This is a genomic window from Luteibacter sp., from assembly GCF_036499525.1.
In the GTDB taxonomy this organism is placed as follows: Bacteria; Pseudomonadota; Gammaproteobacteria; order Xanthomonadales; family Rhodanobacteraceae; genus Luteibacter.
This window is the reverse complement of record NZ_DASYDO010000026.1, coordinates 1-57671: the sequence shown is the minus strand read 5'-3', so window position 1 is coordinate 57671 and position 57671 is coordinate 1. Positions and strand designations below refer to the sequence as shown.

General features: G+C 65.3%; 51 protein-coding genes and 1 pseudogene (1 of these 52 running past the window's edge). 24 read left to right on the top strand and 28 right to left on the bottom strand.

The features are described 5' to 3' along the window. Window positions 1-762, bottom strand: the 5' portion of a protein-coding gene (locus tag VGM71_RS05420) for an XdhC family protein (RefSeq protein WP_331542801.1). It extends 216 nt beyond the left edge of the window; 762 of the gene's 978 nt are visible here — the first part of the coding sequence; the start codon lies at window positions 760-762; the stop codon falls past the left edge of the window. Here VGM71_RS05420 and moaA point away from each other — a divergent pair. The 5 genes from moaA to VGM71_RS05395 are packed head-to-tail and all read left to right on the top strand — an operon-like array spanning window position 664 to window position 4722. Then, on the top strand, window positions 664-1824 hold the full coding sequence (gene moaA / locus VGM71_RS05415; RefSeq protein ID WP_331542800.1) for a GTP 3',8-cyclase MoaA: 1161 nt from the start codon (window positions 664-666) through the stop codon (window positions 1822-1824). The two genes, VGM71_RS05420 and moaA, sit on opposite strands and share 99 nt — an antisense overlap. Before the next feature lie 27 nt (window positions 1825-1851). Further along, window positions 1852-2103: a MoaD/ThiS family protein gene (locus VGM71_RS05410; protein WP_331542799.1), complete on the top strand. Its 252-nt coding sequence runs from the start codon at window positions 1852-1854 to the stop codon at window positions 2101-2103. Window positions 2104-2105: 2 nt separating this feature from the next. Continuing rightward, window positions 2106-2597 carry a molybdenum cofactor biosynthesis protein MoaE gene (locus tag VGM71_RS05405; RefSeq protein WP_331542798.1) on the top strand — a complete coding sequence of 164 codons (492 nt, stop codon included), beginning with the start codon at window positions 2106-2108 and terminating at the stop codon, window positions 2595-2597. After that, complete coding sequence (gene moaCB, locus VGM71_RS05400) at window positions 2594-3532, top strand: bifunctional molybdenum cofactor biosynthesis protein MoaC/MoaB (protein WP_331542797.1); 939 nt, start codon at window positions 2594-2596, stop codon at window positions 3530-3532. Before VGM71_RS05405 ends, moaCB begins: the two co-directional genes overlap by 4 nt. Further along, window positions 3532-4722, top strand: a complete 1191-nt coding sequence (locus VGM71_RS05395) for a molybdopterin molybdotransferase MoeA (RefSeq protein WP_331542796.1) — start codon at window positions 3532-3534, stop codon at window positions 4720-4722. Before moaCB ends, VGM71_RS05395 begins: the two co-directional genes overlap by 1 nt. Before the next feature lie 68 nt (window positions 4723-4790). On the opposite strand, the gene VGM71_RS05390 is transcribed toward VGM71_RS05395, so the two are convergent. The 13 genes from VGM71_RS05390 to pyrH all read right to left on the bottom strand — a co-directional run bounded on the left by VGM71_RS05390 (window position 4791) and on the right by pyrH (window position 17679). Then, on the bottom strand, window positions 4791-5156 hold the full coding sequence (locus VGM71_RS05390) for a hypothetical protein (protein WP_331542795.1): 366 nt from the start codon (window positions 5154-5156) through the stop codon (window positions 4791-4793). 104 nt (window positions 5157-5260) lie between these two features. Further along, window positions 5261-5917, bottom strand: coding sequence for a ribonuclease HII (rnhB, locus tag VGM71_RS05385; RefSeq protein ID WP_331542794.1), 657 nt, complete (start codon window positions 5915-5917; stop codon window positions 5261-5263). A 10-nt stretch (window positions 5918-5927) separates the two neighbouring features. Then, the gene (gene lpxB, locus VGM71_RS05380; protein ID WP_331542793.1) at window positions 5928-7127 is read right to left on the bottom strand and encodes a lipid-A-disaccharide synthase; all 1200 of its coding nucleotides are present in this window, start codon (window positions 7125-7127) and stop codon (window positions 5928-5930) included. Window positions 7128-7156: 29 nt separating this feature from the next. Further along, window positions 7157-7930: an acyl-ACP--UDP-N-acetylglucosamine O-acyltransferase gene (gene lpxA, locus VGM71_RS05375; protein ID WP_331542792.1), complete on the bottom strand. Its 774-nt coding sequence runs from the start codon at window positions 7928-7930 to the stop codon at window positions 7157-7159. Next, on the bottom strand, window positions 7927-8391 hold the full coding sequence (gene fabZ, locus VGM71_RS05370) for a 3-hydroxyacyl-ACP dehydratase FabZ (protein WP_414675092.1): 465 nt from the start codon (window positions 8389-8391) through the stop codon (window positions 7927-7929). The genes lpxA and fabZ overlap by 4 nt, the downstream gene beginning before the upstream one ends. A gap of 5 nt (window positions 8392-8396) precedes the next feature. Next, window positions 8397-9425: a UDP-3-O-(3-hydroxymyristoyl)glucosamine N-acyltransferase gene (gene lpxD, locus VGM71_RS05365; protein WP_331542790.1), complete on the bottom strand. Its 1029-nt coding sequence runs from the start codon at window positions 9423-9425 to the stop codon at window positions 8397-8399. Between the two features lie 168 nt (window positions 9426-9593). Beyond that, window positions 9594-12017, bottom strand: coding sequence for an outer membrane protein assembly factor BamA (bamA, locus tag VGM71_RS05360; RefSeq protein WP_331542789.1), 2424 nt, complete (start codon window positions 12015-12017; stop codon window positions 9594-9596). A 150-nt stretch (window positions 12018-12167) separates the two neighbouring features. Further along, on the bottom strand, window positions 12168-13511 hold the full coding sequence (rseP, locus tag VGM71_RS05355; RefSeq protein ID WP_331542788.1) for an RIP metalloprotease RseP: 1344 nt from the start codon (window positions 13509-13511) through the stop codon (window positions 12168-12170). 45 nt (window positions 13512-13556) lie between these two features. Further along, the gene (locus tag VGM71_RS05350) at window positions 13557-14741 is read right to left on the bottom strand and encodes a 1-deoxy-D-xylulose-5-phosphate reductoisomerase (protein ID WP_331542787.1); all 1185 of its coding nucleotides are present in this window, start codon (window positions 14739-14741) and stop codon (window positions 13557-13559) included. A gap of 3 nt (window positions 14742-14744) precedes the next feature. After that, window positions 14745-15563: a phosphatidate cytidylyltransferase gene (locus VGM71_RS05345; RefSeq protein WP_331542786.1), complete on the bottom strand. Its 819-nt coding sequence runs from the start codon at window positions 15561-15563 to the stop codon at window positions 14745-14747. 12 nt (window positions 15564-15575) lie between these two features. Further along, on the bottom strand, window positions 15576-16310 hold the full coding sequence (gene uppS, locus VGM71_RS05340) for a polyprenyl diphosphate synthase (protein WP_331542785.1): 735 nt from the start codon (window positions 16308-16310) through the stop codon (window positions 15576-15578). Between the two features lie 20 nt (window positions 16311-16330). Beyond that, a complete protein-coding gene (gene frr, locus VGM71_RS05335) occupies window positions 16331-16888 on the bottom strand; it encodes a ribosome recycling factor (protein ID WP_331542784.1) in 558 nt (185 codons plus the stop codon). Window positions 16889-16956: 68 nt separating this feature from the next. Beyond that, window positions 16957-17679, bottom strand: a complete 723-nt coding sequence (pyrH, locus tag VGM71_RS05330; protein WP_331542783.1) for a UMP kinase — start codon at window positions 17677-17679, stop codon at window positions 16957-16959. A 239-nt stretch (window positions 17680-17918) separates the two neighbouring features. Here pyrH and VGM71_RS05325 point away from each other — a divergent pair, with 239 nt between their 5' ends. After that, entirely contained in the window at window positions 17919-20552 is a 2634-nt protein-coding gene (locus tag VGM71_RS05325; RefSeq protein WP_331542782.1) for a M1 family metallopeptidase, read from the top strand. After that, window positions 20552-21271: a glutaminyl-peptide cyclotransferase gene (locus VGM71_RS05320; protein WP_331542781.1), complete on the top strand. Its 720-nt coding sequence runs from the start codon at window positions 20552-20554 to the stop codon at window positions 21269-21271. Before VGM71_RS05325 ends, VGM71_RS05320 begins: the two co-directional genes overlap by 1 nt. A 153-nt stretch (window positions 21272-21424) precedes the next feature. On the opposite strand, the gene VGM71_RS05315 is transcribed toward VGM71_RS05320, so the two are convergent. Together VGM71_RS05315 and VGM71_RS05310 are read right to left on the bottom strand one after the other, a co-directional pair. Further along, window positions 21425-21571 carry a hypothetical protein gene (locus VGM71_RS05315; RefSeq protein WP_331542780.1) on the bottom strand — a complete coding sequence of 49 codons (147 nt, stop codon included), beginning with the start codon at window positions 21569-21571 and terminating at the stop codon, window positions 21425-21427. A gap of 3 nt (window positions 21572-21574) precedes the next feature. Beyond that, window positions 21575-22879, bottom strand: coding sequence for a NupC/NupG family nucleoside CNT transporter (locus tag VGM71_RS05310; protein WP_331542779.1), 1305 nt, complete (start codon window positions 22877-22879; stop codon window positions 21575-21577). A 110-nt stretch (window positions 22880-22989) separates the two neighbouring features. Here VGM71_RS05310 and rhtC point away from each other — a divergent pair, with 110 nt between their 5' ends. Then, window positions 22990-23619 carry a threonine export protein RhtC gene (rhtC, locus tag VGM71_RS05305; protein WP_331542778.1) on the top strand — a complete coding sequence of 210 codons (630 nt, stop codon included), beginning with the start codon at window positions 22990-22992 and terminating at the stop codon, window positions 23617-23619. Here rhtC and VGM71_RS05300 read toward each other — a convergent pair. From VGM71_RS05300 to VGM71_RS05290, 3 genes are all read right to left on the bottom strand, one after another. Beyond that, window positions 23616-24065 carry a MarR family winged helix-turn-helix transcriptional regulator gene (locus tag VGM71_RS05300; protein ID WP_331542777.1) on the bottom strand — a complete coding sequence of 150 codons (450 nt, stop codon included), beginning with the start codon at window positions 24063-24065 and terminating at the stop codon, window positions 23616-23618. The two genes, rhtC and VGM71_RS05300, sit on opposite strands and share 4 nt — an antisense overlap. 2 nt (window positions 24066-24067) lie before the next feature. Next, entirely contained in the window at window positions 24068-24826 is a 759-nt protein-coding gene (locus VGM71_RS05295) for an AraC family transcriptional regulator (protein WP_331542776.1), read from the bottom strand. A gap of 84 nt (window positions 24827-24910) precedes the next feature. Beyond that, window positions 24911-26566: an alpha-amylase family protein gene (locus tag VGM71_RS05290; protein WP_331542775.1), complete on the bottom strand. Its 1656-nt coding sequence runs from the start codon at window positions 26564-26566 to the stop codon at window positions 24911-24913. Between the two features lie 111 nt (window positions 26567-26677). Between VGM71_RS05290 and VGM71_RS05285 the strand changes: the two genes are divergently transcribed. After that, window positions 26678-28246 carry an alpha-amylase family glycosyl hydrolase gene (locus VGM71_RS05285; RefSeq protein ID WP_331542774.1) on the top strand — a complete coding sequence of 523 codons (1569 nt, stop codon included), beginning with the start codon at window positions 26678-26680 and terminating at the stop codon, window positions 28244-28246. A 20-nt stretch (window positions 28247-28266) separates the two neighbouring features. On the opposite strand, the gene VGM71_RS05280 is transcribed toward VGM71_RS05285, so the two are convergent. The 4 genes from VGM71_RS05280 to VGM71_RS05265 are packed head-to-tail and all read right to left on the bottom strand — an operon-like array spanning window position 28267 to window position 30294. Further along, window positions 28267-28449: a hypothetical protein gene (locus tag VGM71_RS05280; RefSeq protein ID WP_331542773.1), complete on the bottom strand. Its 183-nt coding sequence runs from the start codon at window positions 28447-28449 to the stop codon at window positions 28267-28269. Window positions 28450-28458: 9 nt separating this feature from the next. Then, window positions 28459-29379, bottom strand: coding sequence for a hypothetical protein (locus VGM71_RS05275; protein WP_331542772.1), 921 nt, complete (start codon window positions 29377-29379; stop codon window positions 28459-28461). A 55-nt stretch (window positions 29380-29434) separates the two neighbouring features. Further along, window positions 29435-29704, bottom strand: a complete 270-nt coding sequence (locus VGM71_RS05270; protein ID WP_331542771.1) for a hypothetical protein — start codon at window positions 29702-29704, stop codon at window positions 29435-29437. A gap of 26 nt (window positions 29705-29730) precedes the next feature. Beyond that, the gene (locus VGM71_RS05265; protein ID WP_331542770.1) at window positions 29731-30294 is read right to left on the bottom strand and encodes an AraC family transcriptional regulator; all 564 of its coding nucleotides are present in this window, start codon (window positions 30292-30294) and stop codon (window positions 29731-29733) included. Between the two features lie 251 nt (window positions 30295-30545). Here VGM71_RS05265 and VGM71_RS05260 point away from each other — a divergent pair, with 251 nt between their 5' ends. The 6 genes from VGM71_RS05260 (at window position 30546) to VGM71_RS05235 (ending at window position 35930) form a co-directional block, all read left to right on the top strand. Beyond that, window positions 30546-32486 (top strand): PAS domain-containing sensor histidine kinase, encoded by a 1941-nt coding sequence (locus tag VGM71_RS05260; protein WP_331542769.1) that lies wholly within the window; start codon window positions 30546-30548, stop codon window positions 32484-32486. Beyond that, complete coding sequence (locus VGM71_RS05255) at window positions 32483-33124, top strand: response regulator transcription factor (RefSeq protein ID WP_331542768.1); 642 nt, start codon at window positions 32483-32485, stop codon at window positions 33122-33124. Before VGM71_RS05260 ends, VGM71_RS05255 begins: the two co-directional genes overlap by 4 nt. Window positions 33125-33211: 87 nt before the next feature. Then, window positions 33212-33583, top strand: coding sequence for a response regulator transcription factor (locus tag VGM71_RS05250; RefSeq protein ID WP_331542767.1), 372 nt, complete (start codon window positions 33212-33214; stop codon window positions 33581-33583). Window positions 33584-33625: 42 nt separating this feature from the next. Continuing rightward, complete coding sequence (locus tag VGM71_RS05245; RefSeq protein WP_331542766.1) at window positions 33626-34399, top strand: YdcF family protein; 774 nt, start codon at window positions 33626-33628, stop codon at window positions 34397-34399. A 60-nt stretch (window positions 34400-34459) separates the two neighbouring features. Next, window positions 34460-34969 (top strand): hypothetical protein, encoded by a 510-nt coding sequence (locus tag VGM71_RS05240; protein WP_331542765.1) that lies wholly within the window; start codon window positions 34460-34462, stop codon window positions 34967-34969. A gap of 82 nt (window positions 34970-35051) precedes the next feature. Further along, window positions 35052-35930: an EamA family transporter gene (locus VGM71_RS05235; protein ID WP_331542816.1), complete on the top strand. Its 879-nt coding sequence runs from the start codon at window positions 35052-35054 to the stop codon at window positions 35928-35930. Between the two features lie 2 nt (window positions 35931-35932). On the opposite strand, the gene VGM71_RS05230 is transcribed toward VGM71_RS05235, so the two are convergent. Further along, the gene (locus tag VGM71_RS05230; protein WP_331542764.1) at window positions 35933-38776 is read right to left on the bottom strand and encodes an autotransporter outer membrane beta-barrel domain-containing protein; all 2844 of its coding nucleotides are present in this window, start codon (window positions 38774-38776) and stop codon (window positions 35933-35935) included. Between the two features lie 320 nt (window positions 38777-39096). On the opposite strand from VGM71_RS05230, the gene VGM71_RS05225 reads away from it, so the two are divergent. The 4 genes from VGM71_RS05225 (at window position 39097) to ligD (ending at window position 43462) form a co-directional block, all read left to right on the top strand. Continuing rightward, complete coding sequence (locus VGM71_RS05225) at window positions 39097-39345, top strand: hypothetical protein (RefSeq protein ID WP_331542763.1); 249 nt, start codon at window positions 39097-39099, stop codon at window positions 39343-39345. A gap of 217 nt (window positions 39346-39562) precedes the next feature. After that, complete coding sequence (locus tag VGM71_RS05220; RefSeq protein ID WP_414675091.1) at window positions 39563-41455, top strand: CocE/NonD family hydrolase; 1893 nt, start codon at window positions 39563-39565, stop codon at window positions 41453-41455. 198 nt (window positions 41456-41653) lie between these two features. Beyond that, the gene (locus VGM71_RS05215; protein ID WP_331542761.1) at window positions 41654-42586 is read left to right on the top strand and encodes a Ku protein; all 933 of its coding nucleotides are present in this window, start codon (window positions 41654-41656) and stop codon (window positions 42584-42586) included. A 3-nt stretch (window positions 42587-42589) separates the two neighbouring features. After that, the gene (gene ligD, locus VGM71_RS05210) at window positions 42590-43462 is read left to right on the top strand and encodes a non-homologous end-joining DNA ligase (protein WP_331542760.1); all 873 of its coding nucleotides are present in this window, start codon (window positions 42590-42592) and stop codon (window positions 43460-43462) included. A gap of 99 nt (window positions 43463-43561) precedes the next feature. On the opposite strand, the gene VGM71_RS05205 is transcribed toward ligD, so the two are convergent. The 4 genes from VGM71_RS05205 to VGM71_RS05190 all read right to left on the bottom strand — a co-directional run bounded on the left by VGM71_RS05205 (window position 43562) and on the right by VGM71_RS05190 (window position 48222). Continuing rightward, window positions 43562-44779, bottom strand: a complete 1218-nt coding sequence (locus tag VGM71_RS05205) for an AGE family epimerase/isomerase (protein WP_331542759.1) — start codon at window positions 44777-44779, stop codon at window positions 43562-43564. Beyond that, window positions 44776-45756 carry a carbohydrate kinase gene (locus VGM71_RS05200; RefSeq protein ID WP_331542758.1) on the bottom strand — a complete coding sequence of 327 codons (981 nt, stop codon included), beginning with the start codon at window positions 45754-45756 and terminating at the stop codon, window positions 44776-44778. The genes VGM71_RS05205 and VGM71_RS05200 overlap by 4 nt, the downstream gene beginning before the upstream one ends. 73 nt (window positions 45757-45829) lie before the next feature. Continuing rightward, window positions 45830-47059, bottom strand: a complete 1230-nt coding sequence (fucP, locus tag VGM71_RS05195) for an L-fucose:H+ symporter permease (RefSeq protein ID WP_331542815.1) — start codon at window positions 47057-47059, stop codon at window positions 45830-45832. 113 nt (window positions 47060-47172) lie between these two features. After that, the gene (locus tag VGM71_RS05190) at window positions 47173-48222 is read right to left on the bottom strand and encodes a LacI family DNA-binding transcriptional regulator (protein WP_331542757.1); all 1050 of its coding nucleotides are present in this window, start codon (window positions 48220-48222) and stop codon (window positions 47173-47175) included. A 142-nt stretch (window positions 48223-48364) separates the two neighbouring features. On the opposite strand from VGM71_RS05190, the gene VGM71_RS05185 reads away from it, so the two are divergent. The 5 genes and pseudogenes from VGM71_RS05185 to VGM71_RS17640 form a co-directional block, all read left to right on the top strand. After that, window positions 48365-50713: a GH92 family glycosyl hydrolase gene (locus VGM71_RS05185; protein ID WP_331542756.1), complete on the top strand. Its 2349-nt coding sequence runs from the start codon at window positions 48365-48367 to the stop codon at window positions 50711-50713. Between the two features lie 216 nt (window positions 50714-50929). Then, window positions 50930-52726: a sensor histidine kinase gene (locus tag VGM71_RS05180; protein WP_331542755.1), complete on the top strand. Its 1797-nt coding sequence runs from the start codon at window positions 50930-50932 to the stop codon at window positions 52724-52726. After that, on the top strand, window positions 52723-53169 hold the full coding sequence (locus tag VGM71_RS05175) for a response regulator (RefSeq protein ID WP_331542754.1): 447 nt from the start codon (window positions 52723-52725) through the stop codon (window positions 53167-53169). Before VGM71_RS05180 ends, VGM71_RS05175 begins: the two co-directional genes overlap by 4 nt. Before the next feature lie 19 nt (window positions 53170-53188). Continuing rightward, window positions 53189-54751, top strand: a complete 1563-nt coding sequence (locus VGM71_RS05170; protein ID WP_331542753.1) for a response regulator — start codon at window positions 53189-53191, stop codon at window positions 54749-54751. 77 nt (window positions 54752-54828) lie between these two features. Then, window positions 54829-55641: pseudogene (locus VGM71_RS17640) on the top strand (hypothetical protein); the annotation flags it as partial. Window positions 55642-57671 lie beyond the last annotated feature (2030 nt).

The following is a 57671-nucleotide window of genomic DNA, read 5'->3' as shown; positions in this document are numbered from 1 at the left end:
GTGCGCGGCGACGACGTGGTCCACTTCGGCATCGTGGCTCAGGGAGTAGACGGCTGTGCGGTCGTCGAGAACGAGATCGGCCAGCGCCATCGGGAGCGAGCGCGAATCGTAGGCGGCCAGGATCACATTCGGCGGCGGCGACCCCGGCCCATGCGGCCGAAGCAACACGACTTCCACGCCGACCAGTGGAGCGAGCCGCGCTACCGCCAGCGTCACCGGATCGCCCCCCACCGTGACCAGTCGCAATGGCGGACGATGGACGACGGCGTAAGTATTTTCGAGCCCTGCTTGAAGACCGCCCTCGATGCGCCAGCTACCCGTCGCGGCATCGACGAGCGAGGTCACCGTACGCCGTTCCCGTCGCGCCAAGCCCAGTGCCTGGACGTAAGCGGACGGCTCACGCAGTTCCCGGACGAAGATGCCGATGCGCCCGCCGCAGCTGAGCTGGATGTCGACGACGTCGCTACCCACGCCATAATCGAGCAGTCGCGGCCGGCCGTCAGAGAGCACGCTTGCAGCCTCGCTCGCCACGGCGGCCTCCACACAGCCGCCGGACACGTAGCCGGCGACGGCACCGTCCCCCGCGATCGCCATCTCGCTTCCCACTGGCCGCGGCGATGGCCCTTCCACGGTCACCAGCGTCGCCAGCGCCACGCGCCCCCGATGCGCGAATTCCCGCAGCGACGGCAGGAGGTCTTCCACGAGGGCATAGTCCGGCCACGCGGGCCAGCCGGGAGCGGTAGATGGGTCCAAGGCGCTCATGGGCGAAGTCTGGCACGATTGCCCTGGAAGGGGCGTGACACGGCCGAAACACCCGTCTCACGCTCTCTGTGTTTTCCTAAGGCGACTATGTCCCCACTCATTGACCGGCACGGACGTACCAAGCGCAAGCTGCGGATCTCTCTCACTGACCGCTGCAACTTTCGCTGTACCTATTGCATGCCTGAACATCCGGATTGGCTGCCGCGCGCCAGCCTGCTCGCGCGCGACGAGATCGTGCGCCTGGCTGGCCTCTTCGTGGACCACGGCATCGACCAGATCCGCCTCACCGGCGGAGAACCGCTGCTGCGCCCCGACCTGCTCGACTGCGTGCGCGCCATCGACGCCCTGCGCGAACGCGGGCTGACACGTCTTTCCATGACCACCAACGCCTCGCGCATCGCCCCCAGGGCGCGCGCGCTGGTCGAGGCCGGCATCGACGATTTCAACGTAAGCCTGGATGCCGTCGATCCCGAGACGTTCCGCCGCCTGACCCGGCGCGACATCGATACGGTGCTCGATGGCATCGCCGCACTCGCGGACGCCGGCGCCAGGATAAAGCTCAACGCGGTAGTCATCCGGGGCGACAACGACAAGGACATCGTGCCCCTGCTCGAATGGGCCATGGCCCGTGGCCTGCCGCTGCGCTATATCGAATACATGCCGCTCGACGCGCCGGGCCACTGGAAGCGGGACACCGTGGTGCCTGAAGCGGAAATCCTCGCCGCCATCCGCCAGTCACATACCGTGGAAGCCCAGCCACGCAGTCACGATCCGGCCACGCCGTATCTCGTCGACGGCCACTACCCGCTCGGCATCATCTCCACCGTTTCCAACCCCTTCTGTTCCACCTGCGACCGCCTGCGGATCACCGCGACGGGTGAGCTGTTCACCTGCCTGTTCTCGCCCATTGGCGTGCCACTCGGTGCGCGACTGCGTGAGGGCGCCGGCGATGACGCGCTCGCCGCGCAGATTGCACGCGCCGTCTGGCTGAAAGACGCCGGCTACGCGTCGCGTCCCGGCCCGGTGGATCGCCCGCTCACCATGCACGCCATGGGCGGCTGAACACCGCCCCTTTTTGCCAGGATGTCCATGAAACCGATCGTCTTCGAACTCTTCGCCAACCTCGAACGGCTGGCCGGCGCGAAGGAATACCGCGTCGATGCCGGCGACGCTGTCGCCACCATCGGCGACGCGCTGGCGCTGCTCGCCCGCGAGCGTCCGGAACTGGCGGGCTCGCTGGATCGCTGCGCCTGCGTATCGGGCGACACCATCGTGCGCCGTACCGACGCCGTGCCGTCCGACAGACGGATCGCACTTCTGCCACCGGTGGCAGGGGGCTGAGCATGACGACGCACGACGTCCTTTCCCACGCTCCCGTCGCCGTGGAGCCCCTGCTGGAACTTGACGCCCATCCGGAGTGCGGCGGCCTGGCGCTGTTCGTCGGTACGGTACGCGACCACCACGAGGGACGCCCGGTACGCCACCTCAAGTACACGGCGCACGAACCGCTGGCGGCGAAGATAATCCGCGAGGTGGAACACGTGACGCGCGAGCGCTACGGCGTACCGTACGTGCGTATCGTCCATCGCCTGGGCGATCTCGCCATTGGCGACATCGCCATTGTCTGCGTGGTCCGCGCACCGCATCGGGCGGAAGCCTTCGAGGCCTGCCGCTACGCCGTGGACGCCGTGAAACACGGCGCACCGATCTGGAAGGAAGAGTTCTACACGGACGGCAGCAGGGCCTTCGTCGAAGGCTGCTGCATCCGCGACGACCTGGAACAGGATCCCCCGGCGGTGCATCGCCACCACCACTCCCATACGAGCCACGGATGAAAGACGTCAGCCAGAAGCCGGATTCCCTGCGCGTTGCCCGCGCTACCGCGACCCTCCACGCGCCTGCCGCATGCATCGACCTCCTGCGCAGCGGTGAGACGGAGAAGGGCGATCCACTGAAGACCGCGCGCGTCGCCGGCATCCTCGCCGCGAAGCGCACGGATGAACTGATTCCCTTGTGCCACCCGCTTCCGATTCATCGCGCGGATGTGCATTACGAGCTGGAAGAGACCTCCGTCCGCGTCATCGCCGAGGTCCAGACCATCGGCCCCACGGGCGTGGAGATGGAAGCGCTGACGGCGGCAAGTCTCGCGGCGCTCACGTTGTACGACATGCTTAAGCCGTATGCCGAACCGGATGAGCTGCACATCGAGGACTGCCGTCTCGAACGCAAGACCGGCGGCAAGTCGCATTACCGCCGTACGCTGGCGCAGCCGCGCAGCGCCGCCGTGGTGGTGCTTTCCGATACCGTTGCCAGCGGCCACAAAACCGACACGGCAGGCGCATACGTACGCGATGCCATGATCGAGGCGAACTTCGATCCCGTGGAGTACGCCATCATCGCCGACGACGCCGACGTGCTCGGCAACCTGCTGCGTTCGCTGGTGGAGGGCGGCATATCGCTCGTGATCACGGTGGGTGGCACGGGCCTCGGCCCCCGCGATATCACGGTGGACACCGTGCGTCCGATGCTCGAGGTGGAAATCCCCGGCATCATGGAAGCCGCACGCGCCTTCGGTCAGCGACGCATGCCCTTCGCCATGCTGTCGCGCGGCGTGGCGGGCTATGCGCGCGACACGTTGATCGTCACCTTTCCCGGCAGCCGTGGCGGTGCGAGCGAGTCGCTGGCGGCCACCCTGCCCGGATTGATCCACCTGCTCGAAACCGGCCGCACCGGCGGCAAGCATCCCGGCGGTTACGGGGAGGCCTCCTGATGGCCCTCCTGCCCATCGTCGACGCACTCGCCCATTACCGATCCGCCATACGCGCGCTACCGACGCAGCGGGTTCCCCTGGAACTCGCTCTCGGCTCGGTGCTGTCGAAAGCACCCAAATCCCATATCTCGCTGCCGCGCTTCACGCAGAGCGCGATGGACGGTTACGCCGTGCAGTCTTCGGACGGCCGCTCGGCAAGGACGCTTATCGGCACCGCCGCGGCGGGCGCACCGGCTGCGGTGACGGTGGGCCCGGGGCAAGCCGTACGTATCCTTACCGGCGGTGTGGTGCCCGAAGGCGCCGATGCGGTGGCCCGCCAGGAGATCGTCGAACGCACGGGTGAAGGCATCGCGCTGCGCGAAGCGGTGCGCAAGGGTGAGGCGATCCGCTACGAAGGCGAGGAACTGGTCGCGGGTACGGCGATAGCCGAAGCGGGACAGCGGATCACCGCGGGCCTGTTGGCTGCGTTCGCCATGGCCGGCATCGACTCGGTCGAGGTTTACCGCCGGCCACGCGTGGCCGTGCTCGTCACCGGCGATGAAGTCATACGCGTCGGCGAGCCGCTCGCTCCCGGCCAGGTCTACGATGCCAACGGTCCGCTGCTACGCGCATGGTTCGTCGAGCACGGCTACGGCGAACCGGTAATCGCCTACGTTCGTGACGACGAGGTTGCCCTGGAAGAAGCCATGAGCGCCGCGCTCGACAGCGCGGACTTCATCGTCACCAGCGGCGGCGTCTCCGTGGGCGACCGCGACTTCGTGCCCGTCGTTGCAGACCGCCTGGGCGTGCGTCAGATCTTCTGGAAGGTGTCACAGAAGCCGGGCAAGCCGCTGTGGTTTGGCATGCGCGACGACAAGGTACTGCTAGGCATGCCGGGCAATCCCGCGGCGGTGCTGGTCTGCCTCGCCGTGCACGCGCGCGCCGTGCTCGCACAGCTCGAAGGCGAAACCACCGAACAACCGGCATGGCGTAGCGGCGTACTCGCATCGGCCGTGGAAGCGGACAGCGAACGCGACAGGCTGGTGCGCATGCGCCCCGACATGAGCGGCGGCGTCACCGCCCTCGAACTGCTGCCACGCCAGGAGTCGCACATGCTGAGCAATCTGGCCTCGGCACATGCGCTGGTCTGGCTACCCGCGCGGGCAAATGACTTCGCGACCGGCGAAAAAGCGCGGTGGCTCTACATCTGATCGTCGAAATCGCTCACCGCAGGAGCCGCCACGGCGGCTCTTGCGGTACGCCCGGCTGGCCAGCCTTCTTACCAGGCCTTCACGTCCGACACGACCACCGTGTAATCCTGCATGTCGGCGGAATAGCGGAACAGGCGGCCGAGGTCGAAGTCGACGCTCTTGCCCGGGTCGATGTTCGAGGTGCCGGCCGGCCAGCCCTGCTTGCTGGCGATGACCTTGCCCGACGCGTCCTTCGCGTCGATGCGGATCTGCGCGGCGGCGGCTTCGGTGCACTTGTTGACCAGGTTGCCCTTCATGCTGAAACGCGGCTGGCCCGAGCCCTGCTGGACCTTCACGGCGAAACCGTCGATGGTGAAGTCCTTGGCGGCGCAGGCGGCCTGGGCAGACAGGGGGGCAGCGGCGAACAGCGCGATGGCGATGGCGAGCTTCTTCATGGGGTGTTACCTGAGCGATAGGGAAAGGGCGACACCCCCCGCTCGGAGGGCGTTAGCCTTCATATCGGCAGGATCCAGAAGGACTTTAGGCCAGGCCGTTTGGCCTATAGGGCCGCGACGGCGAACAGGTCGTCCATCGGTGCCGGTTCGACCTCGGGCTCGAACCAGCGCCGCACCGGGGCAAAGCTGCGCCGGTGGATCTCGCAGGGCCCCAGGCGGTCCAGGGCTTCCAGGTGCTCGGGAACGGCGTAACCCTTGTGCCGGGCGAAGCCGTAACCCGGGTGCAGGGCGTCCAGGGCCGTCATGTGCCGGTCCCGGCTGACCTTGGCGAGGATGGAGGCCGCGCTGATGGCAGGCTCGGAGCCGTCGCCGCCGATCACGGCCCGGCCTTCGCAAGGCAGGGTGCGCGGCAGGCGGTTGCCGTCCACCAGTGCCATGTGCGGCGCCAGCGAGAGGCCCATGAGGGCACGGGTCATCCCGATCATGGTGGCCTGGAAGATGTTGATCCGGTCGATCTCGTCGCGTTCCACGAAGATCACGCAGTGGGCCAGGGCGCGCTCCACGATGCGCACGTAGAGTTTCTCGCGCACGGCCTCGGCCAGCTGCTTGGAATCGTCCAGGCCGCGGATGGGGCGGGCCGGATCGAGAATCACCGCCGCGATCACCACGGGCCCGGCCAATGGCCCGCGTCCGGCCTCGTCCACGCCGGCGACGACGAGGTCGCGGGCAAGTTGGGAGGTGACGTTACGGCGGCGGGGCATGCGCGGAAGGTTACCGGCGTTCCAGCAGGTCGGCTACTGCCTCGGCCGCGTGGTCGGCCGCGCGGCCTTCCAGGCCCCCCCGCAACGCCTGGTGGAGGTACTCGAACGCGGTCACGATGGCACCGCGGCGCTCGCTGTCGGCGAGCAGCTCCAGCGTGGCCCTGGCCAGGTTGTCGGGCGTGCACTCGTCCTGCATGAACTCCGGTACCAGGCGCTCGCGACCGAGGCCGCAGGCGCGGGCCAGGATGTTGGGCAGGCTGTAGACGTCGGTCTTCAGCATGCGCAGGGCCTTGGCGATGCGGTAGCTGGTGGGCGAGACGCGGTAGCCCACCACCATCGGACGCTTGGCGAGCATGGCCTCCAACGTCGCCGTGCCCGAGGCCAGCAACACGGCGTCGGCGGCGAGCATGGCCTCGTGCGCCTGGCCGTCGATCAGCATCGGCGGCGTGCCGGGGAAACCCTGGAGGAGAGAGGCGAGGCGCGCGTGCACGCGCTCGTTCGCCGCCGGCACCACGATACGCAGGGTGGGCATGGCCCCGGAAACGCGCTTTGCGGCATCGATGAAGATGGCGCCGATTCGCTCGATCTCGCTGGGCCGGCTGCCAGGCAGAACGGCCAGCACGGGGGCGTCGTGCGGCAGGCCGAGGGCGTCTCGCGCACCGTCGCGCTCGGACACCATGGGGAAGCGATCGGCCAGCGGATGGCCTACGAATCGGGCGTCCACGCCATGTTGCGCGTAAATCGGCGGCTCCATGGGAAACAGGCAGAGCACGCGCTCGGCGGAGCGGCCGATCTTTTCGGCGCGCTTCTCCCGCCAGGCCCACACGGAGGGACTGACGTAGTGCGCGGTAACGAGCCCGGCTTCCTTGAGCTTGCGTTCCACGGCGAGATTGAAGTCCGGCGCGTCGATGCCGATGGTCAGGGCCGGCCTCGCGTCGAGCAGCTTCGCCAGCAATTCACGGCGCAGGCGAAGCAAACGCGGCAGGTGCTTCACCACCTCGGCGAAGCCCATGACGGACAGCTCGCGAATGTCGTACCAGGACTCGAAGCCCTGCGTGAGCATGCGCCTGCCGCCGATGCCCACGAAGCGGGCGCCGGGGAACCGGTGGCGCAAGGCCACGATGAGGTCGGCGCCGAGCTGGTCGCCGGAATCCTCGCCGGCGATCAGGGCGATCAGCGGGGCGTCGGTGGGAGAGTGGGTTTGCTGCATGGTGGAGGCCATGGTAGCGCCGGCGGTCGTTACCTCGCGAGCGCCCGCTCGCTGCGATCGATGAACTCGAGCATCTGCCGCACGTCTTCGCTGATTTCGGCCTGCGTCATCAGCTGCTCGCGCGCCTCGGCCAGCGGCAGGCCGCCCATGTAGAGGGTGCGGTACGCACGCTTGATGGCGGCAATGCGCGAGGTGTCGAAACCGCGGCGCTTCAAGCCTTCGCTGTTGATGCCGCGCGGCCGGCCCCGCGTCTCGTTGGCCATCATCACGAAGGGCGGTACGTCAGACCCGACGAGACAGCCCATGCCGATGAAGGCGTGGGCACCCACCTTGCAGAACTGGTGCACGCCGGAGAAGCCGGAGAGGATCGTCCAGTCGCCGATTTCCGCGTGCCCGGCTAGTGCTGAGTAGTTGGAGAACACCACGTGATTGCCGATCTGGCAGTCGTGCGCCACATGCACGTACGCCAGCAGCCAGTTGTCGTTGCCGATGCGGGTGATGCTGCCGCCCTCGCCGGTGCCACGGTTGATGGTGACGAATTCCCGGATGAGGTTGCGGTCGCCGATGACGAGTTCGGTGCGCTCGCCCTGCCACTTCTTGTCCTGCGGAGGACCGCCGATGGAGGCGAACTGCGAGATGCGGTTGTCGCGGCCGATGACGGTCGGTCCTTCGATCACCACGTGCGGGCCGACCGTGGTGCCCTCGCCGATGACCACGTCGGCACCGATGACGCTATAGGCCCCGATGCTGACGTTGTCCGCGATGCGTGCGGACGGATCGATCTGCGCGGTGGCATGGATCATTTGTCGCTCCTGGCCGCGCACATCAGCTCGCAGCAGGCCACCACCTTGCCGTCCACCATGGCCTTGGCTTCGAACAGGCCCATGCTGCGGATGAGGCGCTTGAGCGAGACCTCCATCACCAGCTGGTCGCCGGGGGCAACGACAGCGGAGAAGCGCGCGTTATCCACTTTCACCAGGTAGAACAGGGGGCTGCCGGCATGGCCGTCCACCTGGCTGGTGATCTGGGTGAGCAGGCCGGCGGTCTGGGCCATGGCCTCGACGATCAGCACTCCCGGCATCACCGGGTGGCCGGGGAAATGGCCCTGGAAGAACGGCTCGTTGATGGTGACGTTCTTGATCGCCGTGATGGTCTTGCCGGGGTCGATCGACACCACCCGGTCCACCAGCAGGAACGGGTAGCGGTGCGGCAGGAGCCGCTGGATCTGCTCCACGTCCACGGGGAGCGTCACGGCAGCTTTCATTTCGGTCATTGCCCTTTGTCCTTTTCCAGCGCCGCCAGGCGGCGCGCGTACTCGTCTAGATGTTTCATGCGCGCCGCGTTACGCCGCCACAGGCGGGTTTCCTGCAGCGGGGAGCCGGACGAATACTCGCCGGATTCCCTGATCGATGCGGTCACGAGGCTTTTGGCCGTGATGGTAACCCGGTCGGCAAGTTCGAGGTGCCCCAGGATTCCGGCGTTGCCCCCGATGAGGCAATACCTGCCGATTTTCGCGCTACCCGCCACGGCGGAACAACCGGCCATGGCCGTGTGCGCGCCGATGTGCACGTTGTGGGCGATCTGGATCTGGTTGTCGAGGCGTACGTCTTCCTCGAGCACCGTGTCTTCCAGCGCGCCGCGGTCGATGGTGGTGTTGGCGCCGATCTCGCAGTCGTCGCCGATGCGTACGCCACCCAGCTGCGGCAGCTTCACCCAGTGGTCGCGGTCGAAAGCGATGCCGAAGCCGTCGGCGCCGATCACGGCGCCCGGATGGATCAGCACGCGCCTGCCGAGGGTGACGCGGATCACCAGCGTCACGCGCGCCACCAGCCGGCTGCCGGCACCGACGACGCAGCCCGGGCCGATCGTACAGTGCGGACCGAGGATTGCGCCGTCCTCGATGACCGCGTCGTCTTCGACGACGCAGCAGGGGCCCACGCTGGCCGTCGGGTGCACGCGCGCGGATGGAGACACCACGGCACTCATGTGGATGCCGTGCGGCGCCGCCGCGTGCTTCTCGAACAGCGCGGCGATCTTCGCGTAAGCCACATAGGGGTCTTTCGCCACCAGCGCGGCGCCCTGGCGCAGGGGCAGGGCGTCTGCGTTGAGCACAACGATGCCGGCCTGCGATTCGGCCAGTTGCGAGGTGTACTTCGGATTGGAGAGGAAGGTGAACTGGGTGGACGTGGCAGTCGCCAGCGTGCCGACACCGTCCACGGGGGTGGCCGGATCGCCATGGGCTTCCAGTCCGAAGCGCTCGGCCAGTTCGGCGAGGGTGTATTGCGGGTTCCCGCTCACGAAAAGCTCCCAAAAGAAAGGGGTGGCGTTTGGGGCCACCCCTCTGATTCTACAGGTAGGCTCTGTAGGAGCGCGCCCTGCGCGCGACATGTTTGAGGCCGCGTCCCGGAGCTGGCGCGCCAGCTTGTGGACTGCCACGAAGAGATGTCGCGCGCAGGCGCGCTCCTACTAGAACGTATTGCCGAAGGTGAACTGGATGCGTTCGACGAAGCGGCTGTCGGCATCCTTCTTACGGAACGGCACGGCGAAGTTGATGATCAGGGGGCCGATCGGCGCCTGCCATTGCAGCGAGAGGCCCGTGGACGCACGCAGCTCGCTGGCGTCGAAGGAGCCGTAATCCTTGTAGACGTTACCGACGTCGACGAACCAGGACACGCGGGCCGTGTTCACGTCCTTCAGGAACGGCAGGGGCAGGAACACCTGCGCGGTGCCCAGCACCTTGAACGCGCCGCCGACCGGCTGGCCGTAGGTGTAGGCGCCGCCCGCGCACTGACCCTTGCTGTCCGGCGCGCGCGTGCTGGAAAGACCGTCGCACAGACGGGGGCCCAGCGTGTTGTCCTGGAAGCCGCGCACGTCGCGCACGCCACCGGCGTAGTAGTTTTCCCAGAAGGGGAAGTCGACTTTGTCGCCCTTCTTGTAGATCAGATCGCCGCGGCTGCCGTCGGCATTGATCAGGTAACCATCGTTGTCGTACGTCGTGCCGTAGGTCTTGCCGTAGCCCACCTGGCCGTCGAGGTAGAGCACGAAGCCCTTGCCGATCGGCCAGTAGTGATTGGCCTCGCCGAACAGCTTGTAGAACTGCACGGTGGAACCCGGCAGCGATCCCGACACGGACGCCGTGAGCTGGCCGCCGCGGGTGGGTGCCCAGTAGCTGTTGCGGGTGTCGTGCGAGTAACCCAGGCTCGACGTCCACGAGTGGATCGTCCTGTTGCCCAGCGCGTTCTGGTACGCCACCAGTTCCTGTGGCGTGTAGAACGAGGTGTTGATGAGGTTCGAACTGACGCCGAGGCTCGTCGACACATTGTCGAAGTCGGTGATCGGGATCGACACCGTGGTTTCGAACGACTTGGTGCTGTAGGTGTAGTTCGCGAGGTCCGTGTCGCCGTAATCGAGCTTGCTGTAACCCAGGTTGTAGCCGATCGCGATGTTCGAGTCGGTGAGGTAAGGGTTCGTGTAGCTCGCGTTGATGCGCTTGTAGTACGTGCTGGTTTCCGCGGCGATGGAGAAGCGATCGCCGGTACCCAGGAAGTTGTTCTGCGACACCGAGGCCGAGAGGATGATGCCGGAGTACTGCGAGTAACCCACGCCGAACATCAGCGAGCCGGCGGACTGCTCTTCCACCTTGGCGGTGAGGTCGACCTGGTCGACGGTGCCTGGCACCAGCGCCTTGTCGATGTCCACCGTCTTGAAGTAGCCCAGGCGCTGCAGGCGGGTCTTCGAACGATCGATGGCGCCCTGCGAGTACCACGCGCCTTCGAGCTGGCGCATTTCACGGCGGAGCACCTCGTCTTCCGTGCGGGTATTGCCCTGGAAGACCACGCGGCGCACGTATACGCGCTTACCCGGCTCGATGAAGAGCGTGAGGTCGGCGGTGCGCTTGTCCTTGTCGAGCTTCGGAATCGGGGTGACCTTGGCGAAGGCGTAGCCGATGTTCGCAAGGATGCCCTTGATCGCGTCGGTGCTGGCTTCGATGGCGCCACGGTTGAAGGTGTCGCCCTTGTGGATGAAGACCAGCTTGCGCAGGGTGTCTTCCGGCAGGATGAGTTCACCGAGCAGCTTCACGTCGGAGACCGTATAGACCTCGCCTTCCTTGACGCTGGCGTCCACGTACATGGCGCGCTTGTCCGGGCTGATCGCTACCTGGGTTGAATCGATACCGAAGTCGGCGTAGCCGCGGTTCATGTAGTAGTTGCTGAGCTTTTCGAGATCGCCGGAAAGCTTTTCGCGCGAGTACTGGTCGTCCTTCGAATACCAGGACAGCCAGTTCGTGGTGTTCGATTCGAACCCATCGCGAATGGCCTTGTCGGTGAAGGCCTTGTTGCCGATGACGTTGATCTCCTTGATCTTCGACGCCTTGCCTTCGCGGATTTCGATGTCGATCGCCACGCGATTTCGGTCGAGCTTGGTGACGTGCGGTTCCACCGACACGTTGTACTTGCCGCGGTTGTAGTACTGACGAATCAGTTCCTGCTGCACGCGGTCGAGCGAGAGGCGGTCGAAGGTTTCGCCTTCGGCCAGGCCGATTTCCTTCAGGCCCTTGCGCAGGTCGTCTTCCTTGATGTCCTTGTTGCCACGCAGCGTGAGCTTGGCGATGGCGGGACGTTCGATGACCTTGATGACCAGGATGTCGCCCTGGCGGTCGAGTTCCACGTCACTGAAGAACTTGGTCTGGTAGAGGGCGCGAATGGCAGCCTGCGCCTTGTCGTCGCTAAGGGTTTCCCCCTTCTCGATCGGCAGGTAGCTCAGCACCGTGCCTTGCGCGATACGCGTCAGGCCATCGATGCGGATGTCGGAAACGACGAACGGCTCGAAGGCAGCAAGCGCATTGGCGGACAGGGAGGCAAGCAGGATCAGGGCGGCGATACGCTTCATCGTCGATTCCGTTGGGTTAATTCCAGTTGACGGCGGACGAGGCCGTCAACCGAAGAGGAGCACGCGCAAGACTCTTGCCTTGCGTCGTTCGGCGCAGGGCGCGGGTGCGCCAGGAGCCTGGGTGATACGGTTGCGCCGCGAGCGGGTGGCTCACGAGACAAGCATTCGTTGTATGTCGTTGAAGAACGCCAACCCCATCAGCGTGAACAGCAGGACGATCCCCACGTATTGGCCAGCGACCATGGTTCGTTCGCTGACCGGGCTGCCCTTGACCAACTCGATAAGGTAATACAGCAAGTGTCCACCGTCCAAGACCGGGATCGGCAGCAGGTTCAGGATGGCCAGGCTGAGCGACACCAGGGCGAGGAAGTTGAGGAACCAGCCCACGCCCCGGTTGGCCGAATCGTTCGCGACCTGCGCGATGCCGATGACGCCGGAGAGGTTCTTCGTGGAGGCCTCGCCCGACAGCATCTTGCCGATGAGGTTGAAGGTGGAGGCGGCGCCGGTCCAGGTGGCGCGCAGCGATTCGTTGAAAGCACGCACGGGGCCATAACGCAGGGTGGCCTCTTCCAGCGGCTGGCGGGCCACGCCGATCAGCCAGCGGGTGGGCTGGCCCTGCTCGGACTTCATCCGGGCGGTGATCTGAAAGGTTTTCGTCTGGCCGTCGCGCTGGATGGCCACGGCGACCTGGGGCGAGATGGCGGCCTGCTCCGGAACGAGCTTCGTGAAGTCGTCGAAATCCGACACCGGCTTGCCGTTGACGCTGAGGATGCGGTCGCCCGTGCGGATGCCGGCGAGGGAGGCTGGATCGCCCTTGACCACCTCGCCGACGACGGGGGGAGCCTGCAGGCTCATGCCGAGTTGGGTGAAGCGCTTGCCGATGTCGCCGCCGGCGTCCAGGCGCTGGAGGGGCAGCACCACGTCGCGCTGTGCGCCGTCTGTACCCTTGACGCGCACGGGCAGGGGCTCGTTGCCGAGCAGCCCGTTGGCGAGAATCTCGGTGGCGTCGCTCCAGTTGCCGACCGGATCGCCATTCATGGCGATCAGGCGATCGCCCGGGCGGATGCCCGCCACGGCGGCGACGGTGCCGGTGCCTGCGGTGACGATGGGCGCCACGTCGGGCTTGCCGATCATGTACATCGCCCAGAAGGCGGCGACGGTGAAGATCAGGTTGAACGCGGGGCCTGCGGCGACGATGGCGATGCGTTTCCACACCGACTTGCCGGTGAACTCCTGGCCGCGTTCGGCGGCCGGGACGTCGCCTTCGCGGGCGTCGAGCATTTTCACGTAACCACCCAGCGGAATGGCGGCGATCTGGTATTCGGTGCCGTCCTTCGCCACCCGGCGCCAGAGCGGGCGGCCGAAGCCCACGGAGAAACGCAGCACCCGCACGCCACAGCGGCGCGCGACCCAGTAATGGCCGAATTCATGGAAGGTCACCAGCACGCCAAGCGTCACCAGCAGCCAGAACACGGAACCTAGGACAGGGCTCATCGGGGAGAGTGGGTCTCGGTGGAAAAACGTTTGGGTGGAGCGAGTTTAGCAGTAAGCGCGCTGGAGCACGCCCCTGGCGGCCCGGCGCGCCTCATCGTCGCGTGCGACGAGGGTCTGGACATCGACCACGGGTTGGGCCGGCAGTTCCGTGAGCACGCGCTCGACGAGGTCGGCGATACCGAGGAAGGGGAGGGAGCCGGCGAGGAAGGCCTCCACGGCCACCTCGTTGGCGGCGTTGAGGATGGCGGTGGCATCGCCACCCTCGCGCAGGGCCGCGAAGGCCAGGGCGAGGCAACGGAAGGTGTCGGTGTCCGGCTTCTCGAAGTCGAGCCGGGCGTGCGCGGCCAGGTCCAGCGGCGCCACGCCGGCCTCGATCCGCTCGGGGTAGGCCAGGGCGCAGGCGATGGCCGTGCGCATATCGGGATTCCCCAGCTGGGCCAGCACTGAACCGTCGGCGTAATCGACCATCGAATGGACCAGGCTCTGCGGATGCACCACCACCTCGATGGCGTCCACCGGCGCGGCGAACAGATGGTGCGCCTCGATGACCTCGAGCCCCTTGTTCATCAGGGTGGCGGAGTCCACCGAGATTTTCCGCCCCATCGACCACTTGGGATGCGCGCAGGCCTGGTCCGGCGTGATCCGGCCCAGTTCGGCGCGCGTGCGGCCACGGAACGGACCGCCCGAGGCGGTGAGGATGATCCGGCGCACGCCGGCACGGTCGAGATCCGGCCGGCCACCGGGCAGGCACTGGAAGATGGCGTTGTGTTCGGAGTCGATGGGGATCAGGTCGCCGCCGCCCTGGCGCAGCGCCTCGAGCAGCAGGGCGCCAGCCATCACGATGGACTCCTTGTTGGCCAGTAGCAGGCGCTTGCCCGCGCTGGCCGCGGCCAGGGTGGAATCCAGCCCCGCCGCGCCGACGATGGCGGCGACCACCGTGTCGCAGAGCGGGCCAGCCGCCGCCGCGGTAACGGCGTCCGCGCCACTGGCAACTTCGCAGCGCACGTTCGCGCCGGCGAGGCGACGGGCGAGATCGGCTTCCATTGCCCGATCGGCCACGATGGCCAGATCCGGGCGGAAGCGTTCGCAGAGCGCCGCCAGGCCGGCGGTGTCGCGATTGGCCACCAGGATGCTGGCGCGAAAGCGCCCGGGATGTCGCGAGATCACGTCGAGCGTGCTGCCGCCGATGGAACCGGTGGCGCCGAGCACGGCGACCTGACGCGGGGCCACGGCTCAGAGCCCCAGCAGGAGCTTGCCGGCGACGAACACCGGCAAGGCGGCGAAGACGCTGTCGAGGCGATCGAGCAGGCCGCCGTGGCCTGGGAAGAGGCTGCCGGAGTCTTTCACCGTGGCGTGGCGCTTCATCAGGCTTTCGAAGAGATCGCCAACCACCGCGATGGCGACAGTGACGACGCCCAGGAGGAGGAGGCCGACGAGCTGGCCGCCATCACGCACGCCGAGCAGGTAGCCACCCAGGAGGGCGACGAGGCCACCCGCCAGCACGGCGCCGTAGACGCCTGCCCATGTCTTGCCCGGGCTGATCCGCGGGGCGAGCTTGCGCCGGCCGAAATGCCGGCCGCTGAAATAGGCGCCCGTGTCCGCAGCCCATACGATCACTAGGGCCAGAAGCGTCCACCAGTTACCGCGCGTGCTGGAGTGCAGGAGGATGGCCGAGGCCAGCGTCGGCACGATCACGAACGCCCCCGTACCCAGCTTGAGCATGCGGTTTTCGGCATTCGGCGCCGCGGCGAAGGTGAAGTGGCGCAGCCAGAAGCAGCAGCCGATCCACCAGGCCACGCCGATCAGGGTCACCACGATGAGCAGGCCCGGCGTGCGCACGATGAGCAGGGCTGCGAAGATCGCGGCGGCGACCGCGGCCACGATGCCACGGCTCACGGCTGTGCGGCAGCCGGCCAGCAGGCTCCATTCCCATGCCGCACCGACGAAGATGATGGCGATGATGACGGCAAAGAAGGTGGTGGGCGGCAGCAGGATGAGCGCCAGGACCAGCGGGATGAGGATCGCGGCAGTGGTGATGCGTTGCTTCAGCATGGGATTCCGGCGTCAACCCGTGACCTGTTCGCCGGTGCGCCCGTAACGGCGCTCGCGGCTGGCATAGTCGTCGATGGCCTCGGCGAGGCAGGCCTGGTCGACGTCGGGCCACAGGGTGTCGGTGAAATAGAGCTCGGCGTAGGCGATCTGCCAGAGCAGGAAGTTGCTTACCCGGCGCTCGCCGCCCGTGCGGATGAAGAGATCGAGCGGGGGCTGGTCGGCGAGGCTGGTGTAGCCGTTCAGGCGCTGCTCGTCGATGTCTTCCGCGTGGAACTCGCCGCGCGCGACGGCTTCGGCGGCCAGCCGTGCGGCATGCGCGATGTCCCACCGGCCACCGTAGTTCACCGCCACGTTCATGTTGAGCGCGGCGTTGCCGGCCGTGCGCTCCATCGCAGCGAGCATGCGCTTGCGCAGTTCGGGCGCGAAGGCTTCCAGGTTGCCGATGAAGCGCACGCGCACGCCGTTACCATGCAGTTCGTCCACTTCCTTGTCGATCGCCTTCAGGAACAACTCCATGAGCGCCGACACCTCGGTGGGGGGGCGCTGCCAGTTCTCGCTGGAGAAGGCGAACAGCGTGAGCGACGCGATGCCGCGGCGCAGGCAGAACTCCACCGCCTCGCGCACCGCCTTCTGGCCGGCGTGATGGCCGAACGTGCGCGGGCGCAGGCGCTGCTTTGCCCAGCGGCCGTTTCCATCCATGACGATGGCGAGGTGGCGGGGAACCCGGTCGACGGGCTTCGCTGCCATGGGCGGCAACCGATGGCGCGTCAGAGCGCCATCAGCTCCTTTTCCTTATCCTTGACCACGTCGTCCACATCCTTCACGAACTTGTCGGTCAGTTTCTGGATGTCGTCGTCGGCGCGCTTCTTGTCGTCTTCCGTGATTGTCTTGTCCTTCAGCAGCTTGTCCACGTGCTGGATGGCGTCGCGGCGCACGTTGCGGATAGCGATCTTGGCCTGCTCGCCTTCCTTCGCCACGCTCTTCGCGAGCTCCTTGCGGCGCTCCTCGGTCGGCGGCGGGAAATTCAGGCGGATGTCCATGCCCATGGTGGTGGGCGTAATGCCGAGGTCGGACGCCATGATGGCCTTCTCGATCGGGCCGACCATGCTCTTGTCGAACGGCTTCACCGACAGCGAGCGCGCGTCGGGCGTCGCCACGTTGGCGACCTGGGCAAGCGGGGTGTCCGTACCGTAATAAGGCACCTTGATGTTCTCGAGGATCGACGGGTTGGCGCGACCGGTGCGGATGGTCTTCAGGTCGTGCTTCAGCGAGTCGATGCTCTTGCCCATGCGGGTCTCAGCATCTTTCTTGATGTCGTTGATCATGGGTTTATCCGATGGAGCGGGTCAGTCGGCGAGTATAGCAGCGCGCCCGGCGGGGCCGCGGCGGCGGCTCAGCCGGCGTCGACAAGGGTGCCCACGGCCTCCCCGCGCATGATCCGCATGAGATTGCCCGGCTGGGTCATGTCGTAGATGCGCAGCGGAAGCTTGTTTTCGCGGCACAGGGCGATGGCGGCGGTATCCATCACCTCGAGGCGGCGCTCGATCACCTGGTTATAGGTGAGGTGCTCGTAGCGTTCCGCGCCGGACACCCGCTTGGGGTCCGCCGAATACACGCCATCGACCTTGGTGGCCTTCAGCAGCAGGTCGGCGCCGACTTCGACGGCACGCAGGGCGGCGGCGGAGTCGGTGGTGAAGAAGGGATTGCCGATGCCGGCGGCGAACAGGGCCACGCGGCCTTTCTCGAGGTGACGAATGGCGCGGCGGCGGATGAAGTCTTCGCACACCTCGTTGATCTTGATGGCGCTCATGGTGCGGGCTTCGCCGCCCAGCTTCTCGATGGCATCCTGCATCGCCAGGGCGTTCATGACGGTGGCGAGCATGCCCATGTGGTCGCCGGTAACGCGATCCATGCCGGCCGCGGCGAGGCCCGCGCCACGGAAGATGTTGCCGCCGCCGATGACGACGCCCACCTGCACGCCTGCCGCGTGAACTTCGAGGATTTCCTTCGCGAGCCGGCGGATCACCTGCGGATCGATACCGTAGTCCTCGCTGCCCATCAGGGCCTCTCCGGAGAGCTTGAGCAGGATGCGGCGATGATTCAGCGGTTTGCTCATGAGGGGTCTCCAGATTGTGTGGGGCAAAACGGGCGTAGTCTAACCTGCATAGGGTTATTGCAGGAATGTGAAACCCCGGCGACATCCTCTGTGTCCTCCGATAGCCCCGCCAGACCGTCCGGCCCCGCGAGAACCTGCGGCCGTGACTTCCGGCGCTTCCCTGATTTCACCGGTCCGGGGACCATCGGCGGATCGACCGCCGCCGGATGTCCGGCGGGGTGCGAACCCAAGGGCCTAACATGCGTACACCTCTCGTCAGTGCGATCGCCTTCGCGCTTGCCGGTCTTTCCGCTGCCGGCGTCGCCGCGCCTGCCGCCGACACCAGCCAGCTTGCCACCACCCAGCTGCCGCGTACCGTGCGTCCGACGCACTACGACGTGTCCGTCGTGCCCCATGCCGACAAGCTAGCCTTCGATGGCAAGGTGTCCATCGCCGTCGACGTGCTCGAGCCCACCGCATCCATCACGCTCAACGCCATCGACATGACCTTCGCGGACGTGACCCTCGTCCCGGCGAAGGGCAAGGCGAAGTTCGCGGCGCCCAAGGTTTCCGTCGACGAGAAGGCGCAGACCGCGACCTTCACCTTCGACCATGCGATTCCCGTCGGCGCGTACACCTTGTCGATGAAGTACACCGGCAAGATCGGTACGCAGGCCAACGGCCTGTTCGCGATCGACTACGACACCAAGGCGGACGGCAAGAAGCGCGCGCTGTACACACAGTTCGAAAACTCAGATGCCCGCCGCTTCATTCCCTCCTGGGACGAGCCCGCCTACAAGGCCACCTTCACGTTGCAGGCCACCGTGCCCAGTAACGAGATGGCCGTGAGCAACATGCCGGCGGCCTCGAAGAAGGACCTCGGCAAGGGCCTCACGCAGGTCACCTTCCAGCCCTCGCCGAAGATGTCCACCTACCTGCTGTTCTTCGGCCTGGGCGAGTTCGACCGCGCCACGACGAAGAGCGACGGTGTGGAAATCGGCGTGATCACGCAGAAGGGCCTGACCTCGCAGGCGCAGTTCACGCTCGACTCCGGCAAGGCCGTACTGCAGGAGTACAACGCGTACTTCGGCGTGCCGTACCCGCTGCCGAAGCTCGACAACATCGCGTCGCCGGGCCAGAGCCAGTTCTTCTCCGCCATGGAGAACTGGGGCGCGATCTACACCTTCGAATACGCGCTGCTGCTGGATCCTACGATTTCCACCCAGTCCGACAAGCAGGCCGTGTTCAACACCGCCGCGCACGAAATGGCGCACCAGTGGTTCGGCGACCTCGTCACCATGCGCTGGTGGGACGACCTGTGGCTGAACGAAGGCTTCGCCTCCTGGCTCGCCTCGCGCACCACCGAGCGCCTGCATCCGGAATGGCACACCAACCTGGAGGCCGTGCTGATCCGCGAGGGCGCCATGTCGCGCGACGCCGTCGCCACCACGCACCCGGTGGTGCAGCACGTGGAAACGGTGGAGCAGGCCAGCCAGGCCTTCGACTCGATCACCTACGCCAAGGGCGAATCGGTCATCCGCATGCTCGAGGCCTATGTCGGGGCCGACACCTGGCAGAAGGGTGTGCAGGCGTACATCAAGGCGCACAAGTATTCCAACACGGTTTCCGACGATCTCTGGAAGGAGATCGACGCGGCCGCTGGCAAGCCGGTCAGCACCGTGGCCCACGACTTCACTCTGCAGCCGGGCATTCCGCTGGTGCGCGTGGAGTCGGTGTCCTGCGCCAACGGCTCGACCACGCTGAAGCTCTCGCAAGGGGAGTTCACGCGCGACCGTCCCGAGAAGAAGCCGCTTGCCTGGCACGTGCCGGTGATCGCGAAGACCGTCGGTGGCGCCACCGCCTCCACGCTGCTCACCGACGGTACGGGCACGCTCACTGTCGCCGGCTGCTCGCCGGTGCTGGTGAACGCCGGCCAGACCGGTTACTACCGCACGCTCTATGCACCGGCGCAGGTCAAGGCACTGCAAGGCGCATTCGCGAAGCTTGATTCGATCGACCAGCTCGGCCTCACCGCCGACGTCTGGGCACTGGGTATGGCCGGCCTGCAGCCGTCGTCTGACGTGCTCGACCTGATCAAGGCCGTTCCCCTGGATGCCTCGCCGCTCCTGTGGGAAGACGTGGCCGGCGACCTCGGTGCGCTGGACAACTACTACCAGGGCGACGCGAAGCGCCAGGCCGTGCTGCGCAAGTACGCCATCGCTCGCCTCGAGCCGAAGTTCGCCCAGGTGGGTTGGGAAGCGAAGCCCGGCGAGGAAGCACCGGTGGCGATCCTGCGCTCGCACATGATCGGCACGCTCGCGACCCTAGGCGACGCGAAGGTCGTCGCCGAAGCGCGTCGTCGCTACGAGACGAACACGATGCCGGCCGAGCTGCGCAAGTCGATCCTCGCCGTGGTGGCCGCGCATGCGGATGCCGCGACCTGGGACAAGCTGCACGCGGAAGCGAAGGCGGAGAAGACACCGCTGGTAAAGGACCGGCTGTACGCTCTGCTGGCCACGCCGGAAGACGAGGCACTGGCGAAGCGTGCGCTGGAACTCGCCCTCACCGACGAGCCGGGCGCCACGAACAGCGCAGGTATGATCTCGGCCGCGTCGCGGGCGCATCCGGAAATGGCCTTCGACTTCGCGGTGGCGAACAAGGAGAAGATGGACCACTTCGTCGATTCGACCTCCACGTCCCGTTACTACCCGAGGCTGGCCAGCGGTTCGATGAACCTCGCCATGATCGACAAGATCAAGGCCTTCGCCGACAAGTACATCGCCCCGACCTCGCGGCGCGATGCGGAAACCAGCATGGCCAACATCCGTTATCGCGTCATGGTGCGTAACGAGCGCCTGCCGGCGGTGGACGCCTGGCTGAAGAAGAACGGCTGATGGCGGTCGGCCCTGCGCCGGTGGACGTTCCGACGTCCACCGCGCGCATCGTGCACAGCTACCCGCATGACCGTCAGGCCTTCACCGAAGGCCTGTACTACGACGGCGGGTTCCTGTTCGAAAGCACCGGCGGTTATGTCGACGCCGGTGTACGCAAGGTGCGCCTGGAAACCGGCGAGATCGTGCAGCGCCGGGACCTGCCCCGGCAGGTCTTCGGCGAAGGCATCGTCGCGAGCGGCGGAAAAATCCTGCAGCTTTCCTGGCGCGCGGGCGTCGGGTTCGTCTACGACAGGACAACGTTCGGCCTGCTCGGCGAGATCCGCTATCCGGGCGAAGGCTGGGCGTTGACGCGGAACGCGTCGCATCTGTTCATGAGCGACGGCACGCCGCGCATACGCATTCTCGATCCGGACACGTTTGCGCAGACCGGCACGATCGACGTCACCGTCGACGGCAAGCCGTTGCAACAGATCAACGAACTGGAGTGGGTGAAGGGCGAGATCTACGCGAATGTGTGGCAGACCTCGCGCATCGCGCGCATCGATCCGTCGAATGGCCACGTGATCGGATGGATCGACCTGGCCAACCTGGCCGCCATGCAACACGTGGACAATCCCGCCGATGACGTGCTCAACGGTATCGCCTACGACGCCGCCCACGACCGGTTGTTCGTCACCGGTAAATGCTGGGACGCCGTGTACGAAATCCGCATCGAATAACCGGACCACATCGGCTTACCTGCGTACGTCGAACACCCGTCCGTACCGAATAACCCGTAGGAGCGCGCCTGCGCGCGACAGCTTTTCGCGAGGAGCAACAGGGGCCTGTTGCTCCCTCCTGGCCTCAAAACATGTCGCGCGCAAGGCGCGTTTCTACAGGTGACCTTTGAAGGCCTTGCCACCGGGCCGCCGCTCGAAGTCGTCGGCGTAAGCGGGTTCACCGGCGCGGGGAAGGCGCGGCGTGCGCCATCGTTCTTCCTCGCTGTATCCGCCGACGACCAGCAGGCGTACGGCGGACATGCCTCAGACTTGCTCGAGCACGCCGGCGATGGTCGCCGTCATGAAGGTGGCGATGGAGCCGCCCAGCACGGCGCGCAGGCCAAGACGGGCGAGGTCGCCGCGACGGTTCGGGGCCAGGCCGCCGATGCCGCCGATCTGGATGGCGATCGAGGAGAAGTTGGCGAAACCGCACAGTGCGTACGTGGCGATCAGGCGGCTTTGCGGAAGCAATTCGTCGAGGTGGCGGGCAAGGTCCGCATAAGCCACGAATTCGTTGATGACCACCTTCTGGCCGATGAAGCTGCCCACGAGGGTGGCATCCTGCCACGGCACGCCGATGAGCCAGGCCACCGGGGCGAGGATCCAGCCGAAGATCGTCTCGAGGCTGAGTGTGACCGGATGGCCCATGCTGGCCGAGAGCCAGGCGTTGACGCTGTGATCGCCTCCGATGGTACCGGCCCACTGCACCGGGCCGTTGACGAGCGCGATGAGGGCGATGAAGGCCAGCAGCATGGCGCCGACGTTCATGGCGAGCTTGAGGCCGTCGCCTGCGCCGGTCGCGGCGGCATCGATGACGTTGGCCGTGGTCTTTTCGACTTCGATCTTCACGGTGCCGCGGGTGAGCGGCTCCTGCGTTTCGGGAACGAGGATCTTGGCGAGCACCATCGTGGCCGGCGCGGCCATGACGCTCGCGGTGAGCAGGTGCTTCGCATAGAACATGCGTTGCGCGGGGTCGTCGCCGCCGAGCATCGCCACATAGGCGGCCATCACCGATCCGGCGATGTGCGCCATGCCACCGATCATGACGGTCATGAGCTCGGCCTGGGTCATCCGCTCGATGTAAGGCTTGATGGTGAGCGGCGCCTCGGTCTGGCCGATGAACACGCTGGCGCAGACGCTGGTGGTCTCGGCCCCGGATACGCGCATCACCTTGGTGATAACCCAGGCCATGCCCTTCACGATCTGCTGCATCACGCCGAGGTGGTAGAGCACGCCGGTGAGGGCCGCGAAGAAGACGATGGTGGGCAGCACCTTCACGGCGAAGATCACGCCGAACTTCCCGCTGTCGAGCAGGCTGCCGAAGATGAAGCGCGAACCGACGTCCACGTAGTCGAGCAGGCGCACGAAGCCGGTGGCGATGGCGTCGAACACGTCGCGGCCGAGCGGCACCTTCAGCACGATGGCGGCGAACACGATCTGCAGCGCCACGCCCGTGCCGACGAGCTTCCAGTCGACCTGGCGCTTGTTGTTGGAGAAACAGAAGGCGATGGCGACGAGCACCACCAAACCGAACAGGCCAAAGAGAACGTGGCCCAGCAGACCCAGCATCGTGACGTACCCCTTCGAAGGTCGGGGGTAGCCCCGTGACCGCTTTAAAAAACGCGAGGTTACGGGAGGAGGCCCTTGCGGGCAAGGCGCGGTGCGGTAACCTCGCCGGAATGAACCTCTTCCTCACCATCGCCCTCGTCCAGATCGTTGCCCTGGTCACCCCCGGGCCCGATTTCTTCTTCGTCTCCCAGCTCGCCGCCAGCCGCTCGCGGCGGGAGGCCCTGGCGGGCGTTGTCGGCATCGCGCTGGGCGTGGCGGTGTGGGCCGCGCTGGCGTTGCTGGGCCTGCATATCCTCCTGCACCAGGTCGCCTGGCTGGAACGCGGCATCGCCGTCGCCGGCGGTGCCTACCTGTGCTGGATGGGGTTCCAGATGCTCCGTGCGTCGTGGAAGGCGAAACCGGATGCGGCGGTGCCCGTGGTCGACGTTCGCGATTCCAGTCCCTGGCGCGCGCTGCTCAGGGGGCTGGCGACGAACCTGGCCAACCCGAAGGCGGCGATCTACTTCGCATCGATCTTCTCGGCCTTCGTGGGAGACGGCATGTCCGCCGCCGCACGCTGGGGCCTTTGGGCGATGGTCACGCTGGAAACCATGCTCTGGTTCTCGATCGTCGCGGGCATCTTCGCGCTACCGGCCATGCGTCGCGGTTATGTGCGCGCCAGCCGCTGGATCGACGGAGGGGCCGGCGCCATCTTCGCCCTGTTCGGCCTGCACCTCATCTTCGGCCGCAGGGCGGCCTAGGGAACCTGGCCTTTTTCCAGGTTGCGGGTGACCTGGGCCAGGCTCTCGGCGAGCACGGCCGGTTGGTCCACGCCTTCGAGGGCGGTTCGCGCCAGATCGGCCACCAGTGCACGCACTCGCTCGGCCATGCGCTTGCCGGCCGTGGTCAGCACGATGTCGACCAGCCGGCGGTCTTCCTCGTCGCGCTCCCGCAGCATCAGCCCGCGTTCGATGCAGGCATCCACAGCGTGGGTGACGGTGCTGGCATTCACGCCGCAGGCGGCGGCCAGTTCGGTGGAGATCATGCTGCCGCGCTGGGCGAGCAGGAGCAGCATGTCGCTCTGCAGGGCCGTGAGCCCGAATTCGCGCTGGGCACGGCGGCCCACGGCGTCCCGCAACCGCGAGCCTGCCAGCATGAGGTCCCGGCCCAGGCCGAGGGTGGAAGAAGTCGTTTCGTCTGTACCCATGTTCAATCCGCAGCGCGTCGCCAGGCTCCCGGCGGCATGCCGACGGTACGGGTAAAGACGCGGGTAAAATGGCTTTGTTCGGCAAAACCGCAGGCCAGGGCGATATCGGCCAGTGACAGCGCGGTATCCCGCAGGAGCTCCCGCGCCCGGTCGATGCGACGATCGAGCAGCCAGCGGTGCGGCGGCTTGCCCATGCTGCGGCGGAAGGCGCGCGAAAAGTGGTTGACCGAGAGTCCGCAGGCATCGGCCACGGAGGACACCGGAAAGGACTGGTCCAACCGTTCATCCATATAAGCGATGGCGCGGCGTTCCTGCCAGGTGGCCAGGCCGCCGCGGGGTGCGCCGCCGTCTTCACGCGGCGTGGGGCAGCCGAGGAGGGCGCGAAGGGCCAGCGCCACGTGGGCGAGCAGAGGGGTGTTAGGCGCTTCGGCGCGCAGGCCGTCGAACAAGACCTGGGCAAGCGTGCGTACGGCCGGCGGGTGCCCGGCTTCCACGTCGCCTTCGGCCTGGCGGCGGAACAGGATGGCGCCAGCCCCATCCGCGTCGGCCGCGCAGGCGGCCCGGTAGACCAGGAGCAGGTCGTTGGTCGCATCGTCGAGCGCGATCTCGGTCAGTTGTGCCCGGCCCCGCAGGTCTTCCACGAGGCTGTTGCTTCCCTGGCGGTCGCCGCGGTCGATGGCGGCGGAGCGCTGGGCGAGGTCGACAATGACCGTGGGGAAGTCGGCACGGCCAATGCTGCAAACGGGTTCGGCGCGGTACATGGGCCGATCCTTTCGAGGTATCGGAGGAGGAGCCAAGCATTGCGCATGCAAGGATCGGCAACTACCCCCTTAAGAGGTAGCCCGTCAAATCCCATCGATTTCCTCGCGGTCGAGGATGTAGCCCAGGCCACCCTCGCGGAACCAGCGGTAACCGTAGGGCTCCAGCATGATGTGGTGATGGCCGTGGTCCTCGGGCTTGCTGTGGTCGTCCGACAGGAGGTTGGTCAGCTGGTCCGGCCCTGCGAAGTCCGCCTCGACGGGTGCATCCGAGAGGTTATGCAGGAACAGCACCGCGTTTCCACGCCAGGTGTAGCGCAGCATCAGCACGGCGTTGTCATCGAGCGGTAACACCTCGAAATCGCCCCATGAGACTTCGGGGATCTCCTTGCGCATGCGGATGATGCGTTCCATCCAGTTGAGCAGCGATCCCGGGTCGCGCCGTTGCTGGGCCACGTTGACGTGCGTGTAGCCGAACGGGCCTTCCGAGATCACGGTCTTCCCGCCGCGGTGTAGCCGGGTGAAACCGCCATAGGGCTCCGTGGACCATTGCATGGGCGTGCGCGCGCACTCGCGTTCGGGCAGCGAAAGGTCATCGCCCATGCCGATCTCGTCGCCGTAGCGCAGTACCGGTGTGCCGGGCAGGGTGAAGAGCAGGCTGTATGCAAGTTCAATGCGGCGACGGTCGTTGCGCAGCATCGGCGCAAGCCGCCGGCGGATGCCGCGGTCGTAGAGCTGCATATCCTTCCCGGGGCCGAATTCCGCGAAGACGCGGTCGCGCTGCGTGGGTGTGAGGCGGCCGAGGTCGAGCTCGTCGTGGTTGCGCAGGAACTGCGCCCACTGTGCAGTGGCCGGGCGTGGGCGGGTCTTTTGCAATGCACCCGCCAGCGAGCGCACGTCGGCGGAGGCCAGTGCATGGAACAGGTGCTGGTTCACCTGGAAGTTGAACATCATTTGCAGGCGGTCGCCGTCGTCGCCGAAGTACTCCATGTCATCGCGTGGTAGCACGTTCGCTTCGGCGAGGATCACCGCGTCGCCCTGACGCCATTGCAGCAACTCGCGGAAGCTGCGCAGCATGTCGAACTGCTCCTTCGGCCGCTTGATGCCGGCGCCCTTGGTGGCGATGACGAAGGGCACGGCGTCCATGCGGAATCCCGACACGCCGAGCTGCGTCCAGAATCCCATGATCTTCAGGATTTCCGCCTGTACGTACGGGTTGGACGTGTTGAGGTCCGGCTGGAACTGGTAGAAACGGTGGAAATACCAGGCCTTCGCGGTCTTCTCATAGCTCCACGTACTTTTTTGCACGCCGGGAAAGACCATGCCCTGGCCGGCGTTGTCCGGGCGGGTCTTCGACCAGACGTACCAGTCGCGGTATTTCGACGAGGGATCGCGACAGGCTTCGCGGAACCAGGGGTGGTGGTCCGAGGTATGGTTCACCACCAGGTCGATCATCACGCGCATGCCACGCTGGTGCGCCGCGTGGGTGAACTCCACGAAGTCGCCCAGGGTGCCGTAGCGCGGGTCCACGTTGTAGTAATCGCTGATGTCGTACCCGCCGTCCCTGCCCGGGGAGGTCTGGAACGGCATCAGCCACAACGCCGTCACGCCCAGGCCTTGCAGATAGGCCAGGCGCCGGCCCAGTCCCTGGAAATCGCCCACGCCATCGCCGTTGGAGTCCTGGAAGGAATCCACGGAGAGGCAGTAGACGACGGCGTTCTTGTACCAGAGGTCGTTGATCATGACGGCATCCGGGATGGGTGATATGCCGAAGGCTAAGGGAGGGTGCGTGAAGGCATTTCGTACACGTGCCGCGGGACAAGCTTCGTGTGGGAGTGGTCGACTGGAGGGACTGTGGAAGATTCGTGGTGGCGCGATGGCGTCGTGTATCAGGTTTATCCCCGTTCCTTCGCCGATACGAACGGGGACGGCATCGGCGACCTCGCCGGGATACGCTGCAAGCTGCCTTACCTCGCCGGGCTTGGCGTGGCCGCATTGTGGATATCTCCCATCTATCCCTCGCCCATGGCCGACTTCGGCTACGACGTGAGCGACTACCGCGGCATCGATCCACTGTTCGGCGACATCGCCGGCATGGACGCGCTGATCGCGGACGCCCATGCGCTGGGGCTGAAGGTGATCCTCGACTTCGTGCCGAACCATAGCTCCGACGAACATCCCTGGTTCCGCGAAAGCCGCCGCTCGCGCGATAACGTCTTCCGCGACTGGTACATCTGGCGAGACCCGGCGGCGGATGGCGGGCCGCCAAACAACTGGCTGTCCAATTTCGGCGGCAGCGCGTGGACCTTCGATCCGCTCAGCGGGCAGTACTACCTGCACCTTTTCCTCGACAGGCAGCCGGACCTCAACTGGCGCAACCCGGTGCTGCGCGAGGCGATGTACGAATCGATGCGCTTCTGGATGCGGCGCGGCGTGGATGGGTTCCGCGTGGACGTGATCTACCACGTCATGAAGGACGCCGAATTCCGCGACAACCCGCCCAACCCTGCCTACCGGGCGGGCATCGATGCCGAGGCGCATCGCTTCCTGCCTTTGCACACGTCAGACATACCGGAAACCCAGGGTATCGTCGCCGCCATGCGTTCCGTCGTGGATGAGTTCCCGGACCGCGTGCTGATCGGCGAGCTATACCTTCCCCTGGAACGCATCGTCGCCTACTACGGCGAGAATCTTTCCGGGGCGCAACTGCCGTTCAACTTCCTGCTGATCAGCACGCACTGGGATGCATCGACCATCGCGGGGCTGATCAGGCGTTACGAGGCCGCCCTGCCGTCCGGCGGGTGGCCCAACTGGGTACTGGGCAATCATGACAAGCCGCGGATCGCGTCCCGCGTGGGTACCGCGCAGGCGCGCGTCGCCGCCGTGTTGCTGCTCACGTTGCGAGGCACCCCCACGATGTACTACGGCGACGAGATAGGCATGCACGACGTGGTCATGCCGTTCGAGGAGGTGCGCGATCGGTTTGAACTGAACGAGCCGCACAAGGGATTGGGCAGGGATCCGCAGCGGACACCCATGCGCTGGTTTCCGTGCGAGGGAGCGGGGTTCACGCGGGGCAGGCCGTGGCTGCGTATCGGCGACGACGTCGCTACCTGCAATGTGGCTACGCAATCGGCGGACCCGCAATCGATGCTGTCGTTGTACAAGGCGTTGCTGCGGTTGCGGCGGGAGACGCCTGCCCTTCACCGGGGGAATATCCACGTGCTGGAGGCAAGCGAAGCGGTGCTCGTTTACTCACGCGAGTGCGAACGCAGGCGCCTGGTGGTGGCGCTCAATTTTACCGAGGCGCCGGCACCGCTGCCCATGACGGAACCGCCCGGGGCTGTCATCCTTTCGACGCACGGGGACAACATGGCGCACGGACCGCTTCGCCCAAGCGAAGCGAGGATCTACGACACGTAACCGTGCGCGCAGCGGTGTGGTCAGAAGACCCAGCGGAGGAGGGCCACGAGCGCCACGAGGATGGCCGCCAGGATGACGACATGGCGCAGGTACGCGCCGCCGGAGATGCCCCCGTCATAGCTGGCGTCGTCATAATCGTGCGATGCGTCGCGCGGGTGGCGGACGAAGGGCAGGCGCAGGCGTTTGCGGCGTTTGGATGACATGGCCTTATCTTACGTCCCCGTACCGACCCGGGAGGTGTTCTTCAGCTCCTCGAGGATTTCCGGTCCGCGCACGTCGATGTGGTCCAGGTTGTTCACGTAGAAGCGGACGAAGGGCTTCTCCGCATCCTTCGGCATCCACGGCTTGGCCCATGCGAAGGCCACGCAATAGCCGTCCGCTTCCTCGATGAGCTTGTCCAGCCGTGCCCGCAGCAGCTTGCGTACCGGATAAGCATCGATGTCCTTCGCGGTAAGCGTGATCGTCGGCCGCAGTTCGGCGTCCCCATGACGGAAGGGGCGCGAGAAGCGGAGGTAATAGCCACCTTCCTTCGTCCCCCGGATGGATGCCGTGCCCCACCACACCGCGCGGGTGGCGAGCAGGTCGGCCACCTTCTGCCGATAGATGTTACGGAACAGCGCCTCGTAGGTCGTGGCTTCTCCACCGATCTCGACGGTGGCTTCGGCCAGGTCCTTGTCGCGTCGGTGCTCCAGGAACTTCTGCACCAGCGACGAGAGACGGTAGTAATGGCTGGCGCGCGGTGTCGGGCCGGCCGCCGGGGCCGACGAAACGTGTCGAGCCGGGGTCACGGTGGCCGACCGTTTCTCCCGCGCCGCTTTCGCGTGGAAGTGGCCCGCGGGGCGCTCGGCCTCGAAGACATCCGGCCGCTTCACCGCCTTCGTCTCGCCACGGCCATGCGCAACCTCGCAGGTGGCCGCGTGGTCTTCGAGCCGGTACGAACGGAAGTAAGGGCGGATCCGGAGGTTCTGCCCGGGCTTGTCTAGGCAGGCGCAGATCAGCGGCGCCGCGCAGCCGGTGCCGACACAGCTGAAGCGCGCGTCGCGGTCGAGCAGGTCGGCCCAGTAGAGTTCGTAGGCGCGCTCGGCGGTAAGCCGTTCGCCTCGGTCGGGGGTGGTGGCTTCTTCGATCGACACGTGGTGGCCCGGGGTCGGTTTCGTCCGACTTTACCGCGGACCGGAAAAAAAGGGCTCAGAAGGGGGCGAATACCGGGGCCGGTTCCAGGCCGAGGTCGCGACTCACCCCGCGAAGGAACGCCAGGACTTCCTCGTGACGACCGCAGGCGACGAGGGTTTCAGCCGTCTGCTGGCCCAGCGCGGCGATAGGATCGCCGCGATACCACGCGATGCGCGCGAATTCGTCAGGCTCGACGCGCGCTGCTTCATGCAGGACATGCCACGCGTGGGCATGGTGCGCATCGAGCCGAATGACGGAACGGATATCCACGATCCTGGCATGCATGCGAGCACCTCGGTGAAGCTGTCCGGTCACGCTTCCTGCCAGCGCGACCGCCGCCACTGGCTCGGGCTCTGCCCTACCAGCCGGCGAAAAAGGTTGCACAGGTGCGCCTGGTCGGACAGGCCGCAGGCCAGGGCGATCTGGCTCAGCGGCTCCCGCGTCTGCAGCATCAGCGACTGCGCGCGTTCCACGCGGCGGCGCATGATGTAGGCATGCGGCGGATCGCCGAAGCTGTCCTTGAACGCGCGGCAGAAGTAGCTGCTCGACAGTCCGGCAATCGCGGCCAGCTGGTCGATGGTGATCGAATAACCCAGGTTCTGGTCCACGTGCGCGGCCACGCGGCGCGCCTGCCATGGCGCCAGCCCTGCGCCCACGCGGCGGCGAAGCGTCACGGGCCGTTCGGCCGGGGCCCGTTCGCGCTCCAGTAGCGCGGCCACCCGGGCTACGCAGGCCCGGGTGGTGGCAAGATCGGTCCCGGCAGCGGTCAGCGCCTGTTCGAGTAGCCGGGTTACATTGCCTTCCTCGTCCGCGGGGGGAAGGGCTAAGGGGGGCATGCCATGCACGGCCCCGGGGACGTTAAGTTCGATGCGCATCTGCGTCTGCTCCACGGCGGCGATGGGCGGGACTGCCCACGGCGACGAGCTTATGTGCGATGCGGATCGGACCGAAATTCTACATTCGGTCGGGGCGCTGCATACCAAAGGGTTAGTCGATAGTTTGTCGATTTCTTGTAGCGTCCGTACCGTAACGGTCAAAAACCATCACCGCTGTGCAAGACAGACGGCATGGGGTTCCGAAACACTCCACGCTCATTCTGTACAAGACACTCGATCCGGACGGTCCGATGACGCGATACCGGCCCCTGCACACCCAGGCCTATGCACCCGTGACGCGTCCGCGGCGGCTCGTGGCCGGCTTGCTGATGGTCGCGGGGGCCCTGCTGGCACTGGGCGTTTTCCTGGTGGACACCCTCACGCCCCTGCAGAGCGCGGTGGCGGTGGTTTACGTGGTGGTGGTGGTGCTCGTGGCCGCCAGCGGCAGCCGCCGCGCGATCGTCGGCGCGGTACTGGGCTGCATGATCCTCACCGCGGTGGCCCACCTGCGCGGCCACGGTGTCGTGGCGATGGACTCCTCCATCCTGCGCTGCGCGGTAAGCCTTGGGGCGATCGCCGTCACCGGCGTGCTGACGCTGCGGAACCGCGAGCGCATGATCACCATTGCGGGCCAGGCCCGGCTGATCGAACTGACCCACGATTCGATCTTCGTCCGCGACATGGGCGACGTCATCGTGCTCTGGAACGGCGGCGCCGAGCAGTTGTACGGCTGGACGGCGCATGAGGCGTTGGGGCGCCGGGCGAGCGACCTGCTGGGCACTGCCTTCCCGGGCGACCACGCCGAGGTGGACGCCGCGCTGTTCGGCACGGGCCGCTGGGAGGGCGAGGTGTTCCAGCGCCATCGCGACGACCGGATCGTGATCGTCGAAGCGCGTTGCGCGCTGCTGCGCGACGAGTATGGCAAGCCCCGGGTGATCCTGGAGGCGGGTACCGACGTGACCGGTCGCCGCGCCGCCGCGGCCGCGCTGGCGGAAAGCGAGCGCCGCTACCGCAGCATGTTCGAAAACGCGCGGTTCTCTTTCTGGGAGCAGGACTATTCGATGGCGATGGACCGGGTCCGTGCCCTGCGCGAGCAGGGCGTGACGGATCTTGTCGCCTACGTCGAGGCGCATCCGGATTTCGTGGCCGAAGTCTGCGCGGCCACCCGCATCGTGGACGTGAACCAGGCCACGGCCAACATGCTGGGAGCGCGGCGGCGCGAAGACTTGATCGGTCCACTCTCCCGCGTGCTGGCGCCTTCGCAGCGGACCTTCGGCCGGGTGCTCGCGACGATCGAGAGTGGCGGCGTGGTCGAAGGCGAGACCCAGATGGTGAACCTGGCCGGCGAGTCACTGACCGTACTGTTCGCGTTGAACATGCCGTTGGGGCCCACGCGCTGGGATCGCGTGCTCGTCAGCGTCGTCGACATCACCGACCGCAAGCGCGCGGAGCGAGCTCTCATCGCGGTGCAGGCGGAGCTGGCCCAGGCCGCACGTATCACCGCCCTTGGGGAAATGAGCGCTTCCATCGCCCATGAGGTGAACCAGCCGCTGGCCGCGATCGTCACCCATGGGGAAGCCAGTCTGCGCTGGTTGCGCCGGGCCGATCCGGACCTCGGCGAAGCCTGCGATGCCATTGAGCGCGTGGTGCGCGACGCACGCCGCGCCAGCGAGGTGGTGCATCGCGTGCGCAGCCTGGCGAGCAAGGAGCCGCGCCAACACGCTTACTTCGACCTCGCCGCGCTGGTCGAGGAGTGCGCGCAACTGCTCGACGGCGAACTCGTCCTGCACCGTATAGAACTGACACTGGACATCGCTCGCGATGCGCCCACGCCTCGCGGCGACCGCGTGCAGCTGCAACAGGTGATCGTGAACCTGATGGCGAACGCGATCCGTGCCATGTCCGAAACGGCCGGCCCGCATCGCCTCCTCGTGCGTGCCCGTGACGACGTAGCCGATGGCCTGCTCGTGGAGGTGGAAGATAACGGCACGGGCATTCCCGAGCACATCGCGCCGCACCTGTTCGATGCCTTCGTCACCACGCGTGGCGATGGCATGGGCATGGGCCTTGCCATCAGCCGTTCGACGGTGGAGTCCCACGGGGGCAGGTTGTGGGCGACGAACCGTCCCGGTGGCGGTGCCACTTTCCACTTCACCTTGCCGCTCGTGCTGGCTGAGGAGGTCCGGGCATGACGCGCGCCACCACCGCCAGCCATCCGGTGCCCGATCCGATCGTCTGCGTGGTGGACGACGATGCATCGGTGCGGGAGGCACTTGCCTCATTGTTTCGCTCGGTGGGGTTGGCTGTGGCGACGTTCGGAAGTGCCGCAGACTTCCTCGCCCGCGACGATGCCGACGCACCGGGTTGCCTCGTGCTCGATGTCCGCCTGCCCGGCGTCAGCGGGCTCGACTTCCAGGCGCAGCTGGCCGCGATGGACAACCATCTGCCTATCATCTTCATGACCGGGCATGGCGACATCCCGATGTCCGTGCGCGCGATGAAGGCCGGGGCCCTGGATTTTCTTGCGAAGCCCTTCCGCGACCAGGACATGCTGGATGCCGTGACCAGCGCCATCGAGCGCGATGCCGCCGACCGGCGGGATGCGGTTGCCCTCCACGCCTTGCGCACCGCGTACGCGTCGCTCACGCCCCGCGAGCGGGAGGTGATGGCGCATGTGACGGCTGGGCTCATGAACAAACAGGTGGGTGGCCTGCTCGGTTTGTCTGAAATCACCGTGAAGATCCACCGCGGCAACGTGATGCGAAAGATGCGCGCGAAGTCTCTGGCGCAACTGGTGAAACAGGCCGAGGCCCTGGCGATCCGTTCTTGAACCACACTTCCGTATGATTCCCATCCGGCATGGCGCGGCGCACTGTAACGGCGGTAGGGTCGGCAAGTGCCGGGCGAGGATGTGAACTTGGCGGCTAACAGGACGGTGGCAATCGTGGACGACGACGAGGCCGTGCGAGCGGCAACGGTGAGTCTCGTAAGGTCGCTGGGACACCGGGTACGAAGTTTTGCCTCGGCCGAGGATTTCCTGCGCCACGGTGACGATGGGCACGTCGATTGCCTGGTTACCGACGTGCACATGCCCGGCATCGACGGCACGACCCTCCACCGCCGCCTGATCGAGCGCGGGCGTACGTATCCTGTGGTTTTCGTTACCGGCTATCCGGATGACGCGATGCGCGACAGCGTGATGGCGGCCGGCGCGTTTTCCTACCTGGGCAAACCCTATAGCGGCGAGGAACTCGTGGACTGCCTGGAGAAGGCGCTGGCCCGCGGCTGACATCGCGCCTTTCGTCCCGGCGGTTTGCTACGCTCCGCGTCCATGACTCTCATCATCTTCCTTGCGCTGCTGGCCGTCGGCCTCGTCCTGCTCGCCCGGCGGCGTTCGGGTGGCGGGTGGACGTTCTCCATCCTCGCGCTGTCCTGGTTGTTCTTCGCCGGCTGCGGACCGCTGGCCGGCCTGCTACTCACCCATCTGCAAGCCGGGTTCTCCCCCGATGTCACGCAGTGGGGACAGCGCAACGCGATCATCTTGCTCGGCGCGGGCACCGTGCTCGACAGCGCAGGCGTGGTCGAGCCCAGCCTCTACGCCAACGGCCGCATCCTCCGTGCCGCCCAGCTTTACCGTGCGTGCAAGGCCACGGGTGCGGAGTGCAAGCTGGAAGTGAGCGGTGGCGATGCCATGAAGCTCAAGCAGTCCGAGGCCGATGTCTATGCGATTTCCCTCGACAGGCTTGGCGTACCGCGTACCGACCTGATGCTGGAAGGACGCAGCATGAACACCTTCCAGAACGCGCAGTTCAGCAAGCCGCTGCTGGTGGCCTACGGCGCGGACAAGGTGGTGCTGGTGTCTTCAGCCGTGCACCTGAAGCGCGTGGCGCTCTATTTCGCCCATTTCGGCATTCGCGGCGAAACGGTGCGGGGCGACTACGTGCGGGCCCGTTACGACTGGCTACCCACGTCGGAAAATCTTTCCTTCGCGGACTTCGCCATTCACGAGTACATCGGCGTAGCGCGCTACCGCCTGTACAACGCGATGGGCTGGAACGTGCCGAAAGTACCTGAAGAAAGCGTGACCGCGCAGACACATACGTAACAATTGGCCGCTTATGCTGTGCCACCGTCCAACACGTATCCGACAACCCAGGAGTTGCCCGTGAAGTCTCGCTATCTGCTCGCCGCCCTGCTGGCCGTCGCCTCCGTTACGCCTGTCGCCGCCTACGCACAGCAGGATGCGGCACCCAATCCCGCCTCGCAGATCCCGGCGTCGGACAAGCAAGCCATCCAGAACTACAACCTCAACGAAGATGTCTTCGGCCGCATCGTCAAGGTGTCGCAAGAAGCGAAGAAGGCCGGCATCAAGCCAAAGGATGCGAAGACCGACTTCACGAAGATCCATTCGCTCGACGATCTCGCGAACCAGGTGACCGCAGCCGACCCTCGTATCGGGCCGCTGCTCCAGAAGTACAACTTCACCCCGCGCGAGTTCCTGCTGGCGAACCTGGCCGTGACGAACGCCGCGATCGCCTCGGAAGCGAAGAACAATCCACAGATGGCCCAGTACGTCGACCAGTCGAAGGTGAACCAGTCGAACGTCGCCTTCTACGAGAAGCACAAGGATCAGATCAACGCGCTGATGTCCCAGGACGACGGCGGCGGCCAGTAAGGCGTCGTTACCCCTTCGAGACGGAAGTCGGGTAGCGATGTCATGATCCCCTGATCTAAACATTGCCAGCTCGAGCGTGTCGATGAAATCCCCGCGTTCCACTCCCTGGCTGCCGGCGCTGGCCGTCCTGGGCTCCGTGACCTCGCTGTGCATCGGCACATCCTTCGCGAAGAAGCTCTTTCCGCTGGTGGGCGCGGAGGGTACGTCGGCGCTGCGCGTGGGTTTCTCGGCCCTCGTCCTGTTGGTGGTATGGCGCCCGTGGCGCTGGCCGCTCAGTCGGCAGGACGCGGGCTCCGTGATCCGCTACGGGCTCACGCTGGGCACGATGAACCTGCTGTTCTACCTGGCCTTGCGTACCATTCCCTTCGGTATCGCCGTGGCGATCGAGTTCAGCGGTCCACTGGCCGTGGCCATGTGGTCGTCGCGCCGGCCGGTCGATTTCGTCTGGCTGGCCTCGGCTATCACCGGCCTGGTGATGATCCTGCCGTTGGGGCACGGCAGCACGCTGGATCCCACCGGTGTGCTGCTCGCCCTGGGTGCGGCTGTCTGCTGGGCGCTGTACATCGTGTTCGGCAAGCGGGCCGGGCACCTGCATGCGGGGCATTCGGTATCGCTCGGCCTTGTGGCGGCGAGCCTGATCGTCGTGCCCTATGGGGTGGCTCACGCGGGCATGACGCTGCTTGATCCGGCCATTCTTGCCGCCGGTCTCGGCGTGGCCATCATTTCCAGTGCCATTCCCATGTCGCTGGAGATGATGGCGATGAAGCGCCTGCCGAGCGAGACGTTCGGGATCATGGTGAGCCTGGAGCCCGCCGTCGCGTCGCTGCTTGCGATGCTGTTGCTCGGCGAGCACCTGACTTCATTCCAGTGGCTGGCGATCGGCTTCATCGTGCTTGCGTCTATCGGAAGCACGGTGACCGCGCGCCGGGCGCGGCCTGAAGCCGTGGAATTGGCTGGATAAACTTACCAATTCTTCCTGACACCAAGGGTGCCCGCGACGCGGCGGTAGCGGTGCACGCCGAAGCGGGTTTCCACATCACCCCACAGGCGCCATCCATCGTTGCGCAACATGCTGAGGCCGAGCTTCAACGCATAGGCATTGCGAGGCACGCCATCGGCGAACGGCGCGGTGTCGAACTGCGTGGCGTCCAGCCTGCCCAGCCGGCGCAACCAGCTGCCCGCGACGTAAGGCGAGGCTACATGGCCACCCGGCGTATGCCAGCGCGCGGCTGCGCGCATGCCGACGCGGGCGGTGCTGCCACTGGCATGCAGCGGTGTCACCCGCGTGCCGTTGGTTTCGGTGTGCGTTCCACCGCGCAAGCGCGTAGCCACGACCTGGGCCTGCGGTTCGAGGTAGACGTCGGTGTCGCGGTTGAGCGTTTTTCGCCAGCGGTGGCCGGCTTCCACGCTGGCGGTCAGGGTACCGCTGCCGTAGCGCTCGGTGGCGAGCGCATCGCCCTCGACGCGCTGGTTGAAATGCGCATACTGCATCCAGCCCCGCAGATAGGTGCCGTCGCCCGTGCGCAGGCCGCCATAGAGACCACCGGCGGCACCCTTTACACGGCCCCTTGCCGAGTAGCGGGTGAGCAGGGACGTGCCACGCGTATCCGACTGACCTATCGCAGCCATGACGCCCAGGTGGGTGTCGACATCACCGCTGCCCTGGAGGAGGTCGGTGCCCATGGTGAGCTCGTTCGTGGACGTGGTGGTCGTGACCTGCCCGCCCAGGTCGAAGGCGGTGTGGCGCCGCTCGAACCGGGCCCACGCGCTGCCGTGCGAGCTGTCCGGCTCATCGTCCCTGCCTGCGCCGGGGCCCGAATGGAACATGTCGAGCACGGCTACCTGGTTGGCGCGGTAGGTGCCCGTTTCCGGACGAAGTACCGGCGCGGGGAGGAGGGTCGGGTCGAAGGGATCGAGCGGGCCGGTCGGCTCCATGCCGTCCTCCGGTTCCAGGACCGGATTGGGAAGGGACGAGCGCAGATACCAGCCGCCATCACCGGGCTGGCTGAGGGATCCCGGGTGCAGGAAGTACTCGTGCGCACCCGCGACGGCGCGTCCGGACAAGGCAAACGTTCCTTCGGAACGGCCGTCCACCCGGACGAGCTGGACGCCGTCGACGGTGTGGTCGCCGCCGCCATCGAGGGCATCGACGGCGATAAGGCTGCTACCTGAGGTATTTCCCATGACGTGGATACGGTCGGTGGGCGAGTTGTCGTCGGCCAGGCGGCTGCGCATGCGGAAGAGACCGTTATTGCCTTTGTAGTCGCCCGCAATCGTCAGCGTGCCGAAGGCGCCGGGCGTGGCCGGCGCGAAGGCGACGACGCCATGGTCGTTGCGCAGCGAACCGACGTGGCTGTCGCCGGTGACGACCCACGTGCCGCCGTTCTCCAGGGACAGATCGCGAACGATGGACGATGCGCCGGACCACGCGGCGCCGTTGCTGATCGAGAGCGAGAGCTTCGTCCCGTCGGGCAACGGCTTGCCGCGATCGGCGGACAAACGGATGTCGCCGGTCGCATGGGCTTTTTCATCCAGGACCACGGTGAAGGCTTTGTCCGATGTGGGATCGACCTCGGCGAAGGCGCCGTTACCGCCTTGCAGGACGGCGCCGCCGCCGATCCGGATCGTGCCTGGATCGTCGAGACGAAGCGCAGCCGACTGCGCGCTGCGCACACTACCTCCGTTGAAGGTGAGCCTGCCGCCGTTCTGTACGACGATGCCGTAAGCTCCTGCGCCGGTGGTTTCGATGACGGTGTTTCCCGCGTTGGCGACGCCTGCGGCACTCAACAGGCCGTACGCGCCGGTGCCGTTGGTCGTGATCGCGCTGCCAAGTATTTCCAGCCTGCCACCACTGGAGGCCACCACACCATAGGCGGATGCGCCGTGGGTGAGGATGCGCGTGTCGCGCAAATCCACCTGGGGAATTTTTCCGGCGTAGTCGCCGCCCTTGGCGGTGACTCCATAAGAGAAACGGCCGTGAGTCACGACGTCGACGTTCTTCAAGGCGACAGTCGCGGCGCGATCGTACACGCCAGGGGCATCCATGCCGAGCGTTTCGATATGTGAATCGCGAACCACCAGCCGGAGCCCATCCTGCACGTTGATCGCCACGGAGCCGTTGCCACCGGTAACCAATTGGCTGTTCTCGCCGACCGTGACAAGGCCGCTTGTCCGGTCCGCGTTGAGGGCGTGGGCTCCCTTGCCGCTCGTCGTTATGGTCGTCTGGCTAAGCGTGACCGTGGAGCCGCCGTCGACGTGCAGACCGTGGCTTTCGACACCCGATGTCTTTACGTTCGCGAAGTTGGCTTCCATGGAGGCGCCACTGCTAACCAGCAATCCCTTCGCCGCGTTACCGCTGGTGACCACCTTCGTTTGCGCTTCGAGGGAGAAACCGCCGGCGTGGTCCGCGATGATGCCGGTGGCACCATACCCGGACGTTTCGATGTGGCTGCGGCTGAACTGGCCGTGCGATTCGGCGCCACTGATGCGGGCACCCATCGCGCTGCCGCCTTCGGTAAGGATCGTCACGTTGTCCAGCACCACGGCACCGCCTCCGAGTACCTGGATGCCGTACGCGCTGCCGCCCTTCGTATGCAGGGTGCCATTCGTCAGCGACGCGACACTGAGAGGCTGGGTTACTTCGACGGAATAGGCGTTCTGGCCGACGGTGGTTATGTTGACCTCCGTACCCGTGGCCCGGCCTCCATTACGCACCCGGAGGCCTACCTGGGAATCGGCGGTGGTTTCATACGTCCCGGAGGGGATCGTCTTCTCTTTGCCATCGACGATGAGCGGGGGGTCGGCCACCGCCCCGGCCGTGGGGGCGAAGGCCGCCATGATAAAGGCTGTAAGATAGCGTCTGTGGAGGGGGATGAAAGGCTTCAAGCGGGTCTCTCCTTGTCTGGCTGTCGAGCGGGGATGCCGGCAGCAACTTCCAGAAGACAGGGTAGGGACTGGCTTCGGGTGGGGGAACGCGATTATTCTGAAAATGTCTGCGATCGCGCGCTGCGCCGCTGGACATCCACGCTTCATACTTGTCGTCGCACCCTAGACGGGCCCGTCTTCGGAGGGAAACGTCGCGGATGCGAGATTTATCTGCATACATAACGAATGAGGAGCCCAGCATCATGAAGGTTATTTCGATTACTGCCCTGGCGTTTGTCGCCGCTGCCCTGCTCGCCGGCTGCAACAAGTCGGAAGACAACACCGCCCCGGCGCCGTCGGCTGCTTCGACGGCCGCCCCGGCCACCGCTCCGGCCGCTGCTCCGGAATCCACCCCGCCGGCCGCCAGCACGGCCGCTGCTCCGGCCATGACGCCGCCGGCTACCACTGGCACCGCTGCTCCGGCCCCGGCTTCGACGGCTGGCGGTCAGTAAGCGCTTCGGAACCGGCGGTTTTCCAGCCGGTTCGCTATGAAGGAAAAGCGCCCTGCTCACGCAGCGGCGCTTTTCTTTTGCCCGCGGGGAATTAAGCAGGGTTTGTGCCATGAAACCCATGACTGGTGGCATGCGTGGCCCTTCCGTTCAGGATAGGGCACGCTTAGGGAGTTCCGTTCGTCCCACTGCCACAGGAATGCCCATGCCACATCGTCCCATGCTGCTGCCGATGCTCGCCCTGTCCCTGGCTGTCGCCTCCTCCTTCGTCGCTGCGCAGACCGCGCCGATGACGCCGGATATCCCAACCAGGTTCGAGGCGCCGACGACGGCGAACGATTACGTGAAGCGTGTCGTCGAGATCCCCATGCGCGACGGCGTCAAGTTGCATACCGTCATCGTCATTCCGAAGAATGCGAAGCACGCGCCCATCCTCCTTACCCGCACGCCCTACAACGCAGACGGTCGCGCCGCGCGCGCCGATGCTCCCGGCATGCGCAACCTGCTGCCGGTGGGCGACGAGGTATTCGTCGATGCCGGCTATATACGTGTGTTCCAGGATGTGCGCGGCAAGTACGGATCGGAGGGGGATTACGTGATGACCCGTCCGCTGCGCGGACCGTTGAACGACACCAAGGTGGATCATTCCACCGACGCCTACGACACCATCGACTGGCTGACAAAGAACCTGCCCGAGTCCAACGGCAAGGTCGGTATGCTCGGTTCGTCGTACGAAGGCTTCACCGTGGTCATGGCCCTGGTGAATCCGCATCCGGCACTCAAGGTGGCCGCCCCGGAAAGCCCGATGGTCGACGGCTGGATGGGTGACGACTGGTTCCATTACGGCGCCTTCCGCCAGACCAACTTCGACTACATCGCAGGGCAGAACGCCAAGCGCGGCAAGGGCGCCACCATCCCCCGCCTGGGCTATGACGACTACACCAACTTCCTGAGTGCGGGCTCGGCGGGGGACTATGCCCGGACCAACGGCTTCGACCAGCTGCCGTACTGGCGAAAGCTCAGCGAGCACCCCGCGTACGACGCCTACTGGCAGGAACAGGCGCTGGACAAGGTGATGGCCAGGCAGCCGTTGAAGGTGCCCACCATGTGGCTGCAGGGCCTGTGGGACCAGGAAGACATGTGGGGCGCGATCCACAGCTACGAGGCCGTGGAACCCAAGGACAAGGGCAACGATAAGAATTTCCTGGTGATGGGCCCGTGGCGGCACAGCCAGGTGAATTACGACGCTTCGTCGCTCGGCGCGCTGCAGTGGGACGGCGACACCGCCTTGCAGTTCCGCCGCGACGTGTTGCTGCCGTTCTTCAACCAGTACCTGGTGGACGGCGCACCCAAGGCCAATACCCCGCCGGTCTTCATCTACAACACCGGCGAAAACCATTGGGACCGTTTCAAGTCCTGGCCGCAGGCGAAAAAGACCCGTCCCATGTACCTCGTCGCCAATGGGGGGTTGTCGTTTGACGCTCCCGCGGCAAGCGATGCGACATATGACGAGTATGTTTCGGACCCGGCGAAGCCGGTGCCGTACCTGCCCCGGCCGGTGAGCTTCGCCGACCACAAGGAATGGACCACCTGGCTGGTGCACGACCAGCGTTTCGTCGACGGCCGCCCCGATGTCCTGACCTACATGACCGAGCCGCTGACTGCGCCGCTCAGGGTGGCCGGTGCGCCGCAGGTGAACCTGTACGCGTCCACCAGCGGCACGGACAGCGACTGGGTAGTGAAGCTCATCGATGTCTATCCGGCCGCCAATGCCGCCAATCCCACCATGGGTGGCTATGAGCTTCCGGTGTCGATGGACATCTTCCGCGGCCGCTACCGCGAGGGCTTCGGTGAAGGCAAGGCGATCACCCCGAACACGCCGCTGGAATACCGTTTCGGCCTGCCGACGGTGAACCACACCTTCCAGCCGGGCCACCGGGTGATGGTGCAGGTGCAGTCGTCGTGGTTCCCGCTGTACGACCGCAACCCGCAGACCTTCGTGCCAAACATCTTCTTCGCCAAGCCTTCGGACTACCAGAAGGCGACGCAGCAGGTATGGCACACGGCGGGGACGGCCAGTGCCATCGAATTGCCGGTTGTGGACACGAAGTGAAGTAACCAGGCACGGGTAGGAGCGCGCCCTGCGCGCGACAGCTTTTCGCGAAGAGCAACAAGACCTGTTGCTCAAAGCCCCAAAAGCTGTCGCGCGCGGGGCGCGCTCCTACAGCGGCTCTCACACAAGGCCGATTTTTGCAATCCCTCCACGCCTGCGACCGTATCCTCGCCGCACATACGCGCCGAGGACCGCCCCATGGCCCGCCCCATCTGGACCGGAACGCTATCGTTCGGTCTGCTTAACGTTCCTATCCGGCTGATGTCCGGCGAACGTCGCAACGACCTCCATTTCCGCATGCTCGACCAGCGTGACAACACGCCCGTGCGCTACGAGCGGGTGAACGCGGACACGGGCGAGGAAGTGCCCTGGAAGGAAATCGTCAAGGCTTTCGAGTACCAGAAGGGTAACTACGTGGTCCTCGAGGAAGAGGACATCCGCAACGCCGCCAGCGATGCGCACGAGACCGTCGAGATCGACGCCTTCGTGGACGGCGAGGACATCCCTCCCGCCTATTACGAGAAGCCGTACGTGCTCCTGCCGGCGAAGAAGGCCGAAAAGGGCTACGTACTCCTGCGCGAGACGCTGAAGAAGACCGGGAAGGTCGGCATCGCACGAGTGGTTATCCGCACCAGGGAATACCTAGCCGCCGTCATGCCTCAAGGCGATGCGCTGGTCATGAATCTCCTTCGTTACAAGGCCGAGATCGTCGACGTGGACGACTATGAATTGCCAGGCAAGGCCGCGTCCGAATATCGCATCTCGTCGCGCGAGATGGAGATGGCCAGGGAGCTCATCGAATCCATGTCGGGCAAGTGGAAACCCGAGGACTACCACGACGAGTTCAGGGCCAAGCTGCGCGCCGCCATCGAGAAGCGGCTGAAGAGCAAGGGTGTCACGACCACGGTCGAGGACGAGGACCGGACACCGGAGCATGCGACGACCAACGTGGTGGACTTCATGGCGCTGTTGAAGAAGAGCATCGGCGCGAAGACGCGTACACCGGCGGCGAAGAAAACGAGCACACGGAGGGCTGCGGCCAAGAAGACGCCCGCGAAGAAGACCGCCGCCAAGAAGGCAACGAAGAAGACCGCGAGCCGCAAGACGCCGGCGAAGCGAAAGGCGGGCTGACCGATGGTCAACCTCGTCGTTGGCGGCGTGAGCATCACCCACCCCGAGCGCCAGGTGTTCGGAGAGGGTGGACCGACCAAGGGCGAGGTCGCGGCGTATTACGAAGCCGTCGCCCCGTGGATGCTTCCCGAACTCCGGGACCGTCCGCTATCACTGGTGCGCTGTCCGCAGGGTTCGTCAGGTCCGTGCTTCTTCCAGAAACACCACGCCGATACGCTAGGCGCGCACGTGCATTCCGTTACCCTGGAAGAGAAGGGCGGCGACGACGCGGAATATATCTATGTGGACGACATGCGCGGTGTCCTCGAACTCGTGCAGATGAACACGCTCGAATTCCATCCCTGGGGCTCCCGCGCCGGCGAGCCGGACAAGCCGGACCGGGTGATCTTCGACCTGGACCCGGCGAAGGGCGTGGCGTGGAAAGCCGTCGTCGCCGGGGCTCGTGCCATCCGCGAGCAACTCTCCGAGGCGGGGCTGGAGAGCTTCGTACGAACGTCCGGCGGGAAGGGACTTCACGTGGTCGCACCGATCCGTCCCGGGCCGCCGTGGGACAAGGTGAAGGCCTTCTGCGAAGGTGTCGCCGATACGCTCGTCACGGAGAAGCCGAAACTCTACATCGCGGAAGCCAGCAAGGCGAAGCGCGAAGGGCTGATCTTCATCGACTGGCTGCGCAATACGCGCGGCGCCACGAGTGTCACAGGGTGGTCGTTGCGCGCCCGTCCGGGCGCGCCTGTCGCGATGCCGCTGCGTTGGGAAGAGATTGCGCGGCTGAAGAGCGGTGGGGCGTTCGACCTGAAGAAGGCGCTGAAGCGGGCGAAGACGCTGGAGGCGGATCCGTGGGAAGGGATCGACACGCTGAAGCAGACGCTACCGTAGGAGCGCGCCCTGCGCGCGACATGTTTTCGCCTCTGTTCCCGGATTCACGCGCCAGTTCCGGGCTACGGCCTCAAAACATGTCGCGCGCAAGGCGCGCTCCTACCCCTGCATCCGCCGTAGCGACGCCATCACCTCGTAGCAAGCGCCCATGGTGTGGTAATCCGTCTTGCCAGCCGGGCTCTTCTCGTCGTCGTATTTTTCGTTATTGCGCTTGAGGATGCGGTACCACGCGCCGTAAGTGTGATCGACGAGGTGCTCCCAGCTGTACACCCAGATTTTCTCGTACCACTCGTCGTACTTCGCTTCGCCGGTGGTTTCGAACAGGAGTTGCGCCGCAGCCAGCGATTCGGCCTGCACCCAGAAGTACTTGTCGTCGTCGCACACCTCGCCCTCGGGTGCGAACCCGTAGGCGATGCCGCCGTATTCCTTGTCCCAGGCCTTGTCGAGGGCCACGTCGAACAGGTGGCGGGCGGTAGGAACCAGCCAGTCCTTGTGACGGGGCGTGCCCTTCGTATAACGCTCGAGCATCATCAGCAGCTTGGCCCATTCCGTCTGGTGACCGGGCTGGAAGCCCCACGGGCGGAACAGGTGCTTGGGATTGTCGAGGTTGTATTCCCAGTCGATGGACCAGTCCTGGTGGTAGTGCTCCCAGACCAGTTTCTGCGGGGTCAGGCCCGCCTGGCGCTGGGTCATGTTGTTCGCCAGCAGCATGGCGCGGTCGAGGTAGCGATCGTCCTTGGTGGCTTCCCATGCGGCGATCATCGCCTCGGTCATGTGCATGTTCGCGTTCTGGCCGCGATAGCCGGTGAAGTTCCAGTCCTTGTCAGCCTCGTCGCGGTAAAGGCCGTGTGAGGGTTCCCAGTAGCGCTGCTCGAGCAGGTTCCAGATCTCGTCCTGCCAGCCGCGTGCTTCATCGAAACCGGCTTTCACGCCGCAGGAGTAGGCCAGCAGCATGAAGGCAAGGCCGTAGCAGTGGTTCATCTGGTCGTCGCGCTTACCGTCGGCGATCGTCCAGGCATAGCCGCCGGTTTCCGGGTTGCGGTGCACCTCGCGCAGGTACTTCAGCCCGTGCATGGTGAGTTCCTTGTCCTCGGGCTTGTGGAACTCGAGGTAGGCCATCGCGTGGTTGAAGACGAAGCGCGTGCTGGAGACGAGGTGGCGATGACCGCGGTCGTACACCGTGCCATCGTCCTTGAAGTACTGGAAGAAGCCGCCGGCCGCATCGACCTCGTTCGGCTTGTAGAAGGCCATCGTCTTCGCAACGTGGTCGCGCAGGACGTCGACGGCATGGAAATCGGGCAGGGGGACAGTTGTCATGCGTGCTTCTCCATGAAGGCCTTTACCTCGGCCTGGTCGGGAATGGCGGTGAACGATCCCTTTCGCGTGGCCGTGATCGCGCCGGCGGCGGCGGCGAACCGGATCAGGCCGACAAGGCGGGTTTCGTCCTCGATGAGAGCATCGAAGCGCTCGGGCGTGACACCTTCGGTCGCCAGCCGTGCGAGCAGCCCACCCACGAACGCATCGCCCGCGGCGGTCGTATCAACGGCGTCCACGCGATAGCCCTGCAAGGCGCCGCGCGCGTGACGCGTAAACCAGTGCATCGGCTCGGCGCCATCGGTTACCAGCAACAGCCGGGCCTTGCCTTGCCACAGGCGCTCGAGCACGGCGTCGTCGGACGCCGCTCCTGCATGGACGAAAGCGAATTCCTCGGCACTCAGCTTGATCAGGTCGGCTTCGTGCAGGGTTTCCCAGATGCGCGGCAGCGGCGCTTCGTCGCGTGGCCACAGGGCGGGACGGAGGTTCATATCGAAGCTGACCAGGGCACCCGCTGCGCGCGCGCGGCGCATGCCCTCGACGGTGGTCGCGGCGATCGCGGCCTCCGTCAGCGAGTTGGAGCAGACATGGAAGATGCCGAGGTTGTCGAAGGCATCCCGCCGGAAGTGCTCGGGACGAAACAACAGGTCGGCGGCGGGCGGACGGTAGAAGCTGAAGCTGCGGTCGCCCTTGTCATCGTGCGCGACGAAGGCCAGCGCGGTGCGCGCCTCGTCCGTACGGGCCACGTCCTCCGTACCGACGCCGAGTTCCGTAAGGCTCTTCAGCAGGAAGTCGCCGAACATGTCGCGTGCGAGCATGCCGGCGAAGCGGGCGTTTCCGCCCAGGCGTGCCGCGGCGACAGCGACATTGGCCGGCGCGCCGCCAGCGAAGGGAACGAAGGCGGGAGGCTGACCGGCGCCGCCCTGGGGCTGTGCGTGGAAATCGATCAGCGCCTCGCCGAAGCAGAGGATTGAAGACATGCTACGGCCTGTCCTTGGGGGTAAGAAAAACACGACGGCCGGTCACGCGTGGCCGGCCGTCGGGTGGAAGCGGTCAGTGCGTCGCGACAGGCACGCTGCGAACCTTCGAACCGCTGAGACCATAGAACACGATGTACGCGTAGCAGATCAGCGGAATGAAGAAGGCATGTTGCAGGCCGATCTGGTCGGCGATGACACCCTGGATCCAGGGAATCAGCGCGCCACCGACGATGGCCATGATCAGCAGGCTGGAGGCCTTGCCGGTCAGCGGACCCATGCGTTCGATGCCGAGCGAGAAGATCGTCGGGAACATGATCGAGTTGAACAGGCCGATCGCGACGATGCTGTACACGGCGACGGTGCCCGTCGTCGACATCGTGGTGATGACCAGCAGCCCGTTGATGACGGCGAACAACGCCAGCAGCAGTCGCGGCGAGAACCTCGCCAGCAGCGCGGAGCCGATGAAACGGCCGACCATCGCGCCGCCCCAGTAGAAAGCCACGTGGCTGGCGGCCACCGCGCCCGACATATTGCCGATTTCGGGTAGTTCGAGGTAGTTGATCATGAAGCTGCCGATGGAAACCTCGCCACCCACGTAGAAGAAGATGGCGAGCACGCCGAAGAACACGTGCGGCGTCTTTAAGGCATCCATCAGCGAGTGGTGGCTTTCGTCGGCCTTCTCGGTGGTTTCCTCGAGAGCGGGCAGATTGAACAGGTAGACGCCGATCGCCAGCAGCACCAGCACCACGGCCAGGCCGATGTATGGGCCTTGAACCGTGCCGGCTTCGTGTGCGCGGTAGCTGATCTGCTCCGCCGTGCTCAACGTCGCGATGTCGGCGCTGCTCTTCACCGCAGTGGACAGGATGAGGAGGCCGCCGAAGAGCGGTGCGAGGAAGGTGCCGAACGAATTCAGCGCCTGGGCGAGGGTGAGTCGGCTCGAGCTGGTCTTCTCGGGACCGAGGAGGGCCACGTAAGCGTTGGCCGCTACCTGCAGCACGGTGATGCCGGTGGCCAGGATGAACAGGGCGCCAAGGAAAAACCCGTAGACGCGCATGCCCGCGGCAGGCCAGAACATCGCAGCGCCGATGCCGGCGATGATGAGGCCCGCGACGATGCCCTTCTTGTAGCCCAGTGCCGCGACCAGCTTGCCGGCGGGAAGCGACATGATGAAGTACGCGCCGAAGAAGGTGAACTGGACCAGCAGGGCCTGGGCGTAGTTCAGTTCGAACACGGCCTTCAGGTGCGGGATCAGGATGTCGTTCAGGGAAGTCAGGAACCCCCACATGAAGAAGGTCGTCGACATCACGCCGAGAGCTAACGGGAAATAGGTGTAGCGGTTGTCACCCGGTGTCGCCGTGGACGGCGAGGTGGGCGATGGCGTGTGACCGGTGGCCATGGGGCGCTCCATATTCGAGTTCAGGGAGAAGACGGTGTGCAGCTGCTTTCGCGTACGACCAGCCTGACCGGCGCGATCGTATAGGCAGCTTCCGTCTCGGGATTGCCAAGTCTTTCAAGGATGAGTTCGGCGCTGCGACGCCCCAGGCCACGCGGATCGACCGCGATGGTGGTGAGGGGCGGCACGCAGACCGACGCTTCGGCGACGTCGTCGAAGCCGGTCAGGGCGAAATCTTCGCCCGGACGACGGCCTCGCTTCGTCAGGCCAAGCATAAGCCCCAGCGCGACGGCGTCGTTGTAGCAAACCGCCGCCGTGGGCGCGGGATCGCGCGCGAATAGCGCGCCGGTCTGGCGCGCCGCTTCAAGGCGCGTCGGCGCGCTCTCGATAAGCCACGCTGGATCGACCTTCAGGCCGGCATCGCGCATCGCTCCCGCATAGCCCCGGCGGCGTTGTTCCACCGAGCTGGAATCGCGGTGGCCACCGAAGAAAGCGATGCGCTGGTGGCCAAGACTGATGAGATGTTCCGTAGCGAGGCGGGCGCCGTGCTCGTTGTCCATCTCGAGCGTGTCCCAGCGATGGGCGCCGTCGTCGTCGGGAAGTTCGCGGTTGAACACGAGAAGGGGCGTATGCATCCCCACGGCCGCCAGCACCTGCTCGCCCTCGCTGCCTTCGGCCGGCGACAGGATGATGCCGGCGGGACCATGCTCGATCAGGGAGTTCAGCACGGCCTGCTGGCGTACCGGCGATTCGCCGGTATTGCCCAGCAGGGTGACGTACCCGGCGCTGGCCAGGGCTTCGTCGGCGCCGGCGGCGAATTCGGCGAAGAAGGGGTTGCCCAGGTCGTTGATGACCAGGCCGATGCTGGAGGAGGTGCGCCGGCGCAGGTTCGCGGCCGCGCGGTTGTACACGTAGCCCTGGCGCTTGAGTTCGGCTTCTACCCGGCCCCGGGTGACGGAGTTCACTAGCGGGCTACCTCGCAACACCAGCGAGACGGTGGCCCGCGAGACGTCGCACCCTTGGGCGATATCGGCGAGCGTCACCTTGCGGCGCTGCGGGGTATTCCTCGACATTGAAACTCCTTCAAACGATCTAAACCCGGCGATCATCGCGCGGGGGGCTTAGGGATGCATCACGCACTGCAGCATGCGCGAAAGCTCTATTTTTGCTACGTTCGACGCGTTTGTCACGATCCAAATCACCGGGGAACCCACGATGTCGAGAAATACCCGCCTGCGCCGGGGCCTGCTGGCCGCCGCCCTGACCCTGGCCTTGCCGGCTATCGCCGCCACAGCCCCCGCCAGCCAGACCGACAGCGCCTTCGCGGCAGTGGATCCCCTGATCGGAACGGGCGGCGACGGACATACCTTCCCGGGCGCCACGGTACCCTTCGGCATGATCCAGCTCTCGCCGGACACGGCCATGCCGGATTTCAAGCACGCGTACAAATGGGCAGCCGGCTACCAGTACGGCGATTCCAGCATCATGGGTTTCTCCCATACGCACTTCTCCGGCAGCGGACATTCCGACCTGGGCGATGTACTTGTCATGCCCATCGCCGGCGATGTGAAGCTGGATCCCGGTTCCCCCGACCAGCCTGGTAGTGGCTATCGCTCGCGGTTCGATCACAAGAGCGAAAAAGCCGAGGCAGGGTACTACGCCGTCACGCTGGCCGACTACGGCGTTCGCGCCGAGCTGACCGCCGGGGCCCGTGTGGGCTGGCACCGCTACACCTTCCCCAAGGGCAAGCCGGCCCACCTGCTGCTCGACCTGCGTCCCAGCATCTATGACTACGAGGGCAAGGTGCTGTGGTCGTCGCTGCGCTTGCGTGCGGACGGCACGGTCACCGGCGGTCGCGCCACCCGTGGCTGGGCCCCGGGCCGGCAGTTGTATTTCGCCATGCGCTTCAACCAGCCGATGTCCTCGCGAAGCCTCAAGAACCGGGAAACGGGGGTGCCCTATAAGGGCTTCGCCGGCCCGGGCAATCGCGCCGAGGACGTCGATGCCATCAGCGGCCGGGCACTGGAGGGCGTGTTCGACTTCGGCGACCTGGCCAAGCCGTTGATCGTCAAGGTCGCCGTGTCGTCGGTCAGCGAGGACAACGCCGTCGCCAACCTGGACAGGGATGGTGCCGGGTTCGATTTCGACGCCCGTCGGGCGGAGGCCCGCCAGGCCTGGGAGAAGGCGCTGTCCACCGTGGACGTGCAGGCGCCCGCGCAGACACGCAAGACATTTTATACGGCGCTGTACCACGCGATGATCGCGCCGGGCCTGTCGATGGACGTCAATGGCGAGTACCGCGGTCCCGACAATCAGGTGCATACGGCCAAGGGCTTCGACTTCTATTCCACCTGGTCGCTCTGGGACGTCTACCGCGCCCAGCAGCCGCTGATGACCCTGCTCGAGCCGGCGAAGAGCAACGACTTCGTCAGTTCGCTGATCGCCGCGCAGCAGGCCAGCCCGTTCGGCATCCTCCCGGTCTGGGCGTACCAGGGTATGGAAACGTGGTGCATGATCGGCTACCACGCGGTACCGGTAATCGCCGATGCCTATATGAAGGGCATTCGTGGCTACGATGCGAACGCCGCGTTGAAGGCAATGGTCGCCAGCGCGACCTACGGCCCTTACGGTGGCCTCGACGACTATATGAAGCTCGGCTACGTGCCGATCGATCGCCAGCCTGAAGCCGCGTCCAAGACCGTCGAGTACGCCTTCGACGACTGGTCGCTGGCGCAGATGGCCAAGGCCATGGGCAAGGACGATGTCGCCGCCACCTTCATGAAGCGTGCCGGCAACTGGAAGAATAGTTTCGACACCAGGACCGGCTTCCTTCGCGCCCGCAAGAGCGACGGCAGCTACCGCGAACCGTTCGATCCGTCGTCGGCCGGTTACGGCTCCGACTACACCGAAGGTAACGCCTGGCAGTACTCCTGGTACGTGCCGCAGGACGTCGCCGGCCTCATCGAGGCGCTGGGCGGCAAGGACGCGTTCGTGAAGAAGCTGGACTCGGTGTTCGACGCCAAGGTGGACCCGAAGTCGTTTGCCCACGTGGAAGACATCACGGGCCTGATCGGCTGGTACGCGCATGGCAATGAGCCGAGCCACCAGGTGGCGTACCTCTACGATTACGCCGGGCAGCCCTGGAAGACCCAGGAGCGCCTGGTGAAGATCATGCAGACGCAGTACGCCCCGACGCCCACCGGCCTGGTCGGCAACGACGACCTCGGCCAGATGTCGGCCTGGTACATCTTCACGTCGCTGGGCTTCTACCCGGTGGCGCCGGGGAGCAACCAGTACGTGATCGGCCGGCCTTTCGTCGAGAAGGCGACGCTCAACCTTTCGGATGGCAAGACGTTCACCGTGTCGGCCGACCATCTGGATGCGAAGCATCCGTACGTGGGCAAGGTCACGCTCAACGGCAAGCCGCTGGATCGCACCTTCATCCGCCACGAGGAAATCGTGGCCGGCGGCGAACTGCATTTCTCGATGCAGGAAACGCCGGCGAAGGCATGGGGCAGCGCCACCGGTGCGCAGCCGTATTCCATGAGCGACCAGGCGCGCTGAGAATTATTGCCGTCACAAGGCCTTCACGGCCGTTTCGGCATTAAGCACGCCTCCATCTGGACGGGTACGCCCTTCTTTCTCCTGCCATAGGGAGAAGAGGAGGCGTGCCCGTCCTCGTATCGACAGGCGTGCCATGAGATCCACCGTAGCGGGCCATCCCGTGCCTACAATAAGTGTCCTTTCCTGGGCAGGAGTCGTCGTGGGGATGACGGAAGCATGATCGAACGCATCGGACTGCGCTGGCGGCTCGTGGGCCTGCTCGCCGCCGTACTCGTGATCGTCGCGCTGCCGTACATTGTCACGCGCGCGAGTTCCGAGGACGCGCTTAACTCGCGGGACTGGGTGGCCCATACCGCGGAGGTCAAGGCAAGCGTCTACGAACTTGCCGAAACCCTGCGTAACAGCGAAGCCGCCATTTATGCCCTGCTGGCCGGCGCGCCGGACAGCGCGGCGCTGGACGAGCGTGCGCGGGCGCCTCGCAAAGTGGTTCCCGGCATTATCGCGGGGCTGCGCGAAATGACCCGCGACAACGCCGAGCAGGTCGCCCGCCTGGGCGCCCTGGAATCCATTGCCAGTGGCCGCATGGCGCTTACCGACCAGGCGCTGCGGCGCTTGCAGGCCGGCGATCGCGACGGCGCACTCGCGTCCATGGAGGATGCGCGCCAACTCTTCCCCATCCGCATGCAGATCCAGGCGGTGCTGGCCGAGGAAACGAAACTGCTCTCCGCACGCCGGGATGCCGCGCGCAAGCTGGCGAACGACAACCGGCTGGTGCTCCTGGTTGCGGCGCTGGCGCAGATCGCGCTGCTCGGCATCGTGGTCGTGGTATCGGAGCGGCAGATCGCCATCCGCCTCGCCGCCGAGTCGCGCGTGGCCGATGCGGTGAAACGTTCCCAGCTCATCGTGCAGGCGGTGCGCGAGCCCATCGCGATGCTCGACCGGCATCTGCGGACGCTGCTGGTCAACACGGCCTTCGCCGAACTCTACGGCTTCGATCCGGAGCGGGACCGGAAGCTTCCGCTGGACGAGATCGGCGAAGGTGCCTGGACCGACACCGCGCTGCTGCAGCGCCTCGCCGACGTGATCATGCGCGACCGCGAACTGTGGGATTACGAACTCACCCAGCGCACCGTCGACGGCATCGACCGTTTCGTGGTCATCAACGCGCGCCGCATCGAGCAGCCGGACAGCAACGATCCCGCCCTGTTGCTGACGGTAAGCGACATCACCGCCCGCGCACTCGTGGAACAGAAGGTCAGCGAACTGAACCGCCAGCTGGAAGGCAAGGTGGAGCAGATCTCGGACGTGAACCGGGAACTCGAAGCGTTCAGTTACTCGGTATCGCACGACCTGCGCGCCCCGCTGCGGCACATTTCGGGATTTGCCGGAAAGCTCGAAGTGCAGCTGGGCGACAAAGCCGACGATCGCGTGCGCCACTATATCGACGTCATCAGCAGCTCCTCGCGGCGCATGGCCCAGCTGATCGACGACCTGCTCGTGTTCTCCCGCCTGGGACGCGGGGCCTTGCGCCTGCAGCCCGTGGACATGCAGTCGCTGGTGGACGAGGCGCGCGCGCTGGTGGAAACCGACGCACGCGATCGCCGCATCGACTGGAAGATCGCTCCCATGCCGATCGTGGTCGGCGACGAGAACATGCTGCGTACCGTGTGGCAGAACCTGCTGGGCAACGCGGTGAAGTACACGGGCAACCGCGAGGTCGCGACGATCGAGGTCGGGGTGAACCGCTTGCCGGTGGGCGACTATGAATTCAGCGTGCGCGACAACGGCGCCGGCTTCGACATGGAGTACGCGGGAAAGCTGTTCGGCGTGTTCCAGCGCCTGCATCGCGCCTCCGAATTCCCGGGCAACGGCATCGGCCTGGCCAACGTAAGACGCATCATCGCGCGCCATGGAGGGCGTACCTGGGCCGAAGGCGAAACCGGCGTCGGCGCCACCTTCCATTTCTCTTTACCGGCCTCGGATGTCCCGGGTGCCAGAACGGGTGATACATGAACAAGCGCGACCTGCGCACCATCCTCCTCGTCGAAGATTCCATGGCCGATGCCGAGATGGCCATCGACGCCCTGCGCGAGGCCAAGCTGGCCAATCCCATCGTGCACGTCGAAGACGGCGTGGACTGCCTCGACTGGCTGTACCGTCGCGGCCCGCATGCCGATCGTTTCGAGGGCGATCCTTCCGTGATCCTGCTCGATATCAAGATGCCGCGCATGGATGGTCTGGAAGTCCTCAAGCAATTGCGCACCGAAGAGCGCTGGAAACGACTGCCCGTGGTGATTCTTTCGTCGTCGCGGGAAGAAAGCGATCTTGCACGCAGCTGGGACCTTGGCGTGAATGCCTATGTGCTGAAGCCGGTGGATGTGCAGCAGTTCTTCACCGCGGTGCAGACGCTCGGTCATTTCTGGGCCGTGCTCAACCAGCGGCCGGACGGGGACTGAGGGAGCGCGGACGGGAGGCATGACTGACATGAGCGGGCAGTGCCAAAAGGTTCGCATCCTCCAGGTGGAGGACAACGCGTTCGACGCGGAACTGGTGCTAGGCGAACTCGAACAGGACGGCATCGAGTTCGAGGTAAGGCTGGTGGACCACGAGGAGGCGTATGTCGCCGCCCTCGACGGTTTCCAGCCGGACATTGTGCTTTCGGACCTCAGCCTGCCCGTTTTCAGCGGGGAGCGCGCGTTGCAGATCCTGCGCGACCGTTCGACCGATATCCCGTTCATCTTCATCTCCGCCACGCTCGGCGAGGACGCCGCAATCGAGGCGCTGCGCAACGGTGCCACCGATTACATCCTCAAGCACAACACCGCGCGGCTTGCGAGCGCGGTGCGCCGGGCGCTGCGCGAAGCCGAGGAGCAGCGCGCACGCAAGCGTGCCGAGTTCGAGTTGATTCGCGCGCAGCGTTTCGAGAGCCTGGCGCTGTTGGCGGGCGGCTTGAGTCACGACCTGCGCAACCTTCTCCAGCCGCTGCTGCTCGCGGGCGATACGCTCGAGGACTATGCGGACGATCCGCGGCTCGCGCGCCTCGGTACGCTCGTGCGCGATTGCGGCCGCCGCGGCCTGGAAATGGTGTCGTCGATGCTCTCGTTCGCGCGGGGCGCGCGACGAGCGGAACAGGTGAAGCTCGGCGCCTTGCTCGAGGCGCTGAACCTGCTGTTGCAGGGCAGCGTGCCGCGCACGGTGAAGATGGAGGTCGACGTCTTCGATCCCGAGGTAGCCTTCGAGGGCAACCACACCGAATTGCAGCAGTGCCTGCTGAACCTGTGCCTCAATGCCATCCAGGCCATGCCGGACGGCGGCACGCTTCGGATCGAAACCGACGTGGTGAGCCTGCCGGAGGACTTCTTCGTCGAAGTCGAGCCGGCTTCGCCAGGACGTTACCTGCGCCTTTCGGTCATCGACTCCGGCGAAGGCATGAAGCCTGAGGTGTTGGAGCGCCTGTTCGAACCCTTCTTCACCACCAAGGCGACGGGTACCGGCCTGGGATTGCTGTCCTGCAAGCGCATCGTCGCCAGCCACGGCGGCCTCATGCGCGTACGCAGCCGGGTGGGTGAAGGCACGGGGTTCCATCTTTACCTGCCGCAGCGTGCGCAAGACGTGGACCACATCGATCCGCAGGTCATGGATGCGAGCCTGCAGGGCGAGGCCGAGCGGGTGCTCGTCGTGGTCGAGGAGGCGGTGCAGCTGTCGCTGCTGGTGGACACGCTGGACGCTTATGGCTACCAGGCGGGTGCAAGCCAAAGCGGTACGGCGGCGCTCCAGTGGATCGAAGCGCATGGCGTCCCCGACCTGGTGGTGATGGACGCGGACATGAACCTCTTCACCGGCGTGCGCACGCTCGCCGCGTTGCTCGAGCACGGTTACACCGGCGCGGTGCTGTTGCTGGCGCGTCCGGATTCACCGCCGAATTTCGATGAGCTGCCGCAGATGGATCATCTTTATGTGATCGAGAAGCCGGTGCAGTCGAGAGGGTTGTTGCGGAAGGTGCGTGAGGCGCTGGATGCCAGCGAGGCGAATCGCTGAGGTTTTTCAGACTAATCTGATACTTTTCGTTTCTCCCGGCTTTTAGCTTCCTTTGTTACTACAAGGGAGGGTCGGGAATGAATTTGCATAAGTATGGTCTTGCTCGGCGGCGCCTGCTCGCAGGCGTAGCGTTGGCGCTTGGGGGCTCACAGGTGCATGCGCAGGACGAAGTAGTCAGCTTCCCATCGATTGAGGACGGTGCACTAGTTCCGTTCAAGGGCACGGATCAGTCGATTCGGAAGATCTATGTCGCGCAGGACAAGATCAACGAGGTTTTGGCACCCGCAGTGACTTTGTTCTGTGAGCCATACGCGCTGAATGGCAAGGGCTGCGAGCTCATTGCGAAGGAGCGCGAAAAAATCACGGCGTCCGATGGAGTCAGCAGTTTGACAAGCCTCAAGGCGACTGTGAGGATCACGCACTCCGACGGTCAGACGGAAGATAAAATTTCCTCCCTTAACGTAGAACTGCTTCGTTCTTGCCCCTCTGGCGCCGTGCTGACGACGACGAGTCTTCACCAGGTAGCGAACTTGAGTCGCCTGACTGCATTCAACCCGACGGCTTGTCGGCGCTTCGGCCTGCTCCCGACAGCAAAGGCCCTCGGGCTTCCGCGGACAAGCTCGTCTAACATCTGCCCCATATCGACCACACCCCTGGTTGGAAATCCAATCAATCCTACGACGCTTTCGAAGATCGAGATTGTTGCTGATATTCGCGCACCGCATGGATCCGCGCTTGGATTCGTTCGGATCTATCAGAGTGGCGCTTATCCTGCCAATGTTGTGTATCCGGATACCGCAGTCATTTATCCGCAAACGGAGCGGATGGGCTCGCGGTGGCGACATAACTTCGACCGCAGATTGGTGTCGCGTCGTCACTACTCCAGCGAAAGCCAGAGTTATGTTGATGGCATTGCGCTAATCGATGAGGATGGAAAGGAAACGACTTTTATCGTCCGAGATGATGGATACGCCAGCGAATCCGACGAGCGGGGGAGATTGTCAACAGATGGCAAGGGTTGGGCGTATGCAAGGCCGGATGGAGTCATCGAACGGTTCGACGTCAAGGGATATCTCTCATCCAAGACGGACGGCAACGGGCGTTCGCTCAACCTCACCTATAGGGATGGCTCAACCGACGGGTCACAGGAACTTGTCAGGGTCACCGACTGGAAGGGCCGATCGATCACCTTGGATTACGACTCTTCTGGTCGTGTTTCTGCCGTTACAGGCCCTGACGGCGGGCATGTGGCATACGAGTACGATGAAACATTGACAGCAGGGCCTGAGGCGAACCTTTCGAAGGTCACTTATGCGGACGGTACTTCCATTCAGTACCTCTACGACGAGCCCGAAATGGGTGGCTTCCCGGCGCATAAGCTGACCGGGATTATCAAAGAAGACGGCAAGCGCTTTGCGACTTTTCGTTACGACCACCGTAACCGGGCCGAATCGTCAGAGCACGGGGGCGGGCTGGAAAAAAACACGGCAATTCTTTCCAGTGACGGCCTGGTGCGTCACAGGACGCTTAGCGGGCGCGAAGAAAGCTTTGAGCTGAGCGCGATCTACGGCATACCAAGGATACGGAAGCGCAGCGAAAGCCTCGTAGGTCCTGGCAAGATAGAACGATCGTACTCGTTTCTTGGCGACGGCCGGGTAGACTCGTTTACCGACTACTTAGGTATCGCCACCACCCTGAGTTATGACCCTGACCGCGGACTCGAGAGCGAGAGGACAGAGGCGGCAGGGACTCCGGGTGCTCGGACAACACGCACGAAATGGCATCCCATCTTCGACCTTCCGGTGAGCATCGAGGTGGGCTCGGCATCCGTGTCCTATCTTTATGACGATCGAGGAAACCTCGTTGAGAAACGGCGTACCGTGTCGTCGGGCCACCTTCCGGATGCGCGCGTAGATAGGGTGACGCGTTACGCCTACGATGCACACGGCTTGCTGACCTCGGTTGATGGACCGGTAGAAGGGGCCGGTGACACGAGCATTCTCGGCTATCGAAACGGAGACGCCCCAGGCTGTAAAAGATCAATCGGATTATGTGACTGGCGAAAGAATGATGTTCACACCCTGACGGATCCGAGTGGGTTGACGGAAACAATCCTGCGTTATGACGGTGCGGGGCGTGTGCGTTCGAGCGCCGACGTCAACGGCGTCATTACGGACCACAGTTATGACGCCCGTGGTCGCAGACTCTCCACTACAATTCGGGCAAGACCAGACGGGGCGCCGTCCGAAGCGGACATCGTCACGACCTTCGCGTACACAGCCAGCGGAGAACTCGCAAGGCAGATCGATGGCGACAAGGTAAGCATTTCATTCGAGTACGATGATGCTCACCGCATGGTAGCGGAAGTCGACAATTTGAACCGGCGACACGAATTCAGCCTAAACGGCGACGGGCTTGCCGCAGGCCAGATATATCGTGGGGCGACAGGGAAAGTCGAGTATGAGGTCACTCGTAACTTCAACGCAAACGGAAGCCTGCTGCGCGAGCGCTCGCCAGCTGGCGTTGATATTAGCTTCAAATACGACGCAAACAGCAGCCTCATCGAGAAACATCATGGTGCTGAACAGGAAGTGCGTACGCTGGATCCGCGGCGCCGACCTTCGGATATCCTGTACTCCCTGTTCAGCGTTAAGGCGAAGATATCGTTGGCTTACGGCGAGCTTGATGATGTCAAGTCAGTTCGCGACCCTAAGGCATTGCTCACGTCGTATACGCGCAACGGTGCAGGAGATCTTTTAGGCATATCAAGCCCCGACACTGGCGGTGCGCGTCAAGGTACTTGTCGCCTGAGTTATGCAGCTTGCAACTGTTTTCCGATACCTCTTGCGTGCGCGTCAACGACAGCGTCTCGTTCGGGATTCAAGGTCACGGAACCGACGGGCGACCAATCCCGGGTCGC

Coding starts and splice junctions, on each gene's coding strand:
- moaA (WP_331542800.1), top strand. CDS start 664: ATGCGCGAATTCCCGCAGCGACGGCAGGAGGTCTTCCACGAGGGCATA.
- VGM71_RS05410 (WP_331542799.1), top strand. CDS start 1,852: ATGAAACCGATCGTCTTCGAACTCTTCGCCAACCTCGAACGGCTGGCC.
- VGM71_RS05405 (WP_331542798.1), top strand. CDS start 2,106: ATGACGACGCACGACGTCCTTTCCCACGCTCCCGTCGCCGTGGAGCCC.
- moaCB (WP_331542797.1), top strand. CDS start 2,594: ATGAAAGACGTCAGCCAGAAGCCGGATTCCCTGCGCGTTGCCCGCGCT.
- VGM71_RS05395 (WP_331542796.1), top strand. CDS start 3,532: ATGGCCCTCCTGCCCATCGTCGACGCACTCGCCCATTACCGATCCGCC.
- VGM71_RS05390 (WP_331542795.1), bottom strand. CDS start 5,156: ATGAAGAAGCTCGCCATCGCCATCGCGCTGTTCGCCGCTGCCCCCCTG.
- rnhB (WP_331542794.1), bottom strand. CDS start 5,917: ATGCCCCGCCGCCGTAACGTCACCTCCCAACTTGCCCGCGACCTCGTC.
- lpxB (WP_331542793.1), bottom strand. CDS start 7,127: ATGCAGCAAACCCACTCTCCCACCGACGCCCCGCTGATCGCCCTGATC.
- lpxA (WP_331542792.1), bottom strand. CDS start 7,930: ATGATCCATGCCACCGCGCAGATCGATCCGTCCGCACGCATCGCGGAC.
- fabZ (WP_414675092.1), bottom strand. CDS start 8,391: ATGAAAGCTGCCGTGACGCTCCCCGTGGACGTGGAGCAGATCCAGCGG.
- bamA (WP_331542789.1), bottom strand. CDS start 12,017: ATGAAGCGTATCGCCGCCCTGATCCTGCTTGCCTCCCTGTCCGCCAAT.
- rseP (WP_331542788.1), bottom strand. CDS start 13,511: ATGAGCCCTGTCCTAGGTTCCGTGTTCTGGCTGCTGGTGACGCTTGGC.
- VGM71_RS05345 (WP_331542786.1), bottom strand. CDS start 15,563: ATGCTGAAGCAACGCATCACCACTGCCGCGATCCTCATCCCGCTGGTC.
- uppS (WP_331542785.1), bottom strand. CDS start 16,310: ATGGCAGCGAAGCCCGTCGACCGGGTTCCCCGCCACCTCGCCATCGTC.
- frr (WP_331542784.1), bottom strand. CDS start 16,888: ATGATCAACGACATCAAGAAAGATGCTGAGACCCGCATGGGCAAGAGC.
- pyrH (WP_331542783.1), bottom strand. CDS start 17,679: ATGAGCAAACCGCTGAATCATCGCCGCATCCTGCTCAAGCTCTCCGGA.
- VGM71_RS05325 (WP_331542782.1), top strand. CDS start 17,919: ATGCGTACACCTCTCGTCAGTGCGATCGCCTTCGCGCTTGCCGGTCTT.
- VGM71_RS05320 (WP_331542781.1), top strand. CDS start 20,552: ATGGCGGTCGGCCCTGCGCCGGTGGACGTTCCGACGTCCACCGCGCGC.
- VGM71_RS05315 (WP_331542780.1), bottom strand. CDS start 21,571: ATGTCCGCCGTACGCCTGCTGGTCGTCGGCGGATACAGCGAGGAAGAA.
- VGM71_RS05310 (WP_331542779.1), bottom strand. CDS start 22,879: ATGCTGGGTCTGCTGGGCCACGTTCTCTTTGGCCTGTTCGGTTTGGTG.
- rhtC (WP_331542778.1), top strand. CDS start 22,990: ATGAACCTCTTCCTCACCATCGCCCTCGTCCAGATCGTTGCCCTGGTC.
- VGM71_RS05300 (WP_331542777.1), bottom strand. CDS start 24,065: ATGGGTACAGACGAAACGACTTCTTCCACCCTCGGCCTGGGCCGGGAC.
- VGM71_RS05295 (WP_331542776.1), bottom strand. CDS start 24,826: ATGTACCGCGCCGAACCCGTTTGCAGCATTGGCCGTGCCGACTTCCCC.
- VGM71_RS05290 (WP_331542775.1), bottom strand. CDS start 26,566: ATGATCAACGACCTCTGGTACAAGAACGCCGTCGTCTACTGCCTCTCC.
- VGM71_RS05280 (WP_331542773.1), bottom strand. CDS start 28,449: ATGTCATCCAAACGCCGCAAACGCCTGCGCCTGCCCTTCGTCCGCCAC.
- VGM71_RS05270 (WP_331542771.1), bottom strand. CDS start 29,704: ATGCATGCCAGGATCGTGGATATCCGTTCCGTCATTCGGCTCGATGCG.
- VGM71_RS05265 (WP_331542770.1), bottom strand. CDS start 30,294: ATGCGCATCGAACTTAACGTCCCCGGGGCCGTGCATGGCATGCCCCCC.
- VGM71_RS05260 (WP_331542769.1), top strand. CDS start 30,546: ATGACGCGATACCGGCCCCTGCACACCCAGGCCTATGCACCCGTGACG.
- VGM71_RS05255 (WP_331542768.1), top strand. CDS start 32,483: ATGACGCGCGCCACCACCGCCAGCCATCCGGTGCCCGATCCGATCGTC.
- VGM71_RS05245 (WP_331542766.1), top strand. CDS start 33,626: ATGACTCTCATCATCTTCCTTGCGCTGCTGGCCGTCGGCCTCGTCCTG.
- VGM71_RS05235 (WP_331542816.1), top strand. CDS start 35,052: ATGAAATCCCCGCGTTCCACTCCCTGGCTGCCGGCGCTGGCCGTCCTG.
- VGM71_RS05225 (WP_331542763.1), top strand. CDS start 39,097: ATGAAGGTTATTTCGATTACTGCCCTGGCGTTTGTCGCCGCTGCCCTG.
- VGM71_RS05220 (WP_414675091.1), top strand. CDS start 39,563: ATGCTGCTGCCGATGCTCGCCCTGTCCCTGGCTGTCGCCTCCTCCTTC.
- VGM71_RS05215 (WP_331542761.1), top strand. CDS start 41,654: ATGGCCCGCCCCATCTGGACCGGAACGCTATCGTTCGGTCTGCTTAAC.
- ligD (WP_331542760.1), top strand. CDS start 42,590: ATGGTCAACCTCGTCGTTGGCGGCGTGAGCATCACCCACCCCGAGCGC.
- VGM71_RS05205 (WP_331542759.1), bottom strand. CDS start 44,779: ATGACAACTGTCCCCCTGCCCGATTTCCATGCCGTCGACGTCCTGCGC.
- VGM71_RS05200 (WP_331542758.1), bottom strand. CDS start 45,756: ATGTCTTCAATCCTCTGCTTCGGCGAGGCGCTGATCGATTTCCACGCA.
- fucP (WP_331542815.1), bottom strand. CDS start 47,059: ATGTCGACGACCTTCTTCATGTGGGGGTTCCTGACTTCCCTGAACGAC.
- VGM71_RS05190 (WP_331542757.1), bottom strand. CDS start 48,222: ATGTCGAGGAATACCCCGCAGCGCCGCAAGGTGACGCTCGCCGATATC.
- VGM71_RS05185 (WP_331542756.1), top strand. CDS start 48,365: ATGTCGAGAAATACCCGCCTGCGCCGGGGCCTGCTGGCCGCCGCCCTG.
- VGM71_RS05180 (WP_331542755.1), top strand. CDS start 50,930: ATGATCGAACGCATCGGACTGCGCTGGCGGCTCGTGGGCCTGCTCGCC.
- VGM71_RS05175 (WP_331542754.1), top strand. CDS start 52,723: ATGAACAAGCGCGACCTGCGCACCATCCTCCTCGTCGAAGATTCCATG.
- VGM71_RS05170 (WP_331542753.1), top strand. CDS start 53,189: ATGACTGACATGAGCGGGCAGTGCCAAAAGGTTCGCATCCTCCAGGTG.